This is a genomic window from Clostridium sp. CF012 (genome assembly GCF_018861755.1).
Lineage (GTDB): Bacteria > Bacillota > Clostridia > Clostridiales > Clostridiaceae > Clostridium_AD.
On sequence record NZ_JAHLEF010000020.1, the window covers coordinates 1 to 57,671 of the forward strand.

The 57,671-nt window shown below is 32.0% G+C and carries 60 protein-coding genes (1 of these 60 running past the window's edge); 12 read left to right on the forward strand and 48 right to left on the reverse strand.

Going from position 1 to position 57,671, the window contains the following annotated elements; genetic code table 11:
- Positions 1–167: 167 nt before the first annotated feature.
- From KPL50_RS16390 to KPL50_RS16430, 9 genes are all read right to left on the reverse strand, one after another.
- Positions 168–578: a hypothetical protein gene (locus KPL50_RS16390; RefSeq protein WP_216299623.1), complete on the reverse strand. Its 411-nt coding sequence runs from the start codon at positions 576–578 to the stop codon at positions 168–170.
- Positions 579–787: 209 nt separating this feature from the next.
- The gene (locus KPL50_RS16395) at positions 788–1,372 is read right to left on the reverse strand and encodes an Ig-like domain-containing protein (RefSeq protein WP_216299624.1); all 585 of its coding nucleotides are present in this window, start codon (positions 1,370–1,372) and stop codon (positions 788–790) included.
- Between the two features lie 226 nt (positions 1,373–1,598).
- A complete protein-coding gene (locus KPL50_RS16400) occupies positions 1,599–1,871 on the reverse strand; it encodes a hypothetical protein (RefSeq protein ID WP_216299625.1) in 273 nt (90 codons plus the stop codon).
- A 280-nt stretch (positions 1,872–2,151) separates the two neighbouring features.
- Positions 2,152–2,451: a hypothetical protein gene (locus KPL50_RS16405; RefSeq protein ID WP_216299626.1), complete on the reverse strand. Its 300-nt coding sequence runs from the start codon at positions 2,449–2,451 to the stop codon at positions 2,152–2,154.
- A gap of 241 nt (positions 2,452–2,692) precedes the next feature.
- A complete protein-coding gene (locus tag KPL50_RS16410; RefSeq protein ID WP_216299627.1) occupies positions 2,693–3,838 on the reverse strand; it encodes a hypothetical protein in 1,146 nt (381 codons plus the stop codon).
- 172 nt (positions 3,839–4,010) lie between these two features.
- Positions 4,011–5,657: a hydroxylamine reductase gene (hcp, locus tag KPL50_RS16415; protein ID WP_216299628.1), complete on the reverse strand. Its 1,647-nt coding sequence runs from the start codon at positions 5,655–5,657 to the stop codon at positions 4,011–4,013.
- 270 nt (positions 5,658–5,927) lie between these two features.
- On the reverse strand, positions 5,928–8,117 hold the full coding sequence (locus KPL50_RS16420) for a stage V sporulation protein D (RefSeq protein WP_216299629.1): 2,190 nt from the start codon (positions 8,115–8,117) through the stop codon (positions 5,928–5,930).
- A 278-nt stretch (positions 8,118–8,395) separates the two neighbouring features.
- Entirely contained in the window at positions 8,396–9,550 is a 1,155-nt protein-coding gene (locus KPL50_RS16425; protein WP_216299630.1) for a pyridoxal phosphate-dependent aminotransferase, read from the reverse strand.
- 13 nt (positions 9,551–9,563) lie between these two features.
- Positions 9,564–10,940, reverse strand: a complete 1,377-nt coding sequence (locus tag KPL50_RS16430) for a YjiH family protein (RefSeq protein WP_216299631.1) — start codon at positions 10,938–10,940, stop codon at positions 9,564–9,566.
- A 241-nt stretch (positions 10,941–11,181) separates the two neighbouring features.
- Here KPL50_RS16430 and KPL50_RS16435 point away from each other — a divergent pair, with 241 nt between their 5' ends.
- A complete protein-coding gene (locus KPL50_RS16435; protein ID WP_216299632.1) occupies positions 11,182–11,952 on the forward strand; it encodes an IclR family transcriptional regulator in 771 nt (256 codons plus the stop codon).
- A 149-nt stretch (positions 11,953–12,101) separates the two neighbouring features.
- Here the strand turns inward: KPL50_RS16435 and KPL50_RS16440 are convergent, their stop codons facing one another.
- From KPL50_RS16440 to KPL50_RS16455, 4 genes are all read right to left on the reverse strand, one after another.
- Complete coding sequence (locus tag KPL50_RS16440; protein WP_216299633.1) at positions 12,102–12,755, reverse strand: HAD family phosphatase; 654 nt, start codon at positions 12,753–12,755, stop codon at positions 12,102–12,104.
- A 138-nt stretch (positions 12,756–12,893) separates the two neighbouring features.
- Positions 12,894–13,880, reverse strand: coding sequence for an ADP-ribosylglycohydrolase family protein (locus tag KPL50_RS16445; protein WP_216299634.1), 987 nt, complete (start codon positions 13,878–13,880; stop codon positions 12,894–12,896).
- A 31-nt stretch (positions 13,881–13,911) separates the two neighbouring features.
- Positions 13,912–14,223: a DUF4387 domain-containing protein gene (locus KPL50_RS16450; RefSeq protein WP_216299635.1), complete on the reverse strand. Its 312-nt coding sequence runs from the start codon at positions 14,221–14,223 to the stop codon at positions 13,912–13,914.
- An 86-nt stretch (positions 14,224–14,309) separates the two neighbouring features.
- Positions 14,310–15,671 carry an acyclic terpene utilization AtuA family protein gene (locus KPL50_RS16455; protein ID WP_216299636.1) on the reverse strand — a complete coding sequence of 454 codons (1,362 nt, stop codon included), beginning with the start codon at positions 15,669–15,671 and terminating at the stop codon, positions 14,310–14,312.
- A 278-nt stretch (positions 15,672–15,949) separates the two neighbouring features.
- Here KPL50_RS16455 and KPL50_RS16460 point away from each other — a divergent pair, with 278 nt between their 5' ends.
- A complete protein-coding gene (locus KPL50_RS16460; protein WP_216299637.1) occupies positions 15,950–16,762 on the forward strand; it encodes a Ku protein in 813 nt (270 codons plus the stop codon).
- A 47-nt stretch (positions 16,763–16,809) separates the two neighbouring features.
- Entirely contained in the window at positions 16,810–17,697 is an 888-nt protein-coding gene (locus KPL50_RS16465; RefSeq protein WP_375372935.1) for a DNA ligase, read from the forward strand.
- Positions 17,698–17,839: 142 nt separating this feature from the next.
- On the opposite strand, the gene KPL50_RS16470 is transcribed toward KPL50_RS16465, so the two are convergent.
- From KPL50_RS16470 to KPL50_RS16480, 3 genes are read right to left on the reverse strand one after another with little or no spacing between them, the layout of a single operon-like run.
- Entirely contained in the window at positions 17,840–18,637 is a 798-nt protein-coding gene (locus KPL50_RS16470; protein WP_216299639.1) for an ABC transporter permease subunit, read from the reverse strand.
- The gene (locus tag KPL50_RS16475; RefSeq protein ID WP_216299640.1) at positions 18,630–19,520 is read right to left on the reverse strand and encodes an ABC transporter ATP-binding protein; all 891 of its coding nucleotides are present in this window, start codon (positions 19,518–19,520) and stop codon (positions 18,630–18,632) included. The genes KPL50_RS16470 and KPL50_RS16475 overlap by 8 nt, the downstream gene beginning before the upstream one ends.
- Positions 19,517–19,777 (reverse strand): hypothetical protein, encoded by a 261-nt coding sequence (locus KPL50_RS16480; RefSeq protein ID WP_216299641.1) that lies wholly within the window; start codon positions 19,775–19,777, stop codon positions 19,517–19,519. Before KPL50_RS16480 ends, KPL50_RS16475 begins: the two co-directional genes overlap by 4 nt.
- 352 nt (positions 19,778–20,129) lie before the next feature.
- Here KPL50_RS16480 and KPL50_RS16485 point away from each other — a divergent pair, with 352 nt between their 5' ends.
- Together KPL50_RS16485 and KPL50_RS16490 are read left to right on the forward strand one after the other, a co-directional pair.
- Positions 20,130–20,579: an Lrp/AsnC family transcriptional regulator gene (locus KPL50_RS16485; RefSeq protein WP_216299642.1), complete on the forward strand. Its 450-nt coding sequence runs from the start codon at positions 20,130–20,132 to the stop codon at positions 20,577–20,579.
- Positions 20,580–20,601: 22 nt separating this feature from the next.
- A complete protein-coding gene (locus tag KPL50_RS16490) occupies positions 20,602–21,504 on the forward strand; it encodes an NAD(P)-dependent oxidoreductase (RefSeq protein WP_216299643.1) in 903 nt (300 codons plus the stop codon).
- Between the two features lie 149 nt (positions 21,505–21,653).
- Here KPL50_RS16490 and dapB read toward each other — a convergent pair whose 3' ends face one another.
- The 5 genes from dapB to KPL50_RS16515 all read right to left on the reverse strand — a co-directional run bounded on the left by dapB (position 21,654) and on the right by KPL50_RS16515 (position 28,074).
- A complete protein-coding gene (gene dapB / locus KPL50_RS16495; RefSeq protein WP_216299644.1) occupies positions 21,654–22,451 on the reverse strand; it encodes a 4-hydroxy-tetrahydrodipicolinate reductase in 798 nt (265 codons plus the stop codon).
- A 75-nt stretch (positions 22,452–22,526) separates the two neighbouring features.
- Positions 22,527–23,048, reverse strand: a complete 522-nt coding sequence (locus tag KPL50_RS16500) for a GNAT family N-acetyltransferase (protein WP_258881102.1) — start codon at positions 23,046–23,048, stop codon at positions 22,527–22,529.
- A 401-nt stretch (positions 23,049–23,449) separates the two neighbouring features.
- Positions 23,450–24,772, reverse strand: coding sequence for a branched-chain amino acid transport system II carrier protein (brnQ, locus tag KPL50_RS16505; protein ID WP_216299645.1), 1,323 nt, complete (start codon positions 24,770–24,772; stop codon positions 23,450–23,452).
- A 508-nt stretch (positions 24,773–25,280) separates the two neighbouring features.
- Positions 25,281–26,651, reverse strand: a complete 1,371-nt coding sequence (locus KPL50_RS16510) for a sigma-54-dependent Fis family transcriptional regulator (protein ID WP_216299646.1) — start codon at positions 26,649–26,651, stop codon at positions 25,281–25,283.
- 307 nt (positions 26,652–26,958) lie between these two features.
- Positions 26,959–28,074, reverse strand: a complete 1,116-nt coding sequence (locus KPL50_RS16515; protein WP_216299647.1) for a M20 family metallopeptidase — start codon at positions 28,072–28,074, stop codon at positions 26,959–26,961.
- A gap of 496 nt (positions 28,075–28,570) precedes the next feature.
- On the opposite strand from KPL50_RS16515, the gene KPL50_RS16520 reads away from it, so the two are divergent.
- Entirely contained in the window at positions 28,571–30,184 is a 1,614-nt protein-coding gene (locus KPL50_RS16520) for an amidohydrolase (protein ID WP_216299648.1), read from the forward strand.
- Between the two features lie 319 nt (positions 30,185–30,503).
- Positions 30,504–31,118 carry a superoxide dismutase gene (locus KPL50_RS16525; RefSeq protein ID WP_216299649.1) on the forward strand — a complete coding sequence of 205 codons (615 nt, stop codon included), beginning with the start codon at positions 30,504–30,506 and terminating at the stop codon, positions 31,116–31,118.
- Between the two features lie 88 nt (positions 31,119–31,206).
- On the opposite strand, the gene KPL50_RS16530 is transcribed toward KPL50_RS16525, so the two are convergent.
- The 3 genes from KPL50_RS16530 to KPL50_RS16540 all read right to left on the reverse strand — a co-directional run bounded on the left by KPL50_RS16530 (position 31,207) and on the right by KPL50_RS16540 (position 33,194).
- A complete protein-coding gene (locus KPL50_RS16530; RefSeq protein WP_216299650.1) occupies positions 31,207–31,374 on the reverse strand; it encodes a lmo0937 family membrane protein in 168 nt (55 codons plus the stop codon).
- Between the two features lie 284 nt (positions 31,375–31,658).
- On the reverse strand, positions 31,659–31,865 hold the full coding sequence (locus KPL50_RS16535; RefSeq protein WP_216299651.1) for a hypothetical protein: 207 nt from the start codon (positions 31,863–31,865) through the stop codon (positions 31,659–31,661).
- A gap of 87 nt (positions 31,866–31,952) precedes the next feature.
- Entirely contained in the window at positions 31,953–33,194 is a 1,242-nt protein-coding gene (locus tag KPL50_RS16540; RefSeq protein ID WP_216299652.1) for a tetratricopeptide repeat protein, read from the reverse strand.
- Between the two features lie 245 nt (positions 33,195–33,439).
- Here KPL50_RS16540 and KPL50_RS16545 point away from each other — a divergent pair, with 245 nt between their 5' ends.
- Entirely contained in the window at positions 33,440–34,690 is a 1,251-nt protein-coding gene (locus tag KPL50_RS16545; protein WP_216299653.1) for an MFS transporter, read from the forward strand.
- Between the two features lie 129 nt (positions 34,691–34,819).
- Positions 34,820–35,146, forward strand: a complete 327-nt coding sequence (locus tag KPL50_RS16550) for a hypothetical protein (RefSeq protein ID WP_216299654.1) — start codon at positions 34,820–34,822, stop codon at positions 35,144–35,146.
- A gap of 137 nt (positions 35,147–35,283) precedes the next feature.
- Here KPL50_RS16550 and KPL50_RS16555 read toward each other — a convergent pair whose 3' ends face one another.
- The 11 genes from KPL50_RS16555 to KPL50_RS16605 all read right to left on the reverse strand — a co-directional run bounded on the left by KPL50_RS16555 (position 35,284) and on the right by KPL50_RS16605 (position 43,827).
- The gene (locus tag KPL50_RS16555; protein WP_216299655.1) at positions 35,284–35,718 is read right to left on the reverse strand and encodes a PTS sugar transporter subunit IIA; all 435 of its coding nucleotides are present in this window, start codon (positions 35,716–35,718) and stop codon (positions 35,284–35,286) included.
- A gap of 1 nt (position 35,719) precedes the next feature.
- On the reverse strand, positions 35,720–36,520 hold the full coding sequence (gene agaD / locus KPL50_RS16560; protein ID WP_375372936.1) for a PTS galactosamine transporter subunit IID: 801 nt from the start codon (positions 36,518–36,520) through the stop codon (positions 35,720–35,722).
- Complete coding sequence (gene agaC / locus KPL50_RS16565; RefSeq protein ID WP_216299657.1) at positions 36,507–37,301, reverse strand: PTS galactosamine transporter subunit IIC; 795 nt, start codon at positions 37,299–37,301, stop codon at positions 36,507–36,509. The genes agaD and agaC overlap by 14 nt, the downstream gene beginning before the upstream one ends.
- Position 37,302: 1 nt before the next feature.
- Positions 37,303–37,782, reverse strand: coding sequence for a PTS galactosamine transporter subunit IIB (gene agaB / locus KPL50_RS16570; RefSeq protein WP_375372937.1), 480 nt, complete (start codon positions 37,780–37,782; stop codon positions 37,303–37,305).
- An 86-nt stretch (positions 37,783–37,868) separates the two neighbouring features.
- Positions 37,869–39,011: an SIS domain-containing protein gene (locus KPL50_RS16575; RefSeq protein WP_216299659.1), complete on the reverse strand. Its 1,143-nt coding sequence runs from the start codon at positions 39,009–39,011 to the stop codon at positions 37,869–37,871.
- A 31-nt stretch (positions 39,012–39,042) separates the two neighbouring features.
- Positions 39,043–39,969 (reverse strand): 1-phosphofructokinase, encoded by a 927-nt coding sequence (gene pfkB, locus KPL50_RS16580; protein WP_216299660.1) that lies wholly within the window; start codon positions 39,967–39,969, stop codon positions 39,043–39,045.
- Positions 39,966–40,823, reverse strand: coding sequence for a tagatose bisphosphate family class II aldolase (locus KPL50_RS16585; RefSeq protein WP_216299661.1), 858 nt, complete (start codon positions 40,821–40,823; stop codon positions 39,966–39,968). Before KPL50_RS16585 ends, pfkB begins: the two co-directional genes overlap by 4 nt.
- Positions 40,824–40,899: 76 nt before the next feature.
- Entirely contained in the window at positions 40,900–41,721 is an 822-nt protein-coding gene (locus KPL50_RS16590; protein WP_216299662.1) for a PTS system mannose/fructose/sorbose family transporter subunit IID, read from the reverse strand.
- A complete protein-coding gene (agaW, locus tag KPL50_RS16595; protein WP_216299663.1) occupies positions 41,711–42,478 on the reverse strand; it encodes a PTS N-acetylgalactosamine transporter subunit IIC in 768 nt (255 codons plus the stop codon). The genes KPL50_RS16590 and agaW overlap by 11 nt, the downstream gene beginning before the upstream one ends.
- 66 nt (positions 42,479–42,544) lie before the next feature.
- Entirely contained in the window at positions 42,545–43,021 is a 477-nt protein-coding gene (agaV, locus tag KPL50_RS16600) for a PTS N-acetylgalactosamine transporter subunit IIB (protein WP_216299664.1), read from the reverse strand.
- 80 nt (positions 43,022–43,101) lie between these two features.
- Positions 43,102–43,827, reverse strand: a complete 726-nt coding sequence (locus KPL50_RS16605; RefSeq protein ID WP_216299665.1) for a GntR family transcriptional regulator — start codon at positions 43,825–43,827, stop codon at positions 43,102–43,104.
- A gap of 563 nt (positions 43,828–44,390) precedes the next feature.
- Between KPL50_RS16605 and KPL50_RS16610 the strand changes: the two genes are divergently transcribed.
- Positions 44,391–45,026 carry a GNAT family N-acetyltransferase gene (locus KPL50_RS16610; protein WP_216299666.1) on the forward strand — a complete coding sequence of 212 codons (636 nt, stop codon included), beginning with the start codon at positions 44,391–44,393 and terminating at the stop codon, positions 45,024–45,026.
- Positions 45,027–45,314: 288 nt separating this feature from the next.
- On the opposite strand, the gene thpR is transcribed toward KPL50_RS16610, so the two are convergent.
- Positions 45,315–45,884: an RNA 2',3'-cyclic phosphodiesterase gene (gene thpR / locus KPL50_RS16615; RefSeq protein WP_216299704.1), complete on the reverse strand. Its 570-nt coding sequence runs from the start codon at positions 45,882–45,884 to the stop codon at positions 45,315–45,317.
- Positions 45,885–46,306: 422 nt separating this feature from the next.
- Between thpR and KPL50_RS16620 the strand changes: the two genes are divergently transcribed.
- Complete coding sequence (locus KPL50_RS16620; RefSeq protein ID WP_216299667.1) at positions 46,307–46,660, forward strand: hypothetical protein; 354 nt, start codon at positions 46,307–46,309, stop codon at positions 46,658–46,660.
- 191 nt (positions 46,661–46,851) lie between these two features.
- On the opposite strand, the gene KPL50_RS16625 is transcribed toward KPL50_RS16620, so the two are convergent.
- The 11 genes from KPL50_RS16625 to KPL50_RS16675 form a co-directional block, all read right to left on the reverse strand.
- Positions 46,852–47,619 carry an ABC transporter ATP-binding protein gene (locus KPL50_RS16625; protein ID WP_216299668.1) on the reverse strand — a complete coding sequence of 256 codons (768 nt, stop codon included), beginning with the start codon at positions 47,617–47,619 and terminating at the stop codon, positions 46,852–46,854.
- A 9-nt stretch (positions 47,620–47,628) separates the two neighbouring features.
- The gene (locus KPL50_RS16630; RefSeq protein WP_216299669.1) at positions 47,629–48,414 is read right to left on the reverse strand and encodes an ABC transporter permease; all 786 of its coding nucleotides are present in this window, start codon (positions 48,412–48,414) and stop codon (positions 47,629–47,631) included.
- Positions 48,414–49,280, reverse strand: a complete 867-nt coding sequence (locus KPL50_RS16635) for an ABC transporter permease subunit (RefSeq protein ID WP_216299670.1) — start codon at positions 49,278–49,280, stop codon at positions 48,414–48,416. The genes KPL50_RS16630 and KPL50_RS16635 overlap by 1 nt, the downstream gene beginning before the upstream one ends.
- Positions 49,270–50,478, reverse strand: a complete 1,209-nt coding sequence (locus KPL50_RS16640) for an ABC transporter substrate-binding protein (protein ID WP_216299671.1) — start codon at positions 50,476–50,478, stop codon at positions 49,270–49,272. Before KPL50_RS16640 ends, KPL50_RS16635 begins: the two co-directional genes overlap by 11 nt.
- Before the next feature lie 83 nt (positions 50,479–50,561).
- Entirely contained in the window at positions 50,562–51,263 is a 702-nt protein-coding gene (locus KPL50_RS16645; protein ID WP_216299672.1) for a VTT domain-containing protein, read from the reverse strand.
- 88 nt (positions 51,264–51,351) lie between these two features.
- Positions 51,352–51,753 (reverse strand): hypothetical protein, encoded by a 402-nt coding sequence (locus tag KPL50_RS16650; protein WP_216299673.1) that lies wholly within the window; start codon positions 51,751–51,753, stop codon positions 51,352–51,354.
- 14 nt (positions 51,754–51,767) lie between these two features.
- Complete coding sequence (locus KPL50_RS16655) at positions 51,768–52,424, reverse strand: YdjY domain-containing protein (RefSeq protein WP_216299674.1); 657 nt, start codon at positions 52,422–52,424, stop codon at positions 51,768–51,770.
- Between the two features lie 55 nt (positions 52,425–52,479).
- Positions 52,480–53,202, reverse strand: a complete 723-nt coding sequence (locus KPL50_RS16660; RefSeq protein WP_216299675.1) for a TVP38/TMEM64 family protein — start codon at positions 53,200–53,202, stop codon at positions 52,480–52,482.
- Between the two features lie 11 nt (positions 53,203–53,213).
- The gene (locus KPL50_RS16665; protein WP_216299676.1) at positions 53,214–53,894 is read right to left on the reverse strand and encodes an ABC transporter ATP-binding protein; all 681 of its coding nucleotides are present in this window, start codon (positions 53,892–53,894) and stop codon (positions 53,214–53,216) included.
- Positions 53,894–55,030, reverse strand: a complete 1,137-nt coding sequence (locus tag KPL50_RS16670; protein WP_216299677.1) for an ABC transporter permease — start codon at positions 55,028–55,030, stop codon at positions 53,894–53,896. The genes KPL50_RS16665 and KPL50_RS16670 overlap by 1 nt, the downstream gene beginning before the upstream one ends.
- An 84-nt stretch (positions 55,031–55,114) precedes the next feature.
- A complete protein-coding gene (locus KPL50_RS16675) occupies positions 55,115–55,513 on the reverse strand; it encodes a DUF4418 family protein (RefSeq protein ID WP_216299678.1) in 399 nt (132 codons plus the stop codon).
- Between the two features lie 475 nt (positions 55,514–55,988).
- On the opposite strand from KPL50_RS16675, the gene KPL50_RS16680 reads away from it, so the two are divergent.
- A complete protein-coding gene (locus KPL50_RS16680; RefSeq protein WP_253200667.1) occupies positions 55,989–57,413 on the forward strand; it encodes a peptidoglycan binding domain-containing protein in 1,425 nt (474 codons plus the stop codon).
- 92 nt (positions 57,414–57,505) lie between these two features.
- Here KPL50_RS16680 and KPL50_RS16685 read toward each other — a convergent pair whose 3' ends face one another.
- Positions 57,506–57,671, reverse strand: partial view of a UbiD family decarboxylase gene (locus KPL50_RS16685; RefSeq protein ID WP_216299679.1) — the final stretch only. The gene runs 1,676 nt beyond the window's last position; 166 of the gene's 1,842 nt are visible here — the last part of the coding sequence; its start codon lies off the right edge, out of view; the stop codon is at positions 57,506–57,508.

Consider the following 57,671-nt stretch of genomic DNA (forward strand, 5'->3'; position numbering starts at 1 on the left):
ATAACTATTCCTCCTCACTTAATTATTAGATATTATTTCCACAAATACCATTAGTTAATACAAAAAAAATAATGTAGCTAGATTTGTTTACACAAATCTAGCTACATTCCCGATCATCATTCGTGACGATTCTCTCTTATTTTATTGCTTTTAATTTATTTCGACCATTAGGTTATTAAATCATTTAAAATGTTATTGAATTTACTTGGTTCAATATTATATGTGATACAAATGCCGTCAAAGCATAATAAGTATGCAAAAAAATCTGGATTGGCATTAAATATAAATTTAACATCAAATGCAGGTGCTTTTAAAATAGGTATTTTAACTCCTTTTAAAATATCAAATACTATATCTATGTAAACACCTGGATTACCACCTTGAATTTGAAATTTAAGTCCGTCCGAATTAAAACTGCAGTTAAATATCTCCATATTAAAACTAAAATAAGGACTTTTTTTCAAATCATTACCTCTATCCTGTTTAATAAATATCCGTCCTTTTTCCTCTAATACCTTTTTGTTTAAAGCTTTAAATTCGTGTAAGGTGATTTTTTTTTCAATAAAGTTGGACACCATATTTTATACCCCCTTCATGTTAAAGTTATCACATGCTTTACCTTTATATTTCATATAATATATCTAATTCTACATATATTATAAAAAGCCTCATAAAGCTTAAAGAATCATAAAAGATAACTGGGATTTAGTTACTTGTTAATCTTCGCACTCACACATACTATAATTAATAGAGATGATACTATTTTTTTTGATGTTATTGTACTCCATTACTCTATTGATATTAGCATAAAATCTGTATCTGGTTCTACCACTACTATTGGAGCAGTAATATTTACTATCAGTGCAACTTTTTTAGAATACCCCGCTACAGTACCATAAATTGTTTGATTTCCTAATTCTTGTGTTTCTACCTTTGGCACACTCCATTTAACTGCAAAAGATTTAATGGTGTTGTTAGTCATTATCGCGTTTACAGTTTTAGGTAATTGAAAATTATATCCCATTTCTACATTTTGAGATATTTCTTTTATTTCTTTTATTACTGGAACAACGTTTAATGTAATAGCAACCTTCTTAGAATACCCCACAACTGTACCATAAAATACTTGTTTACTTACTTTAACTGTACTTACCTTTGCTACATTCCATTTAACTGGATATGATTTCTTTGTATTGTTAGTCATTATCGCTGTTACAGTTTTTGGCAATGTGTGAGCCCCCCCTTGATTTGCTGTAACAACTATGTTTTTTACCTCTTTAATCTTTACTGTTACTGCTTTTACATTAGTAGTGAACCCGAACGACATAAAAACTGCTACTGCTAACAAAATAGGTCTAAATTTTACTTTCATAATACCCCTCCATTATAGTGTTTAATTTAATTTTAGCTGCGTTAATGATAGTTTAGTTTTTATAGAAGTTTACTATATTCTACATATTATAACTTATTCCTTCTTTATTTCCAATATTTTTACTTAATAAATTGTTAAGAAAGTAATATTTAGCTATTACAGTTACATTAGAAACACAATAAAAATATATCTTAAAAAAAATACTATATTCAAACTAATAGTAAAATTAGCTAAACATAGTGCCATTATTTAAATATTTATTACCTTGTTCCTTTTTAGCTCTTATATATACAAAAGTTCCTGGAACATATAAAATTGCTGTGATCAGCAAATATGAGAATCCACTGGCATACATAAGCCAAATACCATAAACCGAAGCTAGTAAAGCAACAAATTTACTCAATACTAAGGACTTCTTGTTGTCACTTTCAAAGGTTTCTTTTCTTAAAGTGAGCTTTAAGAAATAAAGAGCACTAAGAAGGTAAGGCACCAAAATCATACTAGCGGATAAGGTGTAGAATATCTGATAAGTGCTTGCATTGAAATAAGTTACTACTAAGATATACTACAGATTCAAGAATATACGCCATAGGGTGATTCCCAAGCTTTGCAAGTTCAGCTCAAAAGGGCTATGGAGCTTTATACGATTATTTGCTCATTAGAAGCACTAGCAGCTTTTTTATCCATGAATCAAATTAAAGAAAATGAAATATTTAGTATTTTAAAAGTGGGCTACCAGCCCACTTATTATGTGCCTATGGAGGATTTGTTCATTACATTTAATTTATTAAATTCCCAAATGTAAATATTAACCCCATTAATATAAATATTAATTGAATACATAAGACCATAGCAAGATTCCTTACATCTTTCTTAATTGTAAAGTATGTCATTGGAACAGCAATTGTAATCCAAATAAGAATATTAATCAGAATATCAATTGTCTTAAATACCTGTATATTTCCCCTAAATTCTAAATAAATAAGAATTCCTAATGCAATATACATTAGCTTAAAATATTTATCACCTTTATTATGAACCGTTAAAATACAGCCTCCTAGAACTAATAAAAATGCCACTATAACTAGAACTACTTGAAATTCAACACTAATTTAAGATCACCTCCCAAATTGATTTTTATAATTATTTATATTTGTTTTACTACATAAACATTCCAATATGGAAAATTAAGTTAGCCTCATCAAAAATAAGTTATTTGATATTGAATTACTGCAAAAAAGTAAAAAAGAGTCTGAAACTAGATTTCTCTAGACTCAGACCCTATCCCGTTACTCATACTTGCGGGTTCAATCTTTTATTTTATTGTAAATTGTCATCACGCCAGTTATTCAAGAATTCTTTTACATCATCAAAACTTGGACTTTTCGCATTTCTTACATAATACCCTGATGTTGCAACTCCTAAAATCAAGGATTGTTCTGGACTTAGGTTAAGAATTTGCCCCAGACAAAAACCTGCATTGAAGTTATCCCCAGCACCTGTTGTTAGTATTGGGCTCGCTGTATAAGGACCATCAACATGATAGTAGTTATCTCCAACTACTGCCGTTGCTTCTATCGTTGGGTGTATAACAAGACAATATATATTTATTTTTTTTGATATTTGTTCAGTTAATGTTTTTAAGTTAATCTTGTCAGTATTATCGCATTTATATCCTTGTATTCCTAAAACCTCAGCTATTTCAACAGCTTCTTTTAAATTAAGTCCAAGTATTACATTGAAGTGCATATTAAATTTTTCTATAAGCTGCAGTGCTTCAATAATATCCTCGTTAGTTCTTTTCTCTGGATCCGCCAAATCAAAGAACATGAATCTTTTTCCTTTACTATTATCAATATGTGGGAGAACCTCCTCTATTATGCCCCTCCATATACTGCTCATATGTGGAAGCATAGTCCAGTTTTCAAGTCCAAAAAGACTTGAATCATTTATAAGTTCTGTAAGCTTAGGTATACCGATAATTTTTTTTATATTTTCCCAATTTACATCATTCATGGAATCAAGTTTACCAATCATTAGTTTTCCATCTTCAAATTCTAGAGCATCAGTAGTACCTGGTCTCGCTATGGAATACACCTCACCATTTTCATTCATATGTTGAAATACATTTTCTATTTGAGGATACCCAAGGGCTCCAATATAAGTTAGGCCAAGTCCATAGGTTAAGAATGCATTGCTTAATATTGGCCCGTTACCACCAAGTTTTTCCTGCAATACTACCATTTCAAAATTAGTACTAAGTCCAGCTGCTTTTACTATCCTTTCTCCAAATTCTTTAATGGTTTTTATTCTATCGAATTCTGTTGCACTTTTTCTTTTTCCTACCACATGAACAATTTTATCAACAAATCCATCCAAACCAATTAAAACTTTATCACTATTTGGACTTTTACCCTCTAAATCAATCAATAGTTCATTAATCTTATTTTTAAATTCCATTATCATAAATTTTCCTCCAATATATGGCATTTACCTTTAATAATACAATAACAAAGGTGACTTGTCCACTACTAAACTATTAACTTATTCCACTAAAATAATCCAACCCCTAAATAAAAGAAGAAATGCTATGCCAGTATTAAATGGCTATAGCATTTCTTCTTTTTCGACTACTATACTATCCTAATATCGCTTTCAAGTCTTCATCTGGAGTAGATATTGGTTTAATATTGAACTTATCAATCAATACCTGAAGAACTTCTGGTGATATAAAGGCAGGTAGAGATGGTCCTAGATAAATATCTTTTATTCCAAGTGATAATAAAGTAATTAATACACATACTGCTTTCTGTTCATACCAAGATAATATTATCGAAAGAGGAAGGTCATTTACCCCACATTTAAAGGCATCTGCAAGAGCCAATGCAATTTTAATTGCTCCATAAGAATCATTACATTGCCCAACATCAAGTAATCTTGGAAATTCTCCGATTTTACCAAACTCCTCCTTATTAAATCTATATTTACCACAAGCAAGTGTTAAGATAATAGAATCCTTGGGAGTTTTTTGCGCAAATTCAGTAAAATAGTTTCTTCCCGGCTTTGCACCATCGCAGCCTCCAATTAAGAAGAAGTGCTTTATTGCTCCACTCTTAACCGCCTCCACGATTTTACCCGCATTGCTTAAAACTGCATCATGCCCAAACCCAACAATAATCTTCTTTTCTGCTTCATCCTCTGGAAAGCCACCTAGTTGTAATGCTTTACTGATTATTAGTGTGAAATCCTTCTTTCCATTCACTTCCTGGATGTGTGTCATCTCAGGCCAACCAACGATACTTGTCGTATATATTCTATCAGCGTATGATTCTCTTGGCTTTTGCAAACAATTTGTAGTCATTAGTATTGTACCCGGTATTCCGTCAAACTCATTTTGCTGTTCTTGCCATGCCCCACCAAAGTTTCCCACTAAATGTTTGTATTTATTTAATCCTGGATATCCATGTGCAGGGAGCATTTCACCATGAGTATAAATATTTACTCCTTTTCCTTCAGACTGCTGCAAAAGATCTTCTAAATCTTTTAAATCATGCCCTGAGACAATTATGAATGGTCCTTTTTTCCTTGTAATGCAAACTTCAGTAGGTGTTGGATTTCCAAATGTTTCTGTATTTGCTTTATCAAGTAATTCAATGCATTTAAAATTTACAAGGCCAAATTCCATATTAAGGTTAATTAGGTCATCTACCGTTAGTTCCTCATCTATTACTGCTGCAAAGCCCTTATAAAAGAAGTTACTTACGCTTTCATCCTTATATCCTAATACATGAGCATGATGAGCGTATGCAGCCATACCCTTCATTCCATAAATCAGCATTTGTCTTAATGATCGAATATTTGCATCCAAACTCTTATTATACATTACGCCTGTTTTTTCTGCTTCGATGAGCATATCCTCCATTGATTCTGGCAATATGTATTGAGCTTCTTCTGGGATTTCATCTGAAGATTTTCCAAGCATTGTTTTTAATAAATCTTTAATTTCTTGAGATTTTTTTAGATATTCAACAAACCGTTCATCATCAAAATTTGTATTTGTTAATGTTGAAAATGATGCATCCATCACAAATTTATCTATTTCACCATCAATGTGAATGCCTTTTTGAATTAGTTTAGCTCCTAAATAACCTATGCCCTTTAATTGATAAATTAACAGATCCTGTAGTCCTGCAATATCTGCATTTTTACCACAATTACCAGCCTTGGTACATCCTTTTCCGCCTATTGTTTGTTCACATTGATAGCAAAACATTTTATCTTCCATTTAAACGCCTCCTGTTTTTTCTCAGTTCTTTATATAATGATTTGCAGATTTACATAAATTAATTATTTTAAAAAAATACTAAGCCAGTAATAAAATGCCCTATATGGTTTTAATTTATACAAATATTTAATTTTATTTTGTTATGGTATACACAATTTTGTATTCATGTCTTTACACATTAAGTATTTTGGTTGAATTTTAATTAGAAAAGACACCAGATTTCTCTGCTGTCTTAAACTAAATTAGCTCCATAGGACTATTTTTTTATAATTAGTCAGACATAATATCTAAATGTAATATAATAATAGTTCCTTTTTTTACTTCTGTGCCCTCTATGCTTTGTTCTGAGACTATTCCCTTACCAATAAATCGAATTTTTAAACCAAGGCTATTCAACACCTTACTAGCTCTTTCTGGACTACTTCCTTTAATATTTGGAACTATTACCTTATTACTATACACTACTCTTGTATCAGTGCGTAAAATAATTTCAGTTCCTTCTTTAACTGTATATCCAGGCTTTGGAGTCATATCAGTAATTACTTCTCCCTCAGTTGTTAAGTTTAACTTTAAATTATTTTCTTTTAATATTTTTTGAGCTTCGGCTCTTTTAAGACCTCTTACCTCCGGCACAATAACATCCTTCAATAAGCTTTTTGAAGTTTCCTCACTAGAGGCATCAGATTTTATTGATAAGTAATTAAATATATCACTAAACGCTTGTTTTGCAACTACTGTTGCAATCTGGCCACCATAATACCAAGCTGGATTTGGTTCATCAATTGAAACCAAAAGTGTTATTTGTGGGTCACTCGCAGGTGCCATGCCAGCAAATGATGAAACATATTTCCCTGGAGCATAAAGACCATTTATAACCTTTTGAGCAGTTCCCGTCTTCCCAGCAATATGGTACCCTGCAATATATGCCTTCTTACCACCGCCATTTTCTACAACCTGTTCTAGGTAACTTCGTAGCTGTCTTGCTATTGGTTCATCTATTATTCTTCTTTCATTAAAATTTGAATATTCCTGTAAAACCTTTTTATTGTTCAAATCATCATGATTTATTATCTCTTTCATAACATGAGGCGTTATAAGCTTTCCGCCATTAGCAATAGCATTAAAAGCAGTTAAGTACTGCACCGCAGATAATGTATTACTTTGACCAAAGGATGTTGTTGCTACATCAACAGCGGTCATATCTTTAGTTTTTCTAATTATACCTAAAGCTTCTCCATTTAAATCAATACCAGATTCTTTACCAAATCCAAACAAGTAAACATATTTATTTAATTTTTCTGCACCTAATCTTCTGCCGAGTTCCATAAATCCAACATTACAAGAGTTTTTTAAAATATCCACGAAACTTTGAGAACCGTGACCTGTGGTTTTATGACACCTTATTGTTTCACCTCCAACTACAGTGCTACCATTGCAGACAAATCTATCGTTTTCATCAACTACCTTCTCTTCCATAGCTGCCGTAGCAGTTACCACCTTAAAAATAGACCCTGGCTCAAACGCATCACTTACTGCTCTGTTTCTCCAAGCCTTTTGGTTTTCATCAAAATTTTTAGTAATGTCCCAAGGCTCATTGGGATTATAATCTGGTTTATTAACCATGCCCAAAATTTCACCATTTTTAGGATTCATTGCAATTATAGTAACTGCCGCTGCTTTATTATCGATCATAGCCTGACTGGCTGCTTTTTCACAAAATAATTGAATTACCTCATCAATAGTAAGTACTACATCTTTACCATTTATGGGCTTTGTGTAATTTGATATTTTATAAGGTAAATCTTCACCTTTTCTGTCAGTTTCAGAAAGATTTATTCCAGGTACACCAGATAAATACTTATCATAATATAGTTCAACGCCTGTTAATCCATTACCATCAAAATTAGTATGTCCTAGAACATTTGCTAAGAAATTTTGATTGGGATAGTATCTTTTTGTATCGCCAGTAATAACAATCCCCCTTAACTTACTTTTATAAGAAAATTCAACAATTTTATCGACTACATCCTTCTCTACCCTTCTTTTCAAAATGGCTGACCTAATAAGTTTTCCCTTTGAATCCTTCTGAGTGAAAATAGATAAAACATCTTTAGGTTCCATTCCAAGTATTTTAGCGAGTTCTGGTGCTATACCCTCCATAGTTAATTCATTTTTTGTTGTAGTCTCTCTTAATAAATTAAGATCTAAGTCTATTCTAAAAACATTTGCACTTATAGCTAATTCCTTCCCATTTCTGTCTAAAATCTGTCCTCGCTGTGGTGTAATTCGAAAGTCACTTGTCCATTGTAGAGTTGCTCTTTGCTTATATTCCTTTCCTTTAACTATCATAACGTAACTTAATCTACTAATTAATAGAAAAAATAAAAGAAAAAGTATAAAAAAAACAGCTAGCATTCTACGTTTATCAAATAGCTTGTCTCTATATTCTCCTCTTGCCAATTTATTTCCCCCTTACTAGACTTTATCATTAACTTAATAATTATGCATATATGTTATTCTACATTCTTTATTATACCATATTTGTAATATTATTCATTAAAATATCAATTTTATTAATAAATTCTTAATATTAAGGATATAGCGAACAAAAATCGAATACATCTTAATAACTAAATCTTACATACATATGTGTTTGAATGTAAGATATTACATTTTATAAAGAAAAACCTCTTAACATTTGGGTACAAATGTTAAGAGGCTACTATTTTTTTACTTAATTAGAATTTTATCTTTTCAATTCTATCAAAAGCTTTTTCTAATTCTTTTATATCTACAGTACATGCAATTCTCACATACCCTTCCCCACAAGCACCAAATGCATTACCTGGAATAGTAAGTACTTGTGCTTTATCTAATATGATTTCACTTACTTTAGTAGATGTAAGTCCTGTTTTTTTAATGTTTATAAATAGATAGAACGTTCCTTTAGGGTCTAGAACACTCATCCAGGGTATAGAATTTATCCGCTTGGCTGCATATATTACCCTCTCTTTATAAAGTTTAATAGCAGGTGGCTGTATGGTTTTTCGATTACGAAGTGCATAGATCGCTCCCCTTTGCGATATTGAAGGTGCCGTAAATACAACATTTTCATTAACTAACCTACAAGTCGAAATAATCTCCTTAGGAGCAATAATATTTCCAATACGCCAACCCGTCATTGTATAATCCTTAGAAAAACTATTTAAAATAATCAATCTCTCACGAATTTCAGGTAAAGTTATCATTGATATAAAATCATCTTTAAATGTATATGCTCCATATATTTCATCAGCAATAATCAATAAATCATATTTAATTGCCATATCTGCAATTTTGTTTAATGTATCTAAACTAAACACTGCACCTGTTGGATTATTAGGTGAATTTATAACGATAGCTCTTGTTCTTTCCGTAATAGCCTTCTCTAATTTCTCCACATTAATCTGATACTCTTCTTCTTCAAGAGTCTCTAGCTCTACCGGAATACCTCTAGCAAGTTCTATTTGTTGGAAATATGGAGTAAAATATGGAGCATGTATTATAACCTCATCATCTGGATCTAATATGGACTCAAGAACAAGATACATTCCTAAACATGCACTTGTGGAAATCATAATTTCTTCATCTAATAAATCAGCATTAAACGCTTCATTATAATATTTTCTTATTTCATCTCGAAGTTCAGGATCTCCTCTAAAATCAGTGTATTTGGTATGGCCTTTTAATGCTTCTTGAAAAGCAAAATTAATTATATCTTCATGAGTTGTTTGATCGGGATCTCCTAAACTTAAATTAATAACATTTTCGTATTTTTTTGCTAATTCATCTACTTCACCCATAGGTGTCGATTTATTTTTCCAATATCTTTTGGAAATAAACTTATTCTTCATTATAATCACCTCACTAATAAATTACATGTGCAATAAGAACTATAATTGGTAGAGTAATTAAGGTTCTTTCTAAGAATATTATTGCTAAATCTTTAAAATTAAGTGGAATTTTTGAACGTAGAATTATAGCACCTGTTTCTGTTAAATAAATTAATTGAGTAAAGGAAAGTGCCCCGACGATGAATCTTGTAATTTCAAATTGAGATCCTTTAACAAAAATAGCTGGCAAGAACATATCCACAAATCCTACTATTGTAGCGGACGCTGCTAAAGATGCATCAGGTATTTTCATTAATTCAAATAGTGGGATTAACGGTATAGAAATGGTGCTAAATAGTGGAGTATATTCTGCAACTACTAATGAAACTGTACCGAGTAACATAACTATTGGCATTAAACTAAAATATACATCAGCAACTGTTTTCAATCCTGAAGTAATAAGTCCAATGAAGCCAGGCGCCAGTTCAGCTCTCTTAATTCCACGTTCAAGAGCCCAATCATGTACACCTCTTCCTGCTGGAACTTCCTCATTAATTTCAACATCTACACCTTTAAAATAGTTATCAGATTTCTTATTTAAAGGATAAATTCGTGGTAAAACTAAAGCAGCTGCAAGAGATGCAATACTTATGGTGCCATAAAAAGCCACAAAGCTTACTGATAACTTCAGAAAACTTGCAATAAACACTGCAAATGGTAATGATACTAATGAAAAACATACAGCAATAATTGAAGCTTCTTTAGAAGTATAATAGCCTCCTTTATATTGTTTATCTGTAATAACAACCCCAACTGGTCCAGACCCAATCCATGATGCTATAGCATCAATTGCAGAACGGCCTGGTGTCTTAAATAAAGGTCTCATAAATTTCCTAATTAATGTTCCAAAATAATCCATCGATCCGAACTCCATTAATAATGGTAAAAAGAATCCTGAGAAAAAGAACCAAGTAGCTAATACCGGAAACAAGTCATTAACAACAACTCCACCAGTATTTTTATTAGATATTTTATCAAGCCCAATTACAGTCACAGAATGCAAAACTGCATATGCAAAAATAGCTGCTACTATTCTAATAGCAAGTGTAAGTGGAGTAACAATAAATAGCTCCTTTAAAAATTTATTATTAGAAATAAATTTTGGTTTAACTACAGTGGAAAGCGAGGTAATTATAGCACTTGCAATTACAACATATACCATAAATTCTGGTAATCCTTTACCATAGGCCTCACTAAATTTAGCAGCAAAATAACCTACCCCGATAGTTAGATTTCCTCCACCCCATGGAAATGGTATTACAAAAAGTAATAACCCAATAATTGATGGAATTGCAAATATTAAAATTTGTTTTGTAGAAAAACTTGGCTTAATTGTTCTTTTAATAAGCATAAATCTCTCCCCCTTTATTTTGGAACACCGTTTCATTTATGAGTATATATTACCATGGCGTGAAATCTTTTACAAGCTTTTTGAAACATCGTTTCATTATTTTTTTTGTTTTTATTCTTCTGATATTAACAACATAATTTTTATAAAATTATGTTGTTAATATTGGTATAAAACTACTTATTAAAAACTTTATCATTAAGTAGTTTTATAGTATAATTTAAATTGGGTAAGGGGTGGTTTTATGGAAAATATTAATACTATGATTGATCGTGCTGGCGAAATTTTGGACTATATATATAATTGCAATGAACCTGTAGGTGTAAGTAAAATCTCTACTGAGTTAAACTTACCAAAAGCAACTACTTTCAGAATTCTTGTTACATTAGAAAAGTGGAACATAATCGAAAAACAGTACAATACAGACAAGTACAGACTCGGAAAAATTTTAATTAAATATGGCGCTAAGGTTTCATCTGATTTATCCTTAGTTGAGGTCGCTAGTCCAATTATTAATGCACTATCAAATAAAATTGGAGAAAGTACTAATTTAAACATTGAATATCATGGAAATTCTTTAAATATTTATAAATCTTCAAAGGATAATTTTAATTTAGTTTCAAAGCTTATTCCAATCAGTCCTTTAAATTGCTCTTCCTCAGGAAAAATATTTTTAAGTACTAAATCCAAAGAAGAACTTAACGAATATTTTAATAGTAAAGATTGTTATAAAAGAACTATGTATTCAATTACTGATTATGATAGCTTTAAAAAAGAAGCTGAAACTATAAATAGTAGTGGCCTTGCATATGATAACGAAGAATATGAGTATGGATTATTCTGTGTCTCAGCTCCAATTTATCATAAAGAAAAATTAGTTGCTACAATAAGCGTAAGTGGTCCAAAAACCAGATTGGAATATAAAGGTCTTAAAATGATTGAAGCGGAGCTTAAATTATCTTGTGAATTGGTATCAAGTCTAATAGATTTCTTAGATTCAGATAGTTTATTATAAAAAGACTTTCAAATACATTGAAAATCAGCTAACCCATTAATTCCCCTAATGGATTAGCTGATTTCTTTGTATCTGTAAAAGCTATTTTCTTTTTTTTAATCAATCTCCACTTCATTGGTTTCAATTCAAACCACAAACAGTGTTTTAATTTATTGACTTAACCTTATGTAATTTACTTCTTTAAAGCTATTTATCACTAAATCCGCCATGGAAATATCTTGGCTCCCTTCAGCATCGCTATTGATTCCTACACACTTCATACCTGCCTTTTTAGCCGCAAGAACACCATTATGAGAATCCTCAATAACTATACAATTTTCCGGGCTTACCCCAAGCTTCTCTGAAGCAAAAAGAAATATATCTGGTTCAGGTTTGCTTCTCGATACATAGTCCCCAGTAACAAAAACTTCAAAGTATTCTTCTATTTGAAATTTCTTTGCTATAACTTCAATTACATTTAGTGGCGATGATGAGGCGATAGCTAACTTTATACCATGCTCATACAAGTCTTTTATTAGCTCTTTAACCCCATCAATAAGTGTTATCTCGCATTCATCTGAATTAAGGTATTTAAAATATGTACTTCTATCATATTCAATTAACTCATCAAGTGTTTGATTAAGTTTATATTTATTTTTTAGAACTTCCCACATATAATGAGAGGTTGCTCCTACAAAAGAGTGATGCTCATCTCCTGTAACCTCTATGCTTAATTTTTTATAAATCTCATTTTCCAGCCTCATATGTGTAGGTTCGCTATCAATAATTACTCCATCCATATCAAAGATAACTGCTTTTAACATAAAATCACCATCCTATTATTTTCTATTATACCTTATCCTATAGCTTATAATACTACTAAAATAAGAATCGCGAAGTTAATTTAACAACTCCGCTTTTATTATAGTCTAAAAATAAAATAGCAAGAAAAAATTTGATCTTTATTTTATCAAATCACTGAGCTTTTGAGCAACTTCTTTTATGTCTAACCCATTAGTAAAAGCAAGACAGGTTCCAGAAGGGAATCTTGTTTTTTCAATCCACCTTTCAGGCATTTGTGAAGCACCGTATTTGGCTCCTAAAATTGCTCCTACAATGGCTCCAATTGTATCTGCATCTCTACCAAAGTTACCAGCAGCTACAACTCCAGTTCTAAAGTCTTTATTTACAAGCTTAAGCACTCCAAAGGCCGCTGCTACAGCTTCTGGAACTGACGCCTTGTAACTAGTCCAGAGTTCATCATGTAAGGGCATCCAAGCATCCATAAATTCTCCTTTGGCATTGTCTACAATTTCTAATGCTTTTTTCATGGAATGATAAAGCCATGAATCCACGGGAATTGGCCTTAAGGCGGCTTCAATTATTTGATCGATAGTTCCATCTACCATGGCAACAGAAACGGCAGCTGCCACAGCTTGTGCTCCCCATATACCTTCTCTAAAGTGACTTACACAGGCGTCTATGTTGGCTAATACTACTGCTCTTTCTGAATCGCCAGCACATATAATTCCTATAGGTGCAATTCTCATAGCTGCTCCATCACTATTATAATATGAATTATATTCCCCTGAATAAGGGGGCAAGATGCCTCTTTTAAGGTTTCTTGCTGCTTCTATTTCGCTAGCTCCACCTCTTGGAAAATCATTTTGCGAGGCTACATTTTCCATCCAGCCTTTAACTATTCCTTCAGTTGATAGGCTTCCTTCACATTCTATTAATATTTTTGCAGTAAGCAATGCAAATTCAGTATCATCAGTACTCCAGGAGGCTTCTTTATTAAAATCTGTGGTTATACCATATTTTAATTGATTATCTTGATTTCTTGAGGCATCTCCAAAAGAATCTCCTATGGCTAGACCTGCCATAACACCTAAGGCTTTATCATAGGCAAGATCTCTATTATTTATTAAATCATTTCTACTTAACAATATTAAAATCTCCTTCCTACCTTAATTTATTTTATGGTATTAATATATCAAAAATTGGGGCGTGCTGCTGCGCTCCATAAACATCCCTGTCACCACAGGTTCCTGAAGATATCTTTCTACTAAAGGTTATTTTTATTCCCAATGCCTTTTTGAAAAATACCAAATTAGTGATATCCTCAGTATTAATTTTATACAGTAAAGCTATTGCCTCTTTATTAATTTTACCTGACTTTTCCACTCTCTCATATTTCTCTACATCATCAAATAATATGTCTAGTGTTAACTCAAAGGGGCCACTATTTTTACTTCTAAGAACCTTTGCTAGATCAACTAATCTGTCCATATCTAAACCTCCTTCTATTCCTTATCTCACATATAAAGATTAGTAATCTTAATGCTGCTTGTACTTATGCTTATAAAATTATCAACCTATATGTTCCTGTATTCAATTGGGAACATCTCCTTTCCATCTTTAACATCCATGAGATGGTAAACTGAAAATTCATATACAGCACCAAATTCCACATCACTAGGTGCAAATGGAAATGCTAAGTTACCGGAGGTTGATTTTCTACCCGCGTAGCCATAATGCATAAATGTTGAACGCACTGAGCTGCATATAGCGCAGGCCTCACCCTGAGTCTTTGCCAATACCTCGAAAAGTACCCCTACTTCATGTGGAATATCCTTAGAAGGCTCTAATTCACCCAGTACACCGTTCTTGCCATAATTATAAAAATTAATGCTGTAGGCTTCCTTGGGTATCTCTGAAAAGTATTCTCTAACACTTTCTACAACTAAAGCTTCTACTTCTTCAAGTTTTTCTATTAAAATCGGGTCTCGCACCCCTCCTATGACAAAGGTTCTGAATAGTTTTTTCCTTGCACCTTCTAGTTTAATTTGATAGATAGGAGTTTTCATGAGCTTGCTCCCTTTTACTCTTACTCCACTTTTGCCTTCAGCCTCAAACTCACAATTTTCTAAGTTAAGTATAATGCCTGGTCCTTTTAAAATATATGGGTGATCCTTTTCATAGAAAGTATGAGCTGCCACACTTATGGGTGTACATCTTCTATTACTATTAGTAGGATAGACCTCAAAGCTTCCCTCCTTTAATACTCCCATGATACAATCCTTTGCAGAACCTGGCTCAGCACATAGTGCCCCACATTCTAGTATCTTGCCAAGATGGTAGCACAAGGCTTCATCAAAGCCATGATATATTCCCACCGCAGCAAAAGGAGCTGGGTCGTAAGCTCTGCCGCATACAATAATATCAGCTTTGTTCTCTAAAGCTTCAAGTATAGGCTCCACTCCCATTTGTGCTACTATGCCATTAGTCATATCTACAAGTTCCTCTGTAAGCATCGGCACATTTTGTGATAAGCCCTTAATCTTATTTTCCCTTATGGCTTCCTTAACCCTACCCGCTGGAATATCAGCCCAAATTATGGCAATCTTACATTTTATATTCTCTTCTCTTAAAATCTCATTTATTATGTCCACAGTCCATTGCGTATGAACCCTCGCCCCTGAACCTCCTGCTGAGCCTATTATTAGTGGGATTTTATGCTTCCTACTCTCCTTAATTAAAACTGATAAATCCTTTTTACATGCAAGCCTGCTCACTATTGCCACTCCAGCCCCGAGCTTGTGAGGTCCTGCATCTGTAGATCCTGCATCAACAACTACAGCATCCGGCTCCTCTTCCATTCCCCTCATAAAATATTTAATTGGAAACCCATATCCTAAAATTGCACAAGGTGATAGTATTTTAATCTGATTTCCCATTATACTCCTCCAATTCTTTACATTCATAACTCTAAATATAAGTTTCCTCCTTAGGTTTTCTGCTGATGATACCTTGAAACTATAGTTAAGTTAGAGCTTCGTTCCTTTTTAAACATTATATGATTAGTTGTTCAAATTTATGTAGTTATCTAATGCACCTAAGAAGGACAAATGAGTGCTAAATATACAGTAGATAACTCATCCATAACATATATGAACTATTGAATAGTAAAAAGACCACATTATGGTTATACTATTAAAAAAGTGAGGTGTTACAAATGGCTATAGCCCATAAAACAGTTATTTCCTTCGGACTTGTTGCTATACCAATATCCATGTATACTGCAACACAAGATAACGACATTCATTTTAACCAGCTCCATAAAGATGATAATTCTAGAATAAAATACAAAAAGACTTGCAGTCATTGTGGTGAGGAAATCACATCAAAGGATCTTATTAAAGGATATGAATACGATAAAGATCATTATGTAGTTATAACAGATGATGATTTAGAAAAAATTAAAACTGAAAAAGAGAAATCCATACAGATAATACATTTTGCACAACTCAATCAAATATCCCCAATTTATTATGATAAAACATATCAAGCTACCCCTGAAGCTGGTGGAGATAAAGCATTTGAGCTTCTTCGTGCAGCACTTATGTCCGAACAAAAAATTGCAATTGGTAAAACTGTAATGGGAACAAAAGAAACTTTACTCGCTATAATTCCACGCGAGGATGGAATATTAATATCTACAATGTATTATGAAAATGAAATTAAAGACATTGCTAAATCCTACAATAAACCAGATCTAACTGAGGCTGAACTTACCATGGCAAATGCATTAATTAATTCTATGGTTACTCCTTTTAATCCAGCTGAATATAAGGATGAATACCAGGAAAAATTGCGTGAACTACTTGAAACGAAAATATCTGGTAAAGATATTGTTGCCGCGAGGTCTGAAGCTCCAAGTAATGTCATTAATCTTATGGATGCATTAAAGGCTAGCATTGAGCAAAATAAAGTTAAAGAAACCTCAACACATAAGGCGAAACGTAAAAAGACACCAAAAGGTGCATAATGGATATCTTTGATAGCAAAAACATTAAGCCTATGCTGATTGGTGAGATGCAAGAGGCGTTCGACAGTCCTGATTATATCTACGAGTTAAAACTGGATGGCCTACGTTGCCTTGCATATCTAGATAAGAACTCTACCGATCTTCGTAATAAACGAAATATTAAGATGAAAGTAAAAGTTCCAGAGCTGTCAGAGATACACAAACAGGTCAAATGTCCTTGTATTTTAGATGGAGAGTTGATCATTATTAAGGATGGTAAACCAGACTTTTTTGAGATTCAGCGACGGTCTCTGATGTCAAATACCTTTAAAATCCAACTTGCCTCAACTAAATTACCGGCTACCTTTACCGCATTTGATATTCTCTACTATGGTGATCACGAGGTCAAGGATTTGACGCTTATGCAACGTAAAAAGCTACTTCAAAAAACCATTAAAGAAAACGAGTGCATTGCTATTTCTAGATATATTGAGAAACGTGGGGTTGATTTTTATGAGCTTGCAAAGCAAAATCAATTGGAAGGCATAGTTGCTAAGAAAAAGGATAGTAAGTATTATTTTGATAAACGTACTAAGGACTGGATTAAAATTAAAAATCTTCAGGATGATGATTTTGTAGTGTGTGGTTATATCTTTAAGGATAACGGTGTCATCAGCATTGTTTTAGGTCAATATTCAAGTAAAGAATTGGTATATAAAGGCCATGTTACTCTAGGAATATCCACAGTGGATTTTCAAATAATAAAATCCGCACCTGGATTAAGCACGCAACCTTTTAGTGATTTGCCCTCTGGAAATGAGAATGCCCTATGGATAGAACCTGACCTTGTATGCACCGTGAAATATATGATGAAAACATCAAATGGTTCCTTAAGGCAACCTGTATTCAAAGGTCTGAGAGATGATAAAGCACCTAAAGATTGTATCGCAAAATAATCCTATGAATAATATCATAGGATTATTTTTGTTACTTCCATCCGTGCATCTTCTTCGAATCTGATATATTAACATGAGCTACTTACAATATTTATATTCTATACGCAAAATCAATTCTATACACTGGCTAACAACTCATCTTTTATACTGGTAAATCTCTTTTTGAAAATATATATATACCCATACCATATAATACAATTCCCACTATTGCTAATATGACTACCGGGAAAAGTACATTTTTGCCAGCAATAATATCATTTGCATTAAATAGAGTAAATAGTGTGAAATATTTCAGATTTTCTAGCTTTCCGCCCATATTTGCCAGCATCTGTATTAGGAAGAAAGCAATTGGTATCCCTGCGCCGATTGTAAAGGAATACTTAGTATCATTACTGATACAGGAAGCAAAAAAGCATATTCCGCTTATAGCTATGTGAAGAAAATATATAACTACATTCATCAGGACAAACTTTCCAATTTCAAGCAATCCTGGATGAATAATTGCTGAAAAAATTATAATTGCAACTGTAGCATAAGTAATCAGTAGACCAATACTTACCCACAAACATAATGCCTGCGTCAATGCAATCTTTACCCTTTTATTTGGTGTGGCTAAAAGGTATGCCATAGAGCCACGATCCACATAACCTGCTATCAGCTTATTTCCAAGAATTATAGAAAATATTACTGGAAACATTATAAGTATCATACCATATAAATCCGTAGCTATAAATCCTATAAGCGTATTGCCAGTAGCAACAAAACCAAAAGCTTTCATTATTCCTGGCATTGATTTAATTACATCATCAAAGGCATTGCTACTATTAGGATTAAACATGTACACAATACTCAAAATATATATAGATAATATATAAATAAAAATTATAAGCAGCTTATTATTAGCTTTCATTTCCCGCTTAAACAACGTCAAACTAATCATTGTTTTCACCTCCATAGTAGTGCATAAATAACTCTTCAAGGGACTGTGTCTTAACATCAAGTTGGATAACTTCATACCTGTTTAGAGTACGTATTAGCGGCATTATATTACCCATAACAGACACAGTTACCTGATTCCCTTTGTTTTCTTTTACTTTAAAGCCCTCACCTGCAAAGCTTGAAGCCATTTCTTCTGTTAAAAAGGTAATAATATAGGATTTTCGTTTTGCTTGGGACAGTATTTTCATATCCTCAATGGCAACCAAATAACCCTCCTTGATAATAGCTGTTCGGTCACAAGTTCGTTCAATTTCATCAAAATTATGTGAGGACATAAATATTGTTTTACCTTTTTCTTTTTCTGATAATATAAGCTCAAGGAATTTATTTTGCATCAAGGGGTCAAGTCCACTGGTAGGTTCATCAAGAATTAAAATATCTGGATCATGCATAAAGGCGCATACAATTCCTACCTTTTGCTTCATACCCTTGGACATTTTTTTAATTCTGCCATTTGGATCTAAATTAAACATATTAATTAGCTCCTCGGCACGTTTAAAATCTTTGATACCCTTCATTTCTGCAATAAATTTAATAAACTGAATTCCACTCATATCATCCATAAAAGCAATTTCTCCAGGAAGATATCCAAGGTTTTTCTGAATTATATCACTTTGCGTGCTGCAGTTCATATCATTAATAAAACATTCACCTGCGCTTGGATGAATAAATCCCATTAGGTGTCTTATGGTGGTGGTCTTTCCTGCTCCATTAGGTCCTAAGAATCCGAATACTTCCCCTTTTATCACTGAAAGCTCTAAATCAAATACTCCTTTTTTATTACCGTAATCTTTGGTTAATTGTTTGATTTCAATAATATTCACTTTAAATATTCCTCCTTATAAGAAATTTTCTTATAAAATTCTATGATCTTTTCATATCCCGCATCAATTTGCTCCATATCTAGATTAGGGTTACAAAAACTATCCTTCCAAAACCCTTCCAAACACCAAGTAGTAATATTGATTAGTTGAAGTATGTCTAATCCATCCTTGAATTTATTCTTTTCTATTCTTCCAAGTAAATTATTAATACCATTATTGGACTCAGTGGTATTTTTTCCAATTAGGTCTGCTGCCACTTCTTCATCATCTTCATAAAAGGTCTTAAGAATAAAACGGTATGAATATTCATGTTGCTCCTCCTCTCGTTGACCGTATCTGTTAATATAATTGTAACTCTATTGACCGATTTGGAGAAGACGCATTTTCAAAAATTCTTCATGTTAATATAATGATTGAGCTTAAATTATTATAAAAGTAATTGCATATAGCAATTACTTCTAATAAATTTCATTTAAAAATGTACCTAAAACATGAAAAAAGTTGTTTGTACAGAAATTAAAATTACTATTAGCAGTTAGTTTATATTGCATAATGACATAATGTTTTTTTATTGATAAAATAGATGCATATGGCAAGGAGGCATCATAGATGGATGATTTAGATATTAAGATAATAAATATTATTAGTAATAATGCAAGAGTATCACATGAAGAAATAAGCAGAATTCTACATATCTCAAGGCAAGCAATTCATCAAAGAATAAAAAAACTAGAAGATGGTGGAGTAATAAAAGGTTATAAAAGTATTATTGATTGGGCTAAATTAGGTGAAGATACCAAAGCATATATATATGTAAGAGTAAATATGTCAAATTACAAAGAGGATATACAAGAATATATTAGTATCGATATACCTAATGTATTTATAGAAGAATGTCAAAGAATACATGGGGATTGGTGTATTGTAATTAAAGTTCGAGCAAAGTCTACATCAGATATTACAAATTTCATTGACCAATTATGGAAAGTAAAATCTACTATAGATACGGCTACTACATTTATTTTATCAACAATAATAGAAGATAATATAAAATCATAATTAAATTAAGGGGTGAGAATGGATGAAATTTAATAAAATAGTGTGTATTGATAAGGCCGGATTGGACTCTTGGGCAATTGAAGAATTAAAGAAATATTCTAAAAATCCAGTTGAGATATTTGATGATTATCCACAAGATAATGACGAAATTATATCAAGAATTAAAGATGCTGATTGTGTGCTCGTATCTTGGAATACACAGATAGATAAAGAGGTAATTGAAAAATGTAATCAGATCAAGTATATTGGAATGTGCTGTAGTCTTTACGATGAAAATTCAGCTAATGTTGATATTAAAACTGCTAGAGAGAGCAATATTGATGTTCGCGGAGTTAGAGACTATGGAGACGAGGGATTAGTTGAATTCATTATTAGTGAATTAATAAGGCTAATAAAGGGTTTAGGAGAATGCCAGTGGAAAGATGAACCTATGGAGTTAACACAAAAGAAAATTGGAATAATTGGGATGGGAACAACAGGGAGAATGTTGGCCAAAAGAGCATCTGCCTTCGGAATGAAAGTTTATTACTTCAGTAGAAATAGAAAATTTGATATTGAAAAGGAAGGAATAGAATATCTTTCACTAAATGAGTTATTGAGTACAACAGAAATTATATCTATTCATTTGCCTAAAAATACAATGATACTAGGAAAAGATGAATTCTCTTTATTTGGTAAAGGCAAAATATTAGTTAACACTTCTTTAGATGTTCCATTTGATGTGCCAGCATTCTTGGAGTGGATACAAATCGAAGGGAATTTTGCTATATACGATGAAGATGGTGTAGGAAGGTACCAACAAGAGTTTCAGAAATATCCTAATATAATTTTATCCAAAAAAGTAGCAGGTTGGACAAAAGAAGCAAGGCAAAGATTATCTAGTAAAGTCCTACAAAACATTGAAGAGTTTTTAGGGCCTCTGTAGTCTTTCAAATACAGAGAAATCAGCTAACCCATTAATTTTCCTAATGGATTAGCTAATTTCTCTGCAGCAAAAGGAGCTGGGTCGTAAACTCTACCGCATACAATAATATCTGCTTTATTCGCTCTTCTTACTTTGATATATCTAGAAAATTATAAATTCAATACATCCTTTACTGTATATAAACCAGGTTCTTTTCCATAAATAAAAGAAGCTGCTTCGCATGCCCCTTCAGCAAAGCATTCCCAATTGTGAGCATGGTGCGTAATTTCCAACCGTTCACCTTGAAGGCCAAAGAGCACAGTATGACTGCTAGAGATATCTCCTGCACGAATGGAATGATAGCCTATAGCCCCCGGGACCCTAGCACCTTCACCCTGTCTTCCATGAACTGCAATTTCCTTTAGCGATTTATCAAGAGCTTTTGCAATAACTTCACCCATTTCTTTTGAGGTTCCACTAGGCGCATCTTTTTTATTTCTATCATGCATTTCTATAATCTCAATATCAGCTGTATTACCAATGGCATTTGCTGCAATTTCTAGTAAGGAATACATAAGATTTACCACTCTTGACGTATTAGCAGCATACACTATTGGGATTTCTTTGGAAATTTCCTTTATTCTATCTAGCTGTTCTACAGAAAATCCAGTAGTTCCACAGACTACAGCTTTTTTTGATATCAATGAACTTTCAAATACCGCCATAGATGTGGTAGGATTACTATAGTCAATAATTACATCACATTCATCAATTACATTTTCAAGATCCTCTACAACCTTCGCAGAAGTAGTTTCTCCAAGGTTACACACAATCCCCAAATCTTTATTGATGTATTCTCTTCCCTTTGGTCCAATTCCATAAAGAATTTTCATATCCGCTCTTGAACTTGCTACCTTTACGATGAGTTTACCCATTTTACCTTTAGGACCAATTACGATAAGGTTCATAGTACATACCTCTCCTCTCTCTAACATAAATACTCAAAGTTAAAATTCCAACGTGGTTTTTAATATTTAATAAATTTATTTTAATACTTTTTCATAACAGCAAAACGGCTTTTCTTTCCCTAGGTAGCTCATTTCTCCAACAAGCTTATATCCACATCTTATAAATAACGCGTTCATATTTGGATTTTTTGAATAAGTATCTGTTTTTAAATATCTTAAATTGTTCTTTAAAGCTAATTCATCAGTAAATTTCATTAATTCCGTACCAATTCCATTTCTTCTGTACGCCGGAGAAACTGACATTCTATGGACAACCATAGCGACTTCATTTAATGTCCAATTTAATTCATTATACTCAACAGGCTCTACCTTATTAATACATGTAAAACCAGCTATTTTCCCTTCTCTTTCTATCACAAATAAGTGCTCTTTTTGTATATCATTTATAAAATCTTTTTCTTGAGGGTAATTTTCATCCCATTGACTGTTGTTATAAGATCGCATCTCAACAATAGTTTGCTTTATAATTCCCATAATATCTTTTAAATCTTCTAAAATCGCTTTTCTTATTATAATAATCACTCCTAATTTTTTCAACTTGCTCTATATGTTCTAGTCTATTGTTTTTATTATATTATAAACCATCTTTCTTCACCTATCTATACTTTAATTATTCTTATTTAATACTTCTAATAGTTTTTTAGAATAACTGCTATAAAGCAAATACTTAAAAGGTTGTAAGTGATTTTTTCAAATTCCAATTGTTATTTTTGTACTAAGGAATTTAAAGCTCCAGCGCTTATGCCCCTAATCATAGGATTGTAAATAATCAGAGTTTTAAAGGATTATAGATACATTTGTGGAAATTACAGTAATACTTTAATAATTAGGGAAAAGTTTATTGGCTTGTCTATTTACGACAAGCCAATTTTATATTCTTTTACCCTCAATATTGCTAACATAGCCATATATTTCAGTAGTTTTTATATATTATTGTGTTAATTGGCAACTTCGACAGTCTTACTCTTTTTCATAATTAAAGCGCCTACAATAAATCCAAGTATTGATGGTACTAACCAAGTGAATCCCTGGCTACTTAAAGGAATAAACTTAACTAAATTGTCAAGAGCAATGGTTTTAACATGAATGGCTCCTATTATATTAAGTGCTCCAAAAGAATCATACACCCCTACAATTACCGACATTAAGGCTGCACCTTTCCAAGCACCGTCGTTTGGTACAAATCTTTTGAATAAACCTAGTAGAGTTATTACTATTGATACAGGATAAGCTAGCATGAATATTGGGAAAGCATAGTTAATGATAGCTTTTACTCCGCCTGATGCCATAATTACTCCAATAACAGATACAATACCTACACACATTTTAAAGCTAATCTTGTTCTTTGTAAGTCCGCTTATAAAATCCGCAATGGTTGCTGTTATTCCAACTGATGTAGTAAGACATGCCAATATAACTGCAATAGAAAGAGCCGCTACACCGCTGTTTCCTAGAAGTCTCCTTACAAGACCAACAAGAAGAGCAGTTTGATCTACATCCTTAGGGAAATAAGAGTTACCTGTTGCACCAAGGTATAATAGACCACCGTAAACTATTAGAAGTCCAATGAAAGCAATCGCAACTGCATTAAAAGTTATTTTAGAAATGCTCTTTTGGTCTGTATATCCCTTAGCTTTAATAGCTTCGATAAATATAACAGCACATAACAATCCTGTAAGAATGTCACCGGTTTGATAAGCTGTTGTAAAGGCATTAGTGAATGGGTTTTTGATTCCTGTATCTACAGGCACTCCAATTGGTGTAGCAAATGCCATAATTACTATAAAAACAAGAATTAATAAAAGTATAGGTGTCAGTATTTTACCAACCTTATCAATAACGTTTGACTTATCATTAGCAAAATAGAAGTTTATTGCAAAATAAATTATTAGGAATATATAAACTGAATATGACGGAAGATTTGGAAATACTCCTTTCAAACCGGTTTCAAAGGCAACCCCTCCTGTTCTTGGCACACTTATGAAGGCACCTAAACCCATTACAAATAACATATAAACTTTATAGAACCATGGAGATATAGGTCTTGTTAGACCCTGGAAAGTACCTCCACAATTTCCAACTGCAATAACTGATACAACTGGTAATAAAATTCCTGTAAGTAGCAAACCTATAGTAGCAACTCCCCAGCTTGAACCCGACATATAGCCAATGAACGGTGGAAAAATCAGGTTACCTGCTCCAAAGAAAATGGCAAAAACTGCAAATCCAACAACTAAACTGTCTTTTAATGTTTTGCTCACGATAATTACTCCCCTTTACATTTTAAAAATATTTTATTTTTATAATTTCTTTTTAATAGCTTGCCCATATCCATGAATATCTTCCAGTTATTGTTACACTACTCCATCATGCTTATTAGGACTATTTGGGATTTCTAATGTCGAATAGTTTACTATGGCATTAAACAATTACAACCCTAGCTATGGTTATACTTTAGCATCACTGATCTAATCCCCCCTTTTAAAGCTTAATATATTTCATAAATATCTATTAAGCAACTTTCATGCCGAAAATCATTCTATAGTGTGTTAAAAATAAAATTCTCAGTATCATCATAAAATATTACATATCATGCCCCACTTTAAAGCTAATATTATATTAATTGCCACGGTTTTTATTCACGATTTTTTCTCTCGAAAGGCTATTAATCTAAGCGAAATTACTAGAGTAAAATTTTTTTTACTCTAGGGGTAAAAATTTTAAAATGCAAAATAAAAAGATATGGGTGAATTTCCTCCCCATATCTTTTTATTTTAGTTCATATTTTTCAATTTTATATTTTAACAATTGCTTTGAAATACCTAGTTTTCTTGCTGTCTCAGTAAATCTATTATTGCTATTTTGCAACTCGTTTATAATAATTTGTTTCTCATATTCTTCAATAGAAGACTTAAGAGGTTTTGCTGTACTATTTAGGGGAGCTTCTGAACTTCTACTAATATGCTTGCTTATTCTTTCTGGGATGTCGTCAATTGTTATTTGTGTAGTACTGACGTTGTTATATGCCGTTTCAATTGCATTTTTTAGTTCTCTAATATTACCTGGCCAGTTATATTTATAAAAGCAATCCAAAACTTCAGGATGAATATCTTTGATATTAACATTCATAGTACTATTAAATCTATTGATATAAAAATTAAGAATGCCTCCAATATCCTCCTTTCTCTCCGAAAGGTCAGGTAAATTAAGTTGAACCACTCCCAATCTATAAAATAAGTCATCTCTCAATTTTTTTTCAGAAACCATTTTTTCAGGACACTCATTTGTGGCTGATATAATCCTTATATCTAAGGGTATATTTTGGGTACCACCTATTCTTCTGATTATTTTTTCTTCAATAGCTTTTAATAATTTTACCTGCAAATAAATATCCAAAGAGTTGATTTCATCAAGAAACAATGTTCCTCCATCCGCCTGTTCAAAAATTCCTTGGATGTCATTGGAACCGGTGAAGCTCCCTTTGACGGTCCCAAATAGAATGCTCTCAAGCAAGGTTGCCGGAATGGCTCCACAATTCTGGGATATAAAGGGTTTGGTATATCTTTCACTCATATTGTGAATTGCCTGAGCTACAACTTCTTTACCAGTACCTGTCTTTCCATAGATTAGTACTGAAGAATTAGTTTTTGATATTTTGGATATCTTTTTCTTTATTTCAAGCATTTTTGGGTTTACTGTTATTAAATCGTCTATTGTATATATAGTATTATTTTTTCTGTAGATTTTATGGTTTGAGTAACTATCTAGCATTTCAATGCTCTCTTTTGTATAGAAATATTTAGAAAATTCAATAGCACCTATAACTTTATTATCCTCAGTTAAAGGATAGGTAGAATTGATTGCCTGAACGCTGTTTCCTTTTCTTGTAATTAACTCTTGATTTTTATTACATATGGGTACTCCGGTTTTAAGAACATTCATTATACTGCTTGTTTCATCAGTAAGATTAGCATAAAGTGATGTAATTTTATGTCCTATAAATTTATCTGGGCTTAATGCAAGTGCTTTAATTATTTCTAAATTCGCGGCATCATAAAAAATTACAACTCCTTTTTCATCAGTTATCAATATGTTCTCAAAATCATTCAGTTTTTTTATCTCATCAAATTTAAAATTCATAACATCACCCGCAAAATCAAATTTTAGTATCTTTTATCATTGTCATTACTTAAATATACTACTTTTTAAAGCAAAGAAAAAGATAAATTTTCTTGTACTAGCGATTCTTCTCTTCCAACCCACCATCTTCACGAAGTGCAAATCTTCCCTTTTCTATAGTCAATACAACAATTAATAATCTGAAACCCATTTTTAATCATATAACTATTAGAAAACAGAAATGATTAGTAATACAAAAGAGCTGTCCCATATTAATGAGACAACTCTTTTGTAATTTTATTTTAATAATTTTTCCTTTAGCCATGGTTTATAGTTCAGCAAGTCCTTTGAAAAGTTCCACCGCTGTTTCGATGATCTCATCTGGGAAGTAATAGTCGAAAGTATGAATGTTAGGATAATTTTCACCGTCTCCTATGTAGCACATGGCACCTTTTGTATGTTTCAAATAGTGTCCGAAGTCTTCGGAGCCACGGAATGCTTCCAACATTTCGACTACTTGAATCCCCTTTACCTTGCAAACCTCACGGATTTTGTCGGAACTTTCTTTGTGGTTTGCAGTCTCCGGAAATGCGTCATTGTAGGAAAAATTTACCTTAAGGCCGTACTTTTCCCCTTGTGCCAGAGCAAGATCTTCAAGGTTTTTCTGGAGCTTATTCAATTCCACTTCATACAGACCACGAATCGTTAAAAGCAAGTCGCCCTTACTTGCAGATACGCCGAAGGCTCTTTCGCCGATGTCTACCTGAATTACGGTGCAAAGAACCATACCTTTGTTGCTATCCAGAGAGATGAACTCGGGAATGGCATCAATAACCTTTGCAATAGCGAAAGCAGGATTTATTCCTTTCTCCGGTTCGCTGGCATGGGAAGGAGAACCTTCCATGTGTATGGTCATGCCCTTTGATGCACATTGTGCTATTCCGTCGATTACGTTGACGGACTTAAAAGCCATATTGCTCATGTTATGGTATGCGAAAATTTCTTCTATGTTATTTTCCTTGATAAAAGCCACACACTCAGCAGCACCATCTCCAGTTTCCTCCGCATGCTGGAAGAGCAAAAATATATTTTTGTCGGCACCCTTCTGGTGGATTTCTAGTGCAAACCCAGCAAGGCATGCAGCGTGGCCATCATGTCCACATTTGTGGGAGATTCCAGGAAACTGGGAAGAGTATGGAATGTCGATATTTTCCTGCATAGGAAGCGCGTCAAAATCCGCACGGAACGCTATGTTTTTTTTGTCTTCTCCTGCGCGATAAATTGCATAAAACCAAAGGCCATTGTCTACGATTTCAAGCTTTGTATGTGTTTTTAGAAAATCTATTAAATGCTTCTTTGTCCAAACTTCCTTATTCGAGAGTTCAGGATGCTGATGTAATTCATGCCGTAGCTGTTTGGTTAATTCAAGATTTTTTGTTTCCACTATATTAATCTCCTTTTTATTTGTTTATTTTTAACGACATTTCAGAAGGAAAGTCTCCCACTAGAGATGATTTAATACAATTAAGAATCTTTCCTGGTGCTAATACTATTAGCATTAATATATCTATAATACTAATATTACATAATAATTAGCAACTTTTGTGCCAAAATTATATTAAAGTAAAGAAAGCCTTGTTTCTTTACTTTAATATACAGTAAAATTATAAACTAATAAAAATGCAAAACATCCTAAGAGTAAAGTTATTTTTACTCTTAGTGTAAAAATCTCACCCCTATACCATTAGTGAATTCAGAAATCTTTTTCTCCACCCTCAGAAAGTTTCTCCCACAGCTCATCTACTTCCTTCTCTCATAGTTTAAAATAAAAATCTGTACTTGGCATTATTATTGCTTATATTATTTATAAACAATTCTCATTGAAAATTATGTTTAGAAATAATCCAAATTTTAATTTTACTTAGGAAGGGGAAATATCTATGGATATATCATTAATACTTATAAATGGAAAAATCCATACTTTGGATGGAAAAATATTTGAATCCATGGCGGTTGCTAAAGATAGGATAGTTAAACTAGGTTTAACCTCAGTTATAAAATCAATGGCTACTTCAGTAACTCATAAAATAGATTTGAAGGGAAAATCTCTATTTCCTGGATTCAATGATAGTCATCTTCATCTTCAAATCCGCGGAGCTGATAAGGATAGTGTTAATTTGTCTGACTCTAGATCATTGCAAGATATTATAGAAAAAGGAAAGCAGTTTATTATTTTCACTAATAAAAACTCAGGAGAGTGGCTTCATGGGTATGGCTGGAATCAAAACAATTTTGACGTTAAATCCTTCCCTACAAGAGATGATTTAGATAAGATATCAACAGTGCATCCAATTGTATTTTCAAGAACATGTCACCATATCGGTGTAATGAATTCTATAGCAATAAAACTCACGAACATAAATAATGATACCGCTATAAAGGGTGGATCATTTGATAAAGATAAAAACGGAATTATTAACGGAATTTTCAGGGAAGGTGCTGTAGACTTCGTCTATAATCAGATACCAAAGGCCACCATCTCTCAGATAAAAAACAATATTTCTATTGCTATGGAGGAGGCCCTTAGGTTCGGAGTTACATCATTACAAACAAGTGATTTGCACAACGGAATTAAATTCGAGGAAATGTATGAAGCTTATATGAGTCTTAAAGATCAAGGTAGACTTAAGGCACGAATAAGTCAGCAACTATTTCTGCCAGATAAAACAAAACTATTATCTTTTTTAGATAAAGGCTTTAAACCTAACGCAGGCGATAACTATTTTAGATTAGGTCCTGTTAAATTACTTACAGATGGATCGCTCGGAGCAAGAACAGCTGCACTTATTGAAGATTATAGCGATGATCCTGGTAATAAAGGGGTTCTCACCTATTTCCAAACAGAGCTTGATGAAATGGTAGATATTGCACACCAAAATGGTTTCCAAATTACCCTCCATGCCATAGGAGATGCGGCCGTAAAATCATCTGTAGAAGCAATAGAAAAAGCATTTGCACTAAAAGCCATCAATTACCGTCACAGAATAAATCACTGCCAGATTGGAAATATTGAACTATTTGAAAGAATGGCTAAATGCGGATTAGTTGCTGATATACAACCAGTCTTTGTTTCCTCTGATTGGAGTATGGTTGAAGGCCGTGTGGGAAAATCAAGAGTTCAGACAAGTTATGCTTGGAAATCGATGACGAAAGCTGGAATTCGTCTTGCAGGAGGCACTGATTCACCAGTTGAGAGTTTAAATCCTATGTATGGAATTTATGCTGCTGTAACAAGGAAAGGACTTGACGGTAATCCCAGCAGTGGTTGGTTACCTGATGAAAAATTGTCAGTGCAAGAAGCTCTAGAACTATATACAAAAGGCTCAGCCTATGCAACTTACGAAGAAAATGAAAAGGGAACTTTAACAGAGGGAAAGCTTGCTGATATGGTTGTACTGTCTGAAAATCCATTAGAAGTACCAAGAGACAATATTAAAGATATTGAGGTATTAACCACTATTGTTGGTGGAAACATAGTATATTCTAAAATATAAATATAGCTATAAATAATAGATCACTAAAAATCTTTAGTGGTCTATTATTTGCATTTGAATTCAGTTGACTTTTATTGTTTTCTATTTTGCTATATGCGGTTTTTAAACCTAGTTTTTTAATAGTTTAAAACGTTATAATTGATAAATTTTTCATCTGCAAAGGTGGCCCTATTTATAATTCCAAAATTATTAAATTGTATGTATCTATATCAGTATGCTATCTGCGAGAATATTATCGATATTAATTATCACTTGACAATTAATATCATTCGAGTTACTATAATAACATAATAAACTTTACTATTAGGAGGAATTAATTATGAAATTTGAATTACCAAAACTATCTTATGAATACAGTTCACTTGAACCTTATATAGATGCCCAAACAATGGAAATACATCACAGTAAGCATCATCAAGCTTACGTAAATAACTTAAATGCTGCTTTAGATAAGTATCCAGAGCTTTATGGTAAAGGCTTAGACTGGTTATTAAAAAATCTAGAGGAGGTTCCATTAGATATAAGAGTGGCTGTTAGAAATAATGGTGGAGGTCACCTTAATCACAGTATGTTTTGGAATGTTATGTCACCAGTTAAAGTTGAAGCCCCGAAATTAGAATTAATCAAAGCTATTGATGAAAAATTCGGAAATTTAGAAGCATTTAAAGCTGAATTTGCAAAAGCTGCAACAACTAGATTCGGAAGTGGTTGGGCCTTTCTTGTAATAAATAAAAACAAAGAACTTGAAGTTATTTCAACTGCAAATCAAGATAATCCAATTAGTGATGGATTGATACCAATCTTAGGATTAGATGTTTGGGAGCATGCATATTATTTGAAATTTCAAAACAGGCGTCCTGACTATATTTCTGAGTGGTGGAACGTAGTTAATTGGGACTATGTATCAGATCTATATCTAAATTCTATAAAGTAAAACCAAAAAGGTTTATGTTTAAAACTTTAGTAAATTTACTAAAAGTTTAAACTTTAAACAAATAAATAAGAGCCATATTGGCTCTTATTTATTTTGTAATATTTCTTCTTCTATTTTTTCCTGAAATCATGTCTACGATGAAAACTACTACAGCTATCAAAAGTAGCCAATGAATCATAAATCCACCAATACTAAATAAAAGTCCCAAGACCCAAAAACATAATACTATTCCACCTATCCAACTTAAAAAACCCATCTAAACCACAACCTTTCTTATATAGATTTAATCGTTATATGTATAATTATGATGTCCAAATTAAATTTAAATATTCGAAGAGATTATAATTACCAGTTCATAAGATACATCAGATTCGATTTTTTCACTTTTCAAAATAAGTAATCGATTTATGCATGTGGTAAAAGTCATAATCTATGCTTTATCTTTAGCTACATATCTACTCCTATTTTATCTTGATTTACTAAAATCCCAACAAAAAAAGCATCATAAGGATGCTCTTTTCTGTTTTAAATATTCTATAGCTAGTTTTTGTTTCTAGTTCCTTGATTAGCTGCTTGTACGCCAGCATTTCCATTAGCCATATATCCGTTTTTAGCATTTTTGCTATCTAAACTATTAGCAACAAGGCTTTGATCTTTTTCTTTTATGGTCATGTTTTTGGTCAGACTATTTTCACTATTAGGTATAATATTTTGATTATTTTCAGCTATTGTTTTATTTTGACTCATAAAAATCCTCTCCTTTACTAATTATTCTATATTATAATGCCTTTAACTTAATATACTTATACTAAAATAAAGCTTTTCCCAAATTTTTCATACAAGCTCTTTATAGATTCTATTAGCTTCCTTGTATTTTCTTTTCTTCTCAAGGTGTTCTATTAATTTTAGTTTTATTGGTTTACAAAGGTTATAATAATTTATGTTTTCATAATAAGGCAGTATTTTTTTTGTAACTTCTTCGTAAAATATACTTTCTTCTAAGTGAAAAATGCTTAAATAGAAAAAACGCAGTAAATTATAGTAAATTGAGTATTCATATTCTTTTATTAAATAAGTATTAAATATCTCTTTGCATTCCTCAATTCTCTTTAACTTAATACATGCTTCTACATAATTTGAAGCACATAAAAGAGGATCACCATCTGTTTCTAAAGCCTTTTTAGTCCAAACTATACTTTCCTCATACATTTCTCTACAAAAATTCAAGTAAGACAAATTGATATATAAATGGCCGAAAATTTTATTGATATTAAAATGCTCAGCTCCTGTTAATGCTGCTTTAAAATGTTTTTCTGCTTTTTCATATATCTTTAGGTCTGTATAACATATTCCTATATAGTTATGACACCAAAGTGCATTAATGTACCTTCCGCTTTTTTCATAGCTTTCTAGAGCTTTTTCTAGATAGTAGGTTCCCTTCAATTGTTCATTGTTAAAACAGTATGAAAATCCTAAATTATAATTAATCCAAGGTGTTTCTTTTAGTTTACAAGCATTAACTAATCTTTCTATACCTTTATTATGATTATCATATTTATATATAATCCTTCCGGTTATAAATAGATATAAATATTGAAGTTCCTGGCTTAACGAGGAATAAATTTTGTCTAATGCAATTATATCCTGCTTTAAGTCATTATAATTTATACATTCTACGAATGTATTATACATAAGCTGATATATTTTATACTCAATATTATAGGGGGAGGTACTTATCAAATCTTCTACATTTAGTAGCTCTTTATATATTGTTTTTGCATCTTCATGATTCAAGTTTTCTATTTGGAACATCATATTATAGAACTGTTGACGTATAAGACCAATATTACCAAACTCTTCAATTTGATGTATATTTAGTTTTTTTAAAAGTAATTCAATTATTTCGCCTCTTAATGTTTTTTTACCATTTTCAAAATAACTTAAGTGACTTATAGAACATATACCATAGGCTAAAGCACTTTGGCTAATTTCATTATGCAATCTATTATATTTAATCCAACCTGATAAAAAATCATACTCTAATTCTTTACCAAATATCTCTACTGTATCTTTCATAAATTAAGCTCCCTCATTTTTATACATATAAATTAGTGTTAACTGAACATTATATGTCAATTTCACTATTTATAGTCAATTATATATAATAGTATAGCATTAGATTAAGATATTAATAAGGTTTTTTCAATATAAATGAGTTGATATTTAAATGAAAATTCTTTAAACTTATAATAGATAAGTATTTGAAAATAAGGATATTTTAAGGGCATAAAAAATAATTCAAAAGATGGGTAGGGTTAAAGATGAAAAGAATCGTTAATTGTTTTAAGCCATATAAAGGATTACCAATGAGCATATATGTTATATTTTTCGCTTCTATAGTAAACAATATGGGGAATTTTGTTGGTCCATTTTTAACAATGTTTTTGACCTATAGAATTGGAATTAGCGTTGGGCTAGTTGGAGTTATAGTTGCAGTAAATGCAGGTCTCGGCATGATAGGTACAATGATAGGTGGCAAGCTTATAGATAGCATAGGAAGAAAAAAGGTACTTGTAGTGTTTGGAATTGCAGCAGGAATTGGATATGGAATTTGTGCATTTATTAATAATCCGATTATTATTACCAGCATATTAATGGTATCAAGTTTTGTTGGAGGATTTTCACATCCAGTATACAGTACAATAACTACGGATTTAACACAAGGAGATCAGAGAAATGCAGCATTTTCTCTAAATTACATGGCAATGAATATTGGATTTTCAGTAGGCCCGCTTTTAGCTGGGTTTCTATATGAAAATTATTTGATGTGGTTCTTTTTAGGTGATGCTATTACAACTTTTATGTCTATAGCACTGGTTTCAATATTTGTACCTGAAAGTAAACCAACTAAAGAAGAAATTGAAAAGTCAAAAGTTAAGACTAATGAAAGTGCAGAAGATGGTAGCCTAGTAAAAGCTCTTATAAAAAGACCCACATTGTTAATGTTTTCCTTTATCATAGTTATATATTTTATAGTATTTTCACAGTTCACCTTTGGGCTGTCAATACAAATTGGTGATATTTTTAAAAATAACGGACCCACAATATTTGGAAGTCTCATGACAGTAAATGCAGTAATGTGCAGTATACTAACAATATTTATTACTTCTGCTACTAAAAATATTAAAGCGTCTTTATGTATAGCTATTGGAGGATTATTGTATGCGGTTGGATTTGGAATGATGTTTTTTATAGATGCATATTATTTGTTTATTATATCAGCGGCTATATGGACTGTGGGAGAAATACTTGTAGCAACTAATACAAGCGTATATATTGCCAGTCAGACTCCGATTACCCATAGAGGAAGGTTTAATTCGGTATTCCCAATAATAAGAAAGCTAGGATTTATGATTGGACCTATGATGGCAGGTTTTTATATAAAGTACACTAATATCAGAAACTTATGGATTTTAGTGGCTATTTTGGCTTTAATTGCTTCTATAATGATGTATAGATTACATACTGTAGATAAGATAGAAATTGAAGTAGTCCAAAATAAAACAGCATAAAATCTAAAATTACCAATTATTAGTAATTCAATTCCCTATATTTTAAATTTATGTTATAATTTAACCTATAGTTAAGTAACCGCTTGTAAGATAATCCTTATTAAATAAAATTATCAAGGGGGTATTAAAATGTTTTGTCCGAAATGTAAATGTGAATATAGAGATGGATTTAATTTCTGTTCAGACTGTAATATCGACTTAGTTGAAAAATTACCAAGTGAAGAATTGCCAAGTGAAGAATTTGAGTATTCAGAACTTGTTACTATAGCAGAAACAATGGACTTTTCTATAATACCGCTAGTTAAGTCAATTTTAGATTATGGTGAAATAAAATATTTTATTAAAGGAGAAATGATTAGAAGTATTGCCGTACTTTGTAATATTATGGAAATACAAGTTCCGCTAGAAGATGTTCAGAAAGCAAAAGACTTATTAAAAGACTTAGATATAAAGTAGACTAATGTTGTCACAACAAACCCATAATGAAAATTATGCAACTATCTTAAAATACTTTTAAGATGGGCAAACAAATAACTTCCAGTTAATGTTACGTCCCCCGACGCACCATTAACTGGAAGTTTATGGCCGCTTAATTAAATTCCATTTTCAGTTTTAATATTCTTTACCTGCGTTGTTTTAACCTTTTTAAATATACAGGCTGAGTTTATACTTGAATTTACTACCATCTCAGCTAATTCTTTTATAGATGTAGTATCATCTTGGAATTTAGCTTCAATTAGTGAAACTAAGTTACACCCTGCAATAACCTCCATATTCTCTTTATCATTAGCAATTAAAGCAGCCGCTTTAAAAGGAGTCCCACCTATTATATCGCAATAGAATAATATAGCTGTATTTAAGTTTTTGTTTATTATGTTGTTAAATTTGTCTCTTAATGTTTCTTCTGTATCCTCCACTGTGAAATCGATAAAACAGAAATTCTCACTTGCTCCGGCTAAAAGTTCAAAAGCACTTTTCATACCAGTTGCATACTCTCCATGTCCGCTTATTATAATAATTGTTTTCATATTATAACACTCCAAGGAATGATAATAATATTGCTAAAACGAACGTTATAAATATTAAAGCTATTGGACTTATTTTTTTCTTTTTCAATAAGTAAAACATTAATAATGCGTATGCCATAGGTAGTATATTTGGGAATATTCTATCAAAGAAATCCTTCTGTATAGACACAGAGTGTTCAGTATTAATAGGAATCTGTGTTAATACACTGATTTTTATATAAGATGCTATAAGTCCTCCAATTACTGTTATGCCAAGTATTGTTGCAGCCTTGGCTATTATTTGTGATTTTTCCTTAATTAATCCTATAGCTTTGATTCCCGTATTATATCCAAGGTGAGTCCAAGCTATACGTAATATGAAAATAGTTAAATAAACTGCAAAGAATATAATTGGACCTAAGATACTACCTTGTAGCGCAAAAGAAGCACTTATTCCTGCAACTATTGGCAATATTGTGAACCAAAATATTGCGTCACCAATACCAGCTAAAGGGCCAAACAAAGCTACTTTTAAGCCTTTTATTATTTTTCTATCATCATGATTTTCTTCTAAAGATAAAAGTAACCCCATAAGAAATCCTACTAAATTTGGATGAGTGTTGATAAATTCAAGGTTGTCTTTCATTGCTTCTGACAAACCCTCTTTATCATCTTTATATATCTTCTTTAAAAACGGAAGCTGAGCTACTAGAAACCCTCCAGCTTGCATCCTTTCATAGTTGAAACTAGCTTGCAAAAATGAGGAGAAAAATCCTAATTTTGTGATATCCTTTTTAGTTAAAACCTTTTTAGATTCCGTCACTAAAATCATCTCCTTCAACATTATTTGTAGTTGTTGCTACCAGCTTATTTTTTGAACTATTATATTCCATAATCGCTAGTGCTGTTCCTACAAGTGCAACAGGTAATAAATTGGGAAAATTCAAGAATGAAGCTACTAAAAATCCTATTATCAAAAATGGAACATATTCTCCTTTAAGCATTACCTTTAAAAGCATACCAAACCCAACTGCTGGCAATATACCTCCTGCTATCTCAAACCCATGAGTTAGCCATACTGGCATTGATTGAACTAATGATTGCATTGCACCTTGTGCTAGATAAGCACATGTAAATACTACGATACCGTAGGTAATAGCAACTATTGCGGTAGTGATAATATTTAATTTTACAAGGGATTTTGTATCTGCCTCTGCTGCATATTTATCTGCTCTTCCCATGAAAATTGAAAAACTTGAATAATAGAATAAAATAATATATTGCATTAAAAAGCTAAATGGTAATGCAAGGCCAATTGCTGTTTTAGGGTCTGATCCTGATGTAAATGCTATAACCGTAGTCATAATACCTGCTAGAACAGGATTAGGCGGCTGTGTTCCACCTGCTGGAGTTAGCCCTGCGAATGCAAGTTCCGTTAACCCTCCTGCCATTAACCCCAATCTGACATCTCCTAGTATAATTCCTGTTAATGTACAAACTATAATTGGCCTGAATAAAAATAGTGCCTCTAACCAAAAGTCTATGCCAACTATGATTGCCATGACTGATAATAAAATACCTTGTATTAGAGTAATACTGTGCATACTATTTCCCCCCATATTTGATTTTTTCTTTTATATCATTTGGAATATCTTGTATAAATACATTAACTCCTTTTGATTCAATGTAGTGCAAATTTTCTAAGTCTTTTTCATCAACATAAACCTTTTTACTTATCTGGTGTTTACCCTTTGAAAAATGCATATTGCCAACATTTACATCTTTTAAAGGAACACCGCCATCAAGTAATTCTCTTATCTCTAAAGGTGTTTTACAAACTATAAAAATCTTTTGTGCGGGTGTTGCTTTTGCAATAATATCTATCGTTCGCTGAACTGTAAAGAATCTAATACCTACACCGGATAATTCAGCAGTAACACTCATAAGTTGCTGTTGAAGAGGGTCACTAGCCACTTGATTGTCAACAACAACAATTAAATTCACGCCAAGTGAAGTGGTCCAAGTTACCCCTACTTGTCCATGAACTAATCTATTATCAATACGTGCTAATAAAATGTTTGGTATTCCCATTAATATATCCTCCTCTTTTTTGGAGATGTGACACCTAATAAATGGCTACACAAATTTATATGGGCATATTTTCTCTGTTATTAATGAATTAAAACACCTTTTACAACCCTATTCACTTCTCCACTCGGGAATGGATTATCAGGTGTGCATCCTATTTTTAACGATGCGAATAATGCAAATATTTGGGCTACTAAAAGTGAACTATATGGTGTAAATGCGTCGCTCATTATCTTTTCCATTGAATTATATATATAAACATCAGCATTGTCCTCAACCTCAAAATAGTATTTATCTGAAACTACTAATAACTTATGCTTCTTAGATTTCGCTAGTTCAATAAGCATATCTATGTCATACTTTCTTGTATATTCATTATTTGATACGAAGAATAGTATAACTGTATTATCAGTAAGTAACGATTTAGGTCCATGTCTGAAACCCATTGGCGTATCATACCAAGACATTACTTTTCCTCTTGTGAGTTCTATACTTTTAAGTGCTGATTCTCTTGCTGCTCCAAAAAGGTTAGCTGAACCTAAAACAATTAACCTATTTACACTTTTCTCAAAGACCTCAGAAATAATGGAATATTTGTTCATTATAATTTCTTTAGCATAACTAGCTATTAAGCTTACATCTTCTTTTAAATCCCTTTCAATGGCAAATATGCTATAAGCCGCTAGCATCATACCAGTTACACTGCTAGTCATTGCAAATCCCTCATCGTTAATCTCATCAAATACTAAATTTAAAGTTCTCTCATTTTTATATCCTGCTAATTTGCCCAGTGGATTACAGGTTATAATGATATGATATAAATTATTTATATGCTTTTCAGCTATTTCAATTGCTGCAATGCTTTCCGGACTGTCACCGGACCTCCCAAATGAAACTAAAACGGTTTTAACATTCCTAACAAAATATTGCGATGGACTCGCAACAATATCTGTGGTGTGAATAGACTCCACATCACTAAATCTAAATTCTTTTCTAACTAATGGTGCCAAAGAATCACCAATAAAAGCAGAGCTTCCGGCTCCCATAAATACAATTCTCGTGTCACTATCAAAGTAGTTCATAAAATTTTTGATTTTTTCTCTATTATACGAAATTTTGTCATAAATAGACGTCCACACTTTTGGTTGCCTATTTATTTCATTTACTGTATAAGTCATGCTTTTTTCTTTAATATCCTCTTGTGTAAACCCAAATATTTTTTCCACTATACTCCTCCTTCTTTGATGATTTATATGATCATATCTTTTCAACCACAATCTCTTTCATAATCTTATTTACATTCTGGATTTTAACAAATCCTGTGGCTTGTTCCATTGCATTTGCAGTCCCGCAAGCAGATGCAAATGCAAGAAGCTTTTCAATGGAGTAATTCCTCATAAGTCCAACTGCAAATCCGGCCACCATTGAATCCCCAGATCCTACAGGGTTTATGGTATTTACTTTTGGTAAACTAACCTTGTATATTTTATTGTCGACCCCCGCAATTGAGCCCTTACTACCTAGGGAAACTACTACAAATTTTATACCTTTTTTATTAAGCTTTTCTATTTGCCTTATTATGTCTATTTCATATTCGCAAGCTTCACCAGTAAGCATTCCAAGTTCATCTTTATTTGGCTTTATGAAATATGGCAAGGCTTCTATTCCAAGGCTTAAATAGCACCCGCTTGAATCCAAAATAAATCTCTTGTTTTCCTTCTTTGCTATAGTAATGAGAGTATTGTAAATGTCATTAGGCACACCTTTAGGCACGCTTCCTGATGCACATACAATATCACTATTTTTTATAATCTCACTATAGGTTTTTATAAAGAATTCCAATTCTTCTTTTTTCACCACTGGACCAGGTTCTAATATTTCAGTCTGCGTAAAGTCTTTATCTATAATTGCAAGGCAGCATCTACTTTCCCCACTTATTTTTGTCATTTTACTTGTAATTCTAAGCTTTTCAATAGAGGACTCAATATATCTTCCGTTGGCACCACCAATAAATCCTGTTGCGGTAACATCTTCTCCTAAAAGCCTTGCAACCTTACTAACATTAATTCCTTTTCCTCCCGGAGTGTTGTTTACTTTTAATGCCCGCATAACAGTACCAGTTTCCAACCTATCTATTAGATAATGCTTATCAATTGCTGCATTTAGTGTTATTGTGGTTATCATGCCTTATTTTCACTTCCACACATTTTAATCTTTTCAATTATTATTTGTTTCATTGCTTTCTTTCCTGGTGTCATATATTTTCTAGGATCGCTCGCATCTGGATTTTCAATGAAGTATTTCTTTACTGCATTGGAAAAAGGAATCTTTAAATCTGTAGCAATGTTTACTTTGCATATACCAAGCCCTATAGACTTAATCACCTTGTCTCTTGGAACATCGGATGCTCCGTGTAACACTAGTGGTACTTTTACTCTTTTTCTTATTTCTACTAATCTATCAAAATCAAGCTTTGGGTCTCCGTGGTAAAGTCCATGAGCTGTACCTATGGCAACAGCTAAGGAATCTATGCCTGTTCTTTCAGCGAATGACCTGGCAGCTTCTGGGTCTGTATATATCCCATCCTTAACATTTACAATTAAATCATCTTCCTGGCCCCCTAGCTTACCTAGTTCTGCTTCCACTGTAACTCCATTTAGGTGAGCATACTCAACTATTTCTCTCACCTTTGCTATATTTTCTTCAAAATCATCTTTTGAAGCATCTATCATAGCAGAAGTAAATCCCATATCTATATAATGTTTAATTTCATCTAAATTTTCAAAGTGATCCAAATGTAACGCTATTGGAATATCGTACATTTGAGCAGCTGCCGATACTATAGCAACTAAATATTCTCCACCTGCATAGCTAATAGTACTTGGTGTTCCAGCTAAAATTACTGGAGATTTAAGCTCTGATGCAGCTTCTAATACTACTTGTATGGTTTCTAAGTTATGTATGTTAAATGCAGGAACTGCATAATGTTCTCTCTGTGCTTTAACTAACATTCCCTTTGTTGATATAATTTTTTTCATAATTTAACCTCCGATAATTGTATAAAAATATTACTGGACCAAATTAAATATTATTTTGGTCCAGTAGTTAATTAAATTATAATATTCCTAAAACTCTACCAAGAATTCCTACAATTACTGTTATCCCTATAAGCATAACAGGTGAAACCTTTTTCTTTAATAGATAGTACATTAAAAATGTATATGCCAGTGGCAGCATCTTTGGCATGATTTTGTCAAATACGTCTGCTTGAATACCTACTTTTGCCTGTCCTGCATGTATTACTGCTTTAATGTTTAATGCAATGTATGAAGCTATTAAACCACCAACAACTGTTAAACCAATTATTGAAGCAGCATGAGATACATACTTGGTGCTTTCCTTCAAGGATTTTATAGCTTTTACACCCGTCTTATATCCGTAGTTCATAAGACCAAATCTTAATCCAAAATGTATTGCATTAAACAGTATAAGGAACACAAAGGGTCCAGCAATATTGCCTTCCATTGCCATGGATACTCCAATACCAGCCGTTATCGGTAATAATGTAAGCCATATAAGAGCATCTCCGATTCCACCAAGAGGTCCCATTGTAGCCACTTTTATACCTCTTATTGTCTCTGGATCTTCTTTATTCTCTTCCATAGCTAATACTATACCCATTATAAAAGTAACTAGGAAAGGATGTGTATTAAAGAATTCCATATGCATTGACATTGATGCAGCTAAATCTTCCTTTTGTTTGTGTATCTTTTTTAGCCCTGGTAGCAGTCCGAATAACCAACCACAAGACTGCATTCTTTCATAGTTGAAGGATGCTTGAAGGAGTAATGAACGCCAAACTATTTTAATTAAATCTTTTTTAGTAATAACGTGTTCAACCTTTTGGTTTTTATATTTTACTATATTAGATTCCATTTGTTCGTGCCTCCTTCTTTGGTTGATTATCTCCTTTTCTTTTAATTGAATAAAAATCATATAGTGCTATTGATGTTCCAAGTATTGCTACTCCTAGTATTTCAAGCTTAAAGTATGCAACGAATACAAACCCAATAAGCAAGAATGGAACGTACTCTTTTTTAAGCATTATCTTAAGAAGCATTGCAAAACCTATTGCTGGCATCATTCCGCCTGCAACCTGTAACCCGCCAATAAGCCATGTTGGAAGTACTTCAACTGCACTCTTTGCAGCATCTGCTCCAAAGAAAATTGGTAGGAAGGCAATTATTGCATAGAAGAAGAATAAGAATAATAACCCAAGATAATTTATTTTTTCGATTCCTTTTGTATTTGCATTAGCTGCATATTCATCAGCTTTATGCATCACAGGTGAAAATATTGTAAATATTAATGTAATTGCTCCTTGTACTGCAACTGCAAATGGCACTGCTATACCTACTGCTACCTTTGGATCCTGCTTTGTAAGTATTGCAAAAGAGGTTCCGATAATAGCACCGATAACAACATTTGGCGGTTGTGCTCCTGCGAGTGGTACCATTCCCATCCAAACAAGTTCTAATGTTGCTCCTGTAATAAGTCCTGTTTTAACATCCCCTAAGATAAGTCCTATAACCATACCCGTTACCAACGGTCTGTGAATATGGAAAAGACCGTCAAACAAGTCAATCCCGGCAATCCCTGCCCAGATTGCTACTAATAATGCTTGTAAAAACATTTATTCCCCCCCTAATTAATAACTTATAATCAATACCATAATTCGCATAATGGTAAGGTTATCAGATCATTTTACAAAGTCCATTATCTTTTTTGCTCTCTCATCAGGTACTCTTCTGATCTCCATTTTTATGCCTCGCTTGTTTAATTCTCTAAATGCTTCTTTATCCGCATCGTCAATGGATACAGTACTTGTAATCTGCTCCTTGCCTTCACTATAATGCATATTTCCAATGTTTATTTCCACAATTGGAACTCCGCCTTTTACAAGTCTCAAAGCGTCCTGTGGGTTTCTAACTACCAGGAAAATATATTGATTATCTGCTGCAAATCCTATTTTGTCTATAGTTTCTTGTAATGTAAAGTAACGTGTCTCAACCACATCTGAAACTGCCATGTCCATAAGGCTCTGTTGAATTTCATTACCTGCAACTTCATCATTGGCAACAAGTATAATGTTTGCCCCCAGATGACTAGACCAGGTTACAGCCACCTGTCCATGAATTAAACGATTATCAATTCTAGTTAGTAAAATACTCGGCATAATAAGACCTCCTTAATATTATTCTTCCTCCTAATAACCTACGCAACACTAAAGTCTCGCTAATGATGTACATGTAACTCCTATTCTTTAAGGGTGACATGATATTTAAATTTATCTCCTCTGGCGATGCTTACAGTATATTCTATAACTTCGCCTTGTTCGTAAGTAAAACGTTCAATTTTTAGGCTTGGAATCTTTTTAGATATTTTTAAATGACTCGCCTCATTTTCATTAGTCATTACAGGCTCGAAGTATTCTTCAGCCATAGTAAATTTTGCATTGAATCTTTTAGAAAATATGTCATACATTGCTTTACTCTCCAGATCAAACTTTGTTATACCTGGAAATCTGTTATATGGTATATAGCTTGTTTCTATAATCATTGGAACATCATCTGCAAGCCTGAGTCTTGTAAACTTATAAATCGTATCTCCAATCTTCAAATTCATTCTCCCACTAATTTTCTCATTGCATTCTATTATCTCAAAGCTTAAAACCTTTGAAGTGGGATTTCTAGAATTCCTTTTCATTTCTTCAGTAAAACTATAAAACTTTAAAAGATCCTGTTTCATCCTCTTTGGCAGCACAAATGTGCCTTTACCATGAACCTTATATATATACCCTTCGCTTTCTAGCTCCAACAATGCCTGCCTTACTGTAGATCTGCTCACATCATATTTTTCACAAAAATCTCTTTCTGATAGTAACTTATCTCTTTCTTTCATGCACTCTTCAATGTCTTTAATAACAATATCCATCAGTTGTACATATAAAGGTATTCCGCTATCTTTATCTATAGATTTCATGTATTCCCCTTATCCATTTTATTTTAAAGTAAACCGTTACACTGTTCATGTGGTTCGTACCACTTTCTATTAATATTATATTTTATTCCTATATTTAACTTATATGCTAAATTATTATAATAAATATTATACTCCCTTATCAGTAAACATTGCTCCTTGATTCCACGCAATAATAAAGAAAAATATATGACGGTATCTGCGGAAGAATTAAGAAGAAAGGATATAAAGAAAGTTATTTTGGGGAGGGGGAAGTTCTAAATACTAAAAGTAAAAAATTTATATTAAAAGAAAATAAAGAATAAAATCATAAAAAGTATGGTAAAATTGTAATTAAAATCATTGTTGCTTTTTTAAAACATAGCGTTTGGGAAATTGAAAGACCATAGATATGTTAAGGCTTCGTTCAACTGGAGTGTATTTGAAATTGAGCGTAAAAACTTAAAATATTAATAATTAATTAATGTCTGTTTTGTTTTTACAGGCATTAATTAAAAACGTGCTCAACTTCAAATACACTTCTAAGTGTTATGCGACATTAGATTTAAAAAATGGAGGTTATACAAATGTGGATATGGCCAGAAAAAAACAATTTTGAAGGAAATAGGGTTAGAATTGGAATTTTAAATCCAAAGCTACATTATGAGGATTTGTATGAAATGGCTATTAGTTCAAATGATGAAGATAATAGTATTTTTAGATATATGGCATTCGGACCATTTATCAATAAAAATGAAATGAGTTTATGGTTAGAAAAACAATCGACTATGGGCGATAGAAATGTTTATAGTATTTATAGTAAAAGACTGAAGAAATATGTTGGAATGTATTCAATCATTAATATTGATGAAAAAAATGGTAGAGTGGAGTTGGGGAGTATATGGTACGGTAAAGAAGCTCAAAGAACAGAAATAAATACAGAGACAACATATTTAATGTTAAAGTATTTATTTGAAGATTTAAAATATAGAAGAATAGAATGGAAATGTGATAATAAAAATAATGCTAGTAAAAATGCTGCAACGAGATTAGGATTTGTTTATGAGGGACTATTTAGAAAACATATGATTGTTAAAGATAAAAATAGAGATACTTCATGGTATTCAATAATAGATGATGAATGGGATGAAGTTAAAAAAACTTATATAAACAATATTTTTAAGAAATATGGGAATAGACTGAATATTAAAGAAAATTTGTAAACAGCAAGGGAGTTCAATCGTGAATATAGGCAAATTTATCATGAGGAATCTAGATGGAAAAATACGGAGATGAAGATTTTTAGATAGCAGAAGATTTATATGCCAAAGAGAGAGACTATTTTGTTACATTGCAAGACGCTTCAAATGCTTCAAATAGGTTAGAAGACTATATCAACACACTGAACCTCATAGAGGTTGTTTTTTATTTATTACCTTTTTATAGTAGGATTAAGATGTCATAAATCATACCTTGATATCGGGTACATCAACATATGTGTTAAATGGTAACTAATGCTTTAGGGACAGGGTAGCAACTGGAATATTTACAAGCTTACCATCTATGCGCTTACTTTCCATTAATGTAATATTATTAATAGGAATTATCACATTTTCTATAGATATTAAGTTTTCAAGTTCATCTATTGGCTTTTTTAATATAATATTCCTTCCCAAAGTTATATGAGGTTTAAGTGGTTTTTCATCAAATGCTATTTTTTCACGCTTAAGTGTAATACATAATTCTTCATAGATTCTCATTAAGTCTTCACTATTATTTATACCTATCCATAGAATATTGGAATCTCCTTTTTTAAAGCTTCCGAGTGTATCTAAGGTAATGCTAAAAGGATCATGTTTTGATGCACATTCTTGCAAAGCATTAAGTAATTTCGGAATATTGGATTCCTCTAGTTCACCGATATACTGTAGAGTCAAATGGAAATTATCAATATCGGTGAGTCGCCCTTTAGTGAAGTATCTTTCTAATTTGTTTTTTATATGTAAAAGGTAAGATTTTATACTTTTTTCAAAATCGATAGCAATAAATATTCTTATTTTAATCAGCCTCCTATAAAAAATATGTTAGAAGTATGTTCCAATAATAACTCAGTGACAAGATGAAAACCTAATTAAATGTTACGATGATTAGTTTGACCAATAAATCTGAATTTATGTTATATATAACCATGTTGATATACTGAAATTTATGCTTATTTTATGAAGCACTTTATATGAAACTACTTTTAACTAACTCTACTTTCAATTAATTTAACCAACATTTTTTTACGAAAAAAAGCACCTATCAAATTGAATTACAACTTGACTGATGTTATTTACAGCTTAAGTTTCAGGAGTTCAGTAAAAAAAGTAATTATTCGGATTCAATGTTTTCTCGTTGTGAGATCGAAGAAAATGTGGTAATATTTCCTTATTATATTAAACCATCAAGTTATTTAACGGTACAGGAATTTCAACAAATAAATATTAAGGAGTGAAGTTTTATGGGTGAAATTAAAGAGTCTAAAAACAAACTAACTGTTATAGTTGATGAAAAGTATTTCCGTATTGTCGTCGCTAATCCTATGGATGACTTTTTTATTGGTGCTATAAACTATTTAGTATATAAAGGGAAATCCTGTGAGTTTCTTGGTTTTAATGTATTGAATGGACACGTTGTATTAATTGACGGTATTAAATATTGCACCAATGGCACAAACGTATTCACTGATTGGGGACTACTACATAGGGCGGAATTTTTAATAGTTGCAGATTTAGATCATGATTATAGAGAAAACAGGTTTGAAAAAAGGACAAAAGAAATAATAGATATACTTTACAATAAAATATTTAAATAGAATGTGGACCAAATCAGCAAATGGTTACTTGAGGCGCCTGTATTTAAATATATGAGGGATGATAAATCACCTAAAGATTGTATCACAAAATAATCCTTTCAATAATAAAAATAAGACTCAGTATATTTCTATACTAAGCCTTATTTCTAAATCAATTTAAAGTTATATTTATAATATTGTCCAAGTCATAGTTACCCTATTTCAATGATTCTATCAGAAAATATAATCCTTCCGTCCTCTAGAGTAGTAATTTCCCCTAGATACCCATCAATACAGTTTATCCCTGTTTTACTGTTTAAATTTCTTGTTTTATCTACAAGAGCTACTGTTCCTTCAAATAAAAAAGCAATAGTATCACTCATTGAGAAAGCGTCTTCTTTCTCATGGGTGATCATAATTATTGTTATACTAAACTTCTTTTGAATCTTCATTATATAAGCCTTAACATAATTTTTTAGATTATTGTCTAGGCCAGTAAAGGGCTCATCCAGCAAAAGCACCTTAGGATCTACAGCTAAAGCTCTCATTAATGCCACTAGCTGCTCCTGTCCTCCCGAGAGTTCATGAGGATATTTTTTCATATGCTCTTCCATATTAAAAAATTCCGTAAGAGAGTTCACCTTTTCTCTAATCCCTTCTTTAGTTACCTTCCTCATTTTAAGGCCAAACTCCACATTTTCTCTTATAGTCATATGTGGAAATAGTAGTTTAGCTTGATGTACCATGACTATATTTCTTTTTTCAATAGGTACATCATTTATAATATTACCATCTACTAAAACAGTGCCTCTTTTAGGAAGTAGAGCCCCTGTTATAATTTTAAAAATCGTAGTCTTTCCCACTCCACTTGGACCTAAAATAGAAAAAAACTCACCATTTTCAATAATTAAATTTATATCTTTTAAGATTTTATTTTTTCCAATAGAAAAATCTATACCCTTTAATTCTATTTTACTCATATCTATACCTCATGATGAACTCTTCTTTCTTGCTATATTTTTACCGATTAATGATGTTAATATCATTACAACCACTCCATAGAATATATACATTAAGGTATATACTGCTGAAATGTTTCTATTAGAATTAGTTATATAAGGAGTCATAATCATAGAAAAATTAACATGGTTGTTATTACCAATGAATAAATTAATAAAATATTGAGAATAAGAAATAATAAAAGCCATGACAAAGGATCCCATATATCCTTGAATATATATTGGTATATTTATATATTTGAAGGCTTGCCAGAAGGAGGCTCCTAGTCCTCTAGCTGTTAATTCCTCCTCTATACCCCAAACTGTATAATAGGAATAAGTCATTTTAAAAGCATAGGGCAGTGAAAAATAAATATGTAAAATCAAAAGTGCAAAAGTTGAAGAGAAGGGACTTTTCAAAAACAATTTATGGCTTCCTAAACATACACTTATTACTGGCAGTAGCATTGGTAAATAAAAAATGCTTTCTAAAGCAATCTTAGCTTTTAGATTTGTTGAAATCAAAAATCTGGATACCATTATACTGCTAATCGTGGCTACTAGTGCCACTTCCATGGAGAAAATCACTGATTTTATTCCAATATACCAATCCTCTGAAGTGAAAAAATACTGAAACCCAGCTAGGGTAAAGGAATTTGGTAATATATCTGTAGCTCTCCAATTACTAAAAAAGGCCCAAATGACCATTGATAGAATTGGTAATATAAGAAAAGTGATAATTATAAATAATATTGCTCTATAAAAGAATTTCTTCATTATAATATCTCCCCTTCTCCATGTCCCTTTATCATATTATAATATAAAAAACATAACACAATAGAAATTATAATCATAATCATATTTATAGCCATACCATAAATTCTATTAGATAGGTCAGAATTCAAATACGTCTTGTAGGCATATACTCCTATGGAAATAGGATTTGATGGTCCAAGATAATAATATCCTTCATAGGTAAACATATTAAAGTTAAAAATTATTAGAAAGGAAGTTACTATGGACCTTTTTGCTAAGGGTAATAGGATTTTTAATATATATTTAAATCTAGTGCAGCCTAAATTCTGAGCTACAAAGCTATAAGTTTTATCTGCTTTCATAAAAATTGGTGCCACACAAAAGGCTACAAAAGGCAATCCCTTGAATATATTCAAAAGTATTACACCTACCCCATTGGAATTATAAATAAAATTAACATTAGCCTGTGAAATTCCTAGGGTGGAAATAATATGATATAGTAAGCCCTTATCGCTAAAGGTATTATAAATTAAGGTGGCTGCAGCTACATAGGATAGTAATACGGGTAATTTATATAGGAGACTCACAAAACTATTCGACCACCTTGACAGGTAGTAGCCAGTGTAAACACCTAGAATAGTAGCTAATATTGCAGATATAAATCCTACTTTAGCACTAAAATATAGGCTTTTTAGGAAAACTGAATCTGTAAATAAATTCACATAATACTTAAATGTAAAATTATTAAAGGAAAGCTCAGGAATATATCCTAAGCTTTCTATAAAAGTATTTATAATAACATATACAGTAACTATAACTATTATTGATAATGCAGGTAAAATTAGTAATAGCCCTTGAATTCTTTTCTTTTGAACATTATTTATCAAAAAGAATCACGTCCTCCCATATCTTTTCGATTATAACTACTAAATCTGCTTTAAGCTCAGGCTTCTGATGCTTTGAAAGCTCTTCATATTTTAAAATTGAACTTTCATATTCCGCTGCTGGAGTTAGAGTTTTATCCAGGGCTGCTTGCTCCTCTGAGGATAATTTTTCATACTTTATTGATGGTAAGTCTGCCCACCCTTCTAAGTTTGCCTTAGATATTTGCATTGCTGGTGATAGTGCAGCATTAATTACCTTCAAAGCCCCTTCAATATTTGGCGCGTTACCTGCTATTGCTAAATAATGGGTATTGAATGGTGTTCCTTTATCCCATACAGCAGTTTTAGTAGTTGAAGGCCAACTTTTACTTTTAACCATGCTTAAGGCTTTGTTTGCAGTATAATCCATTGTAATATCTATTTCTCCATCTTTATATAAGTTATCTAGTTGAGAGGAATCTGAAGGGTATACCTCTCCTTTTTTCCATAGATAAGGCTCAAGCTCCTTAAAATATTCTAAGGCTGGAGTAATAGCTTTCTTAACCGTATCGTAGTTAGGGTCTAAATCTTTTAACTTATCATAACCAACTATATCATATAATACTGTTCTAATGAAAGCTGAACCCGAAAAATCACTAGCTTGAGGATATGTAAACCGCCCTGGGTTATTTAATACATACTCTTTAAGACTTTGTGAATTAGTAGGTATGGACTTAACCTTTTCACTATCATAGTTTAGTATAAATTGAGCAGTTCCAAAAGGTGCTTCATATCCCTCTGTAGCATAACCAAAATCAGTAATTGCCGAGGCTCCTTCTAAATCATAATACTTTTTTGCATTTTCTAAAGTATTTAAAAATGGTCCATGTAAAAGATTATTTTTCTTTGCATAGTAAAAATTTTCACCATTAATCCAAATCACATCAATTGATCCAGTTTTAGTTGAACTTTTTTCATCCGTAAGTTTTAATAAAATTTCATCAATATTCATTGGGACACGCTTAAGCGTTACATTATAATTTTCTTTTACATATTTACCTAATTCATTATCAATCCAAGAATTAACTCTTTCATTTCCACCCCAACCATAGAGAGTTACCGTTTTATTTTCCTTTGCCTTATTTCCACAACCTGAAAAAACAACCATGGAAATCATTAATGTAAAGACTAAAACAACCCATATTAGCTTCTTATTTTTCATAATTACCCCCTAAAAACTTAATAGACATAAATAATCTTTGTATTGCTGTGTATATCATTAAAATGTATTATCCTCAGCTTTTCTTATGTATTAGAGAATTCTTCAGTCTCATTTCCAAGAAATTTTCTTCTAATGAAAAATCCAACTAGAGTTACCACCACTGCCAGTACTCCTGCAATGGAGAAATACTTCCATTTATCTTCACCTGCAGTAAGACCGGCAGCGCCAATTGTGAAAAATGATACTCCAGGAAACATAAATATAAAGGTATAGAATGTATACTTCCAAAAACCTATATCTGTAACTCCGTATGCAAAGTTTTGTAGATTATATGGAAAAATTGGCACCATTCTAGTAATCATAAGAACTAACAAATCACTCTTTCCATCCTTAGAAAATAATAATTTTTTTAATATCTTATTTTTTTCAAGCATTGGTTTAATTGAATCCTTTAAGAAAAATCTTCCCACTATAAAAGCAAGGGAGGCTCCAATTGTTGTTGCAATCAAACAAGAAAATATACCAATACAAGGTCCAAACACCATTCCTGCAAAAACAGCAAAGGTAACCCCTGGAAGGGCCAAAGCGACGCACCCTATAATTGTTAGAATTATATAAATACCCATGGCCAGTAGCATATTTTCTTCTACAGTATTCTTAAGAAAAGCTAAATTCTCTGTATTTCCTAAGTATTTAGAACATCCGAAATGTCTGTTTAATATAAAAATCACAATAATACTTGCTACAAAGATAAATATTTTCACCTTATTTTTATTCTTATTCACGTGCACCTCCGACCATATACCAATATAGTATAACAATGACAGTGGCTCAAAATTTAGTTTTATACACTTAATTTTAAGCCAGTCAATTTTATTTATATTTTTTTTGTTTTGATTTATCAAAAATAATAATTAGAACAGCTCCTAAGATTATTATAATAATTAATACCCAATTGATTATTGAAAAGGGAATTTTATTCATATGAATTCCTTCCCGAATAATTGAAGCAGGCACTACCTTTAATCTTTGGAAACCGTAAAGTATAGTGGCATAAATTGTACAAATAAACAAATTAGCAGTGGTAAATATACCACTTAGCTTGATTTCTTTCCTTCTTGAAATTCTGATTAAAATTACAGATAAAAGGATGAATGTTGCAAAGAATATGTACCCTATATTTACCCGCATTTCAAGCCATTCACTTTTAAAACTTGTAATTGCAATTACAAGCGCCCATAAAAAACTATTATAAATAATATTTATATATTTCATATAACACCGTTCAATTATTTAGCAAGACGAAAAGTAACTGTTACTACAGTACCATCTTTTGGTAATACACTTTCATCACCATAGAATTTAACAACATCATTTTGCGTTGTTCCAGTTGGATATGCTGCATCACTTGTAATACCAGTTGCACAGCTATCTAAACAAAGTACACATCCAGTATTGTTTTTCTTAGCACTTTCAAGATTCCCACCAAAACGTAAATCCATTGGTTTTTCTACGCTTGCTTTGATAATATCCTCAAAAGGAATTTCTTTATCTTGTCCCTCCCAAGTAACTACGGCACTTAACTTGTCTCCATCAACGGCTACTCCTTTATCAGCGGATGCTTTCATATCTGCTGCTTTTAAGTTGTTTCCAGGTTTAGCTCCAATATCAAGTAATGCTTGATGGAATTCTTTTTCATCTGCCAGACCACGAAGAGCTGATTTTTCGCCATTTGATCCTTTTGCAAAAACAACACCATGACGAGTTGCTTCTGTAAAATACTTACCATTTACTTCACAAAGCATTTTAATTTCCTTTGTCTCTTTGTTAACTACTAATACTTTTGCATCAGTTTTTGATGCTTCTGGTGTTGCTTTAGTACAAGCTGCAAGTGAGAGTATAAGTGAAGCTACTAATAAAACCTTTAATATTTTTTTCATTGTCATAATTATTAAGTCTCCTTTTAATTTATATTTTTTTTATAAACATCTGTAAAACAGATTATCTATTTTCACTTAATTTTTTCTTTTGCTTTTCTACATAAATTTGCCTAAACAATATAACTAACGCTGATAGTGCAAATAAACATAATAAGCCTGTTACAAATAATTTTGCTCCTCCAGTTAACATACTTCCTACATAGGAGTAAATAATTGTTGCAGGTAATTGACCTATACCTGTTGCAATAAAGAATGAACCAAATGACATAGAAGTTAATCCTGCTGCATAACTTACAATGTCAAAAGAAATAAAGGGTAATAATCTGGCAATCAAGATACTTATTTTACCATGCTTCATAAAAAATTTATCAATTTGTTCCAGCCCTGTTTTGCTTGTTAATTTGATTACAACATCTCGCCCTAAAATCCTAGCGATATAAAAACAAACTACTGCTCCTGCCATGGCACTAGTCCATGAAAGAAGTGCTCCTTGCCACCAACCAAATAGGTTTGCATTAGCAAAGGTAATTAAGAAAGCCGGTAGTGGTGCAGCTATAGATTGGAATATCATTAATAAGAAAGAAATAACTGCCGCATAAGCTCCATAGGAGGCTACAAATGCACTAACAAGCGTAAAATCTCCACTTGCAAACATTTTAAAGATAGTATTAAACGATTCCTTTATAGCTGGGACAAATAAATAACTTAAAACTAAAACTAGAAGTAGTAGGATTATTATAATCTTACTAATCAAACCCTTTTTCTTATTAGGTGTGTTTTCCATTTTCTTCCCCCTTAATTTAATATTATAATCTTCTGTTTTAAAATTCCTTTTTCCATTTCATAGGTTTTTTGTGTGTAATCTAAAAATCCAATATTATGTGTACTTATAAAAATTGTTGTTCCTTTAGAATTAATTTCTTTAAAGAATTTCATAACCATTTTTGAGTTTTCAGGATCTAAATTACTTGTAGGTTCGTCTGCTATAAGTATTTTGGGATTATTTATTAATCCTCGTATAATCGAAACTCTTCTTAATTCACCTCCTGAAAGCCTGGCCGGATATTCCTCTTCCATTCCTTTCAGTCCCACCTCCTCTAATAGCTCCATTGCCCTAGCTTTAACTGTTTTTTTTCTAGGTGATAAATATGCAGGCATACATATATTATCTAGAATTGTAAAGTTCGATAATAAATTTTGTCCCTGCAATACATATCCTATTGTTTCATTTCTTAGAAGGGCTAATTCATTTTTACTTTTTTCCAAAATATCACTTCCAGCAATGAAAATCTTCCCTGATGTAGGTGTAAGTAGCCCAGCTACCATATTAAGCAAAGTGCTTTTTCCACAACCAGAGGGACCCACTATACATGCAAACTCCCCCTCTGAAATTGAAAAATTCACATCCTTTACCGCTAAGAATATTTCATTTTTTCTTTTATATTCCTTATTTAGGTTTTTTATTTCTAAAATCATTATTCATTCTCCCTTATGAGCACATAAGGCTCTTCTTTACTTATTTTATAGGCAGAATAAAAAGATGCTACAAAACCTGTTAGCACAGATACCAGCATGCATTTACTAGATACCAATAATACCTCTGAAAAGGTCATTTCGAAATATGGAATTCCAAAACTCATACCAATGAAATTTCTAAATAATAATAGTAATCCTTCTGATACCAAAACCCCGAGGACTCCTCCAATGACACTAATAATCATTGCTTCAATTATTATCATAGAAAAAATTTGTCTACCATTGGCACCTAATGTATATAGAATTCCAAATTCTCGTTTTCTTTCATTAATAGTAATAGTAAAAATACTGATTAAGGCCATAGCCGTAGCTATAAATAATATTACAATTAGTACGCCACTATAAGATGTAAACTTTTTAAGTTCTGTAGCTATTCCACTAAAAAGGCTATTTGCTGTATATACTGCAATATCATCACCATCATATAAATGTTGAATTTCAACAGCTAATTTATCAGGAGAATACCCTTCATCTGCGTCTATGGCTATCATAGATATTAGATTTTTACTATTATCTAATTTTAAGTTATCATTGGCACTCTTAGAATTTGTAAGCTCAAAGACAGTATCGAAGCTCATAAATACAGAATTATCATATCCCATTGCAGTTTTTGAAAGCTTAGCTACAACCTGAAATTCTGTATTATAAAAAGTAACTTTTTCCCCTACTTTCGCAGTAACCTCATGACCAACTACAACCTGTCCTTTTTTTAATTCTAGGTCTCCTTGAGTTTTTAACCAGGGCTCTATAACAAAATCAGTTTCTGGATCAATAGCAATTAATTGTACTGCCGTATCGCAACAGGCTGCTTCCAATGTAGCTAAATACAGCTGTGGTGAAATTTTATTTACCCCTTTTACTCCTTGTAATTTGTTTAGCCACTGACGCTGAAAATATATTGTGCAAGGTTTTCCCATAAATAATGAATCCTGTAGCTCTTCCGAATTCTTATCTGGAACAACAATGACCTCAGCTCCCATTCTATCGGTTGTATTTATAATTCCTCTTTCCATATTCACCATTAACATAGTGGTAAAAAACAATGCAAAAGTCTGCAAAAATACAAAAAATATCATAAACCCATTACGAAAGGCTCTATGTTTTATATTCTGCAGGGAGATGGACAAAATATTTAATCCCTTGTGTGTTTTCATTTTATTTTAATTCCTCTTCATTCGTTTTGATAAGGATATACAATTAAAAATGGAAACAACTGTCGTAAGCCCTCCAATAATATAAATCCATGGAAAACTTATGCTTTGACACATCATTGTTTTTTTCATACAACCACCAATAAGAACACTTGGAATTAAAATAGCCACAACTCCTAAAGCAGTGGTCATGATACAAATACCAAACTGAATTTCCTCTGATTTAAAAGCTAGTATAGCAATTCCAGCTACTATAAGCATAATACCAATTGAAATTTCTGCCTGTGCTGACCACCAGCATTTCATAATAGTTTCCCCTTTAGGACAAACTGCAAATAATGTATGGGGTCCTATCGCAAGTAACGCTCCAATAATAAAATAAACGCCATATATTGCACTCTTTTTCATTTCTGCTCCTTTGTACTTCCATATTTATTAAATATTAATGCACAAATATATTATCAATGATATTTATAGTTGTCCAATAGATATTCCCTATGTTTATAGCTGTATCTATAGATAAAATTAATAATCGTTTTCATATATAGTTTTGGTGGAACTTATAATGCCTTAAATGAGGCTCTCATCAAAAAACCAGGAATAAAGGATTAGATCTTATATCCTAACATTGTTATCCGCCAACATTTCCGAGGAGTTTTATTTATATTTTATATCTGTACTTTATTGTCTTTTTAGATTGATTTATTATTAATATATATGCTATATTAATACTGAGTTAATAAAAAATTCACATTTTGTTATGAACAAAACAATAAAATAGTTAACCCAATAAGCTAAAAAGGACGCTGATGCTGAAATAACACAAGAACGTAAAAATAAAATGAATAAGTTTATTGATAGAATTTATTAAAAGAGGTGTCTCATGCAAATACAACCGATTAATCGCAATAAATTTTTGATAGAATTAAAAACAACAAAACTCAACAAACCTATGAAAATTAGTATAATTTCTATTTTTATTATCCTTGTTTTATATTTGGGTATATCAGCATTTTATAGCACTCATTTTTACTTTGGTTCTGTAATTAATGGCATTAATGCTTCTGGTAAAACAGTAGAGGAATTAAATAAAGAAATATTATTAAAAAGCGAAACATATACACTGGAACTTCAAGAACGAAACGGTGTTAAAGAACAAATCAAGGCTGATGACATTGGCCTTAAATATAATGCAGTGGATAAAATTCAATTTTTAAAAGACAGTCAAAATTCTTTTATGTGGATTCATGGGCTTTTCAATCAAAAACCTACTGAAATATATGGTATGGTGACCTATGATGAAAAACTCTTAAAAGAACGTTTTGATAATCTCGCTTGTTTTGATAGCAAGAGTGGAATTAAACCTCAAAATGCTAGCTTTAAATATTTAGATAAGGGCTATGTGGTTGTAAATGAAGTTATGGGTAATAAAGTAAATAGCAAGACCTTGTATTCAACTATAGTAAATGCAATTCTCAAAGGAGAAACAACAGTAAATTTGGAGAGGTCAAATAACTACGTAAATCCCAAGTATACTTCAAGTTCCAAAGAAATTATTGACACTAAATCTTTGCTAAATAAATATTTAGCTTCAAAAATTACTTACACCTTTAATGGTGGCAATGAAGTTTTAGATGCTTCTATAATACATAAATGGATTAGCGTTAACGATAACCTTGAAATTTTATTTGATGAAACTGAAATGAAGGATTATCTAAATAAACTAGACAGTAATTATGAAACATTTGGAAAGGAAAGAGAATTTCTTACATCTCTGGGTACAACGATAAAAGTCAGTGGTGGTAATTATGGATGGTTGGTTGACCGTAAAGGGGAAGTTAAAGATTTAATTGTAGCTATAAAAGGTGGACAAACCATAGCAAAGGAACCACGCTATATCCAAACAGCTATATATCACGGTATTAATGATATCGGGAATACCTATGTGGAAATTAATATAACAAAACAGCATTTATGGTTTTATAAAAACGGTTCTCTTGTTATAGAAGGTGATTTCGTTTCTGGTGATGTAAGTAAAAAATATTCAACACCTACAGGTGTTTATAGACTACAATTTAAAGAAAAAAATTACGTATTAAAGGGAGAAAATTACAGTGTGCCTGTTAATGTTTTTATGCCATTTAATGGTGGAATTGGTATACATGATGCAATTTGGAGGAATGCCTTTGGTGGAAATATATATTTGACAAATGGCTCTCATGGTTGTATAAATTCACCACCTAATTTAGCACAAACGATATTTGATAATATTGAGACTGGTACTCCAGTTATTTGTTATTTGCAGTGATCCTTTATAAAAGTGAAATACAGTAGCGTTTCCCATCAATTAAGAAAAAGTAACTATTTTAAATAGTTACTTTTTTTCATTATAATTCAACCTTAAATTATTTCATTTTTAACTTTGCTTAAGCTCCCTCCCTTTTCAAAGAAACGCTGGATATTCTTTTCAACCAATGGATCAGGAATTAATGGTGGCGCATGGTGTGGTTTAGTACGAGCATCAATAATCATATTATCACAGGCCCAGTGCTTGTTTTCATAATAG

Excerpts from the sequence above, each read along its gene's own strand:
- KPL50_RS16400 (WP_216299625.1), bottom strand. The coding sequence starts at position 1,871 with ATGATTTTGGTGCCTTACCTTCTTAGTGCTCTTTATTTCTTAAAGCTC.
- agaC (WP_216299657.1), bottom strand. The coding sequence starts at position 37,301 with ATGCACAGTATTACTCTAATACAAGGTATTTTATTATCAGTCATGGCA.
- KPL50_RS16660 (WP_216299675.1), bottom strand. The coding sequence starts at position 53,202 with ATGGAAAACACACCTAATAAGAAAAAGGGTTTGATTAGTAAGATTATA.
- agaV (WP_216299664.1), bottom strand. The coding sequence starts at position 43,021 with ATGCCGAGTATTTTACTAACTAGAATTGATAATCGTTTAATTCATGGA.
- KPL50_RS16630 (WP_216299669.1), bottom strand. The coding sequence starts at position 48,414 with ATGAAGAAATTCTTTTATAGAGCAATATTATTTATAATTATCACTTTT.
- KPL50_RS16625 (WP_216299668.1), bottom strand. The coding sequence starts at position 47,619 with ATGAGTAAAATAGAATTAAAGGGTATAGATTTTTCTATTGGAAAAAAT.
- KPL50_RS16485 (WP_216299642.1), top strand. The coding sequence starts at position 20,130 with ATGGATGATTTAGATATTAAGATAATAAATATTATTAGTAATAATGCA.
- KPL50_RS16535 (WP_216299651.1), bottom strand. The coding sequence starts at position 31,865 with ATGAGTCAAAATAAAACAATAGCTGAAAATAATCAAAATATTATACCT.
- KPL50_RS16460 (WP_216299637.1), top strand. The coding sequence starts at position 15,950 with ATGGCTATAGCCCATAAAACAGTTATTTCCTTCGGACTTGTTGCTATA.
- KPL50_RS16655 (WP_216299674.1), bottom strand. The coding sequence starts at position 52,424 with ATGACAATGAAAAAAATATTAAAGGTTTTATTAGTAGCTTCACTTATA.
- KPL50_RS16640 (WP_216299671.1), bottom strand. The coding sequence starts at position 50,478 with ATGAAAAATAAGAAGCTAATATGGGTTGTTTTAGTCTTTACATTAATG.
- KPL50_RS16395 (WP_216299624.1), bottom strand. The coding sequence starts at position 1,372 with ATGAAAGTAAAATTTAGACCTATTTTGTTAGCAGTAGCAGTTTTTATG.
- KPL50_RS16520 (WP_216299648.1), top strand. The coding sequence starts at position 28,571 with ATGGATATATCATTAATACTTATAAATGGAAAAATCCATACTTTGGAT.
- KPL50_RS16545 (WP_216299653.1), top strand. The coding sequence starts at position 33,440 with ATGAAAAGAATCGTTAATTGTTTTAAGCCATATAAAGGATTACCAATG.
- KPL50_RS16440 (WP_216299633.1), bottom strand. The coding sequence starts at position 12,755 with ATGTTAAAAGCAGTTATCTTTGATATGGATGGAGTAATTATTGATAGC.
- KPL50_RS16550 (WP_216299654.1), top strand. The coding sequence starts at position 34,820 with ATGTTTTGTCCGAAATGTAAATGTGAATATAGAGATGGATTTAATTTC.
- KPL50_RS16435 (WP_216299632.1), top strand. The coding sequence starts at position 11,182 with ATGGAAAATATTAATACTATGATTGATCGTGCTGGCGAAATTTTGGAC.
- KPL50_RS16665 (WP_216299676.1), bottom strand. The coding sequence starts at position 53,894 with ATGATTTTAGAAATAAAAAACCTAAATAAGGAATATAAAAGAAAAAAT.
- agaW (WP_216299663.1), bottom strand. The coding sequence starts at position 42,478 with ATGTTTTTACAAGCATTATTAGTAGCAATCTGGGCAGGGATTGCCGGG.
- KPL50_RS16670 (WP_216299677.1), bottom strand. The coding sequence starts at position 55,030 with ATGATATTTTTTGTATTTTTGCAGACTTTTGCATTGTTTTTTACCACT.
- KPL50_RS16525 (WP_216299649.1), top strand. The coding sequence starts at position 30,504 with ATGAAATTTGAATTACCAAAACTATCTTATGAATACAGTTCACTTGAA.
- KPL50_RS16430 (WP_216299631.1), bottom strand. The coding sequence starts at position 10,940 with ATGCTTATTAAAAGAACAATTAAGCCAAGTTTTTCTACAAAACAAATT.
- KPL50_RS16585 (WP_216299661.1), bottom strand. The coding sequence starts at position 40,823 with ATGAAAAAAATTATATCAACAAAGGGAATGTTAGTTAAAGCACAGAGA.
- pfkB (WP_216299660.1), bottom strand. The coding sequence starts at position 39,969 with ATGATAACCACAATAACACTAAATGCAGCAATTGATAAGCATTATCTA.
- KPL50_RS16530 (WP_216299650.1), bottom strand. The coding sequence starts at position 31,374 with ATGGGTTTTTTAAGTTGGATAGGTGGAATAGTATTATGTTTTTGGGTC.
- KPL50_RS16605 (WP_216299665.1), bottom strand. The coding sequence starts at position 43,827 with ATGAAATCTATAGATAAAGATAGCGGAATACCTTTATATGTACAACTG.
- KPL50_RS16590 (WP_216299662.1), bottom strand. The coding sequence starts at position 41,721 with ATGGAATCTAATATAGTAAAATATAAAAACCAAAAGGTTGAACACGTT.
- KPL50_RS16650 (WP_216299673.1), bottom strand. The coding sequence starts at position 51,753 with ATGAAATATATAAATATTATTTATAATAGTTTTTTATGGGCGCTTGTA.
- KPL50_RS16540 (WP_216299652.1), bottom strand. The coding sequence starts at position 33,194 with ATGAAAGATACAGTAGAGATATTTGGTAAAGAATTAGAGTATGATTTT.
- KPL50_RS16510 (WP_216299646.1), bottom strand. The coding sequence starts at position 26,651 with ATGAATTTTAAATTTGATGAGATAAAAAAACTGAATGATTTTGAGAAC.
- dapB (WP_216299644.1), bottom strand. The coding sequence starts at position 22,451 with ATGAACCTTATCGTAATTGGTCCTAAAGGTAAAATGGGTAAACTCATC.
- KPL50_RS16455 (WP_216299636.1), bottom strand. The coding sequence starts at position 15,671 with ATGGGAAATCAGATTAAAATACTATCACCTTGTGCAATTTTAGGATAT.
- KPL50_RS16390 (WP_216299623.1), bottom strand. The coding sequence starts at position 578 with ATGGTGTCCAACTTTATTGAAAAAAAAATCACCTTACACGAATTTAAA.
- hcp (WP_216299628.1), bottom strand. The coding sequence starts at position 5,657 with ATGGAAGATAAAATGTTTTGCTATCAATGTGAACAAACAATAGGCGGA.
- KPL50_RS16680 (WP_253200667.1), top strand. The coding sequence starts at position 55,989 with ATGCAAATACAACCGATTAATCGCAATAAATTTTTGATAGAATTAAAA.
- KPL50_RS16610 (WP_216299666.1), top strand. The coding sequence starts at position 44,391 with ATGTGGATATGGCCAGAAAAAAACAATTTTGAAGGAAATAGGGTTAGA.
- KPL50_RS16555 (WP_216299655.1), bottom strand. The coding sequence starts at position 35,718 with ATGAAAACAATTATTATAATAAGCGGACATGGAGAGTATGCAACTGGT.
- KPL50_RS16490 (WP_216299643.1), top strand. The coding sequence starts at position 20,602 with ATGAAATTTAATAAAATAGTGTGTATTGATAAGGCCGGATTGGACTCT.
- KPL50_RS16470 (WP_216299639.1), bottom strand. The coding sequence starts at position 18,637 with ATGATTAGTTTGACGTTGTTTAAGCGGGAAATGAAAGCTAATAATAAG.
- KPL50_RS16450 (WP_216299635.1), bottom strand. The coding sequence starts at position 14,223 with ATGGACAGATTAGTTGATCTAGCAAAGGTTCTTAGAAGTAAAAATAGT.
- KPL50_RS16465 (WP_375372935.1), top strand. The coding sequence starts at position 16,810 with ATGCAAGAGGCGTTCGACAGTCCTGATTATATCTACGAGTTAAAACTG.
- KPL50_RS16410 (WP_216299627.1), bottom strand. The coding sequence starts at position 3,838 with ATGATAATGGAATTTAAAAATAAGATTAATGAACTATTGATTGATTTA.
- KPL50_RS16675 (WP_216299678.1), bottom strand. The coding sequence starts at position 55,513 with ATGAAAAAGAGTGCAATATATGGCGTTTATTTTATTATTGGAGCGTTA.
- KPL50_RS16620 (WP_216299667.1), top strand. The coding sequence starts at position 46,307 with ATGGGTGAAATTAAAGAGTCTAAAAACAAACTAACTGTTATAGTTGAT.
- KPL50_RS16425 (WP_216299630.1), bottom strand. The coding sequence starts at position 9,550 with ATGAAGAATAAGTTTATTTCCAAAAGATATTGGAAAAATAAATCGACA.